This is a genomic window from Vibrio phycocola, assembly GCF_053850235.1.
This window is the reverse complement of the sequence record NZ_JBSQDJ010000020.1, coordinates 1-57671: the sequence shown is the minus strand read 5'-3', so window position 1 is coordinate 57671 and position 57671 is coordinate 1. Positions and strand designations below refer to the sequence as shown.

Below are 57671 nucleotides of genomic sequence, written 5' to 3'. Positions count from 1 at the left end.
CTCAACTTCGTGAAGAAAGTCATGATATCAAAGAAGATTATTCGAACTTGGTTCGAACCTTATCATCTTAATCCGTTGTCTCTTATTTAATACGATATAGTTTAGATCTCGAACCAGAAGAGTAGATTATGAAGTTTACCATTGAACGTAATCATTTGATGAAATCCTTACAACAAGTATCCGGTACGGTTGGGGGAAGAGCGACATTACCTATTTTGGGTAATTTGTTGTTGAAGGTCGAAGGAGCGGAGCTTTCAATTACCGCAACAGATCTTGAAGTTGAATTAGTTGGTAGCGTTACTCTTGAAGGTGAATGTGAACCTGGTGCCGTTACAGTACCAGCACGGAAGTTTCTCGATATTTGTCGGGGGTTGCCTGATGACGCCATTATTCGATTTATTTTAGAAGGCGATCGTGTTCAGCTTCGCTCTGGACGTAGTCGTTTTACACTGGCGACGCTGCCAGCACATGATTTTCCTAATATTGAAGATTGGCAAAGTGAGTTAACGTTGACTCTGACCCAATCCGAGCTACGTGGTTTGATTGAAAAAACACAATTTTCAATGGCTAACCAAGATGTTCGCTATTACTTAAACGGTATGCTATTCGATATTGAAGAATCAACAATTCGTTCCGTTGCTACCGATGGCCATCGTATGGCCGTTGCACAAACCCAATTATCTGAAACCTATGCTCAGACGCAAATAATTATCCCTCGTAAAGGTATTTTAGAGCTGGTGAAGTTGCTCGATGCTCCGGAGCAACCAGTGGAGTTACAGATTGGTTCTTCAAATGTTCGAGTTCAAGTTAATCAGTTTATTTTTACGTCAAAACTGATTGATGGTCGATTTCCTGATTATCGTCGAGTATTGCCGCAAAATACTAATAAAACTCTTATTTCTGAGTGCGATATATTGCGTCAATCATTTTCACGGGCCGCTATTTTATCGAACGAGAAATTTCGTGGCGTGAGATTGAATATTGCTGATGGTGAAATGCGAATAACTGCAAATAACCCTGAACAAGAAGAGGCGGAAGAAATCTTGGATGTGAGTTATGAAGGCGATGAAATCGAAATAGGTTTCAATGTTAGCTATGTCTTAGATGTACTTAACACTCTTCGTTGTGAGCAAATTCGACTTTCAATGCTGGATGGAAATGCCAGTGCCTTGATTGAAGATGTGGCCGATGAAAGTGCGATGTATGTGGTGATGCCGATTAGGCTATAACTTTCATGCCCCTAACTCGGTTAGCGATACAACAATTTAGAAATATTAAAGCCTGTGATATCGAATTATCATCAGGCTTTAACTTTCTTATTGGGCCCAATGGCAGCGGTAAAACAAGCTTGTTGGAAGCGATTTACTTTTTGGGGCATGGTCGTTCATTTAAAAGTGCATTAACTGGACGTGTTATTCAAAATGAGAGTTCTGAACTGTTTGTTCATGGGCGATTCTTGAATTCAGACCAATTTGAGATACCAATCGGCATCAATAAACAGCGAGATGGCTCTTCAGAGGTTAAAATAGGCGGTCAATCTGGCCAAAAAATTGCTCAATTAGCCGATGTACTTCCGTTGCAACTGATTCACCCTGAAGGGTTTGAGTTACTTACTGATGGCCCGAAGCAGCGACGAGCATTTGTCGATTGGGGTGTTTTTCACACTCAGGCTGGATTTTATGATACTTGGTCTCGATTTCGTCGCTTAGGTAAGCAGCGCAATGCATTATTAAAAAATGCAACAAGTTATCGAGAACTCAAATCATGGGATATTGAACTTGCCCGGCTTGCTGAGTTGCTGGATGAATGGCGTAAAGATTATGTTGAACAAATATCTCGTGTAGCACATGACATATGCCGCACATTTTTACCTGAATTTGATATCCATTTAACGTATTATAGAGGTTGGGAAAAAGGTAAAATTTATCAACAGCTTCTTGAAGATAACTTTGAACGCGATCGAGCGTTAGGTTACACCTTTAGTGGCCCTAATAAGGCCGATGTAAGAATTAAAGTGAACGGCACTCCGGTGGAGGATGTGTTATCACGAGGTCAGTTGAAGTTAATGGTTTGTGCACTTCGAGTCGCACAAGGAGAACATTTAACTTCTCTGACGGGAAAGCAATGTATTTATCTTATCGATGATTTTGCTTCCGAATTAGATAGCGAACGTCGCAAACGTCTAGCGGATTGTTTAAAAGCGACCAAAGCACAAGTTTTTGTAAGCTCTATTACTGAAGGCCAAGTCAGCGACATGATTGAATCAGATAGCAGACTGTTCCATGTGGAAAATGGCCAAATAGAGCACGGATAAAGTTGAGAGAGTAACTCATGTCGAATAATTACGATTCATCGAGTATTAAAGTATTAAAAGGTCTCGACGCCGTTCGTAAGCGTCCTGGAATGTATATCGGTGATACGGACGATGGTACTGGCTTACACCATATGGTTTTTGAGGTGGTGGATAACTCAATTGATGAAGCGTTGGCAGGCCACTGTTCTGATATTATCGTGAAGATTCACGAAGATAACTCTGTTTCGGTTCGAGATGATGGTCGTGGTATTCCAACCGAATTACACGAAGGTGAAAATGTATCGGCTGCTGAAGTTATTATGACAGTACTTCACGCAGGCGGTAAGTTTGATGATAACTCTTACAAAGTATCTGGCGGCTTGCACGGCGTTGGTGTCTCGGTTGTAAATGCATTGTCTGAGAAAGTCGTATTAACGATTAAACGTAATGGTCACATTCATAGCCAAACCTATCGCCATGGTGTTCCAGACGAGCCATTAGCCGTGATTGGCGACACAGAAGAGACGGGTACTGAAATTCGTTTCTGGCCAAGTGCTGAAACGTTCTCGCAAATAGAATTTCATTACGAAATTCTGGCCAAGAAATTACGTGAATTATCATTCTTGAACTCAGGTGTATCCATTAAGCTTTCTGATGCTCGCGAAGAAGATAAATCAGATCACTTTTGCTATGAAGGCGGTATCCAGTCTTTCATCGAATACTTAAACAGAAATAAATCTCCGGTTCATCAGAAGATATTCCATTTTACGGTTGATGGCGAAGATGACATAAGTGTTGAAGTGGCGATGCAGTGGAACGATGGCTTCCAAGAAAACATCTACTGTTTCACCAATAATATCCCTCAACGCGATGGTGGTTCTCACTTAACAGGTTTCCGTGGTGGTTTGACGCGTACGTTAAATGCTTACATGGAAAAAGAGCTTGCTAAACTTAAAAGCGGTAAAAATAAGACTTCTACAGAAGGTGGTGATTCTCGTGAAGGATTAACAGCGGTTATTTCTGTTAAAGTGCCCGATCCTAAGTTTTCATCACAAACGAAAGACCGTTTAGTTTCTTCAGAAGTTCGTCCAATAGTAGAAAGTGCAATGAGTGAAAACTTGCAGAACTTCTTATTGGAGAACCCATCTGAAGCTAAAATCATAACGTCTAAAATTATTGATGCAGCACGTGCGCGAGAAGCAGCACGCAAAGCACGTGATATGACTCGCCGTAAAGGTGCGCTAGATTTAGCGGGCTTACCGGGGAAATTGGCAGATTGCCAAGAAAAAGATCCTGCTCTTTCTGAATTATATATTGTGGAAGGAGACTCTGCTGGCGGATCTGCCAAGCAGGGGCGTAACCGTAAAAACCAAGCTATTTTGCCACTTAAGGGTAAAATTCTAAACGTTGAAAAAGCACGTTTTGATAAAATGCTGTCTTCTCAAGAGGTTGCAACCCTAATTACCGCATTAGGCTGTGGTATTGGTCGTGATGAATACAACCCAGAGAAGCTTCGCTATCATAACATTATTATTATGACGGATGCGGACGTCGATGGTTCTCACATCCGAACGCTATTGTTGACTTTCTTCTATCGTCAAATGCCAGAGCTTATCGAGCGCGGTTATATTTATATTGCTCAACCACCACTTTATAAAGTGAAAAAAGGTAAGCAAGAGCAGTATATTAAAGATGAAGATGCAATGGATATCTATCAAGTATCGTTGGCTCTCGATAATGCTGCTTTGCACGTTAACCCAGAAGCACCAGCATTATCTGGGGCGGCTTTGGAAGGTTTGGTTAATCGTTATAATGAATCGATAAAACTGATCCAACGTATGAGCCGTCGTTATCCATACGCTTTAATTCATGAGTTTATTTACATTTCTCGCCTACAGGATTGTACTGACGAGTCTCAAGTAGACGCTTGGACTAAACGCCTCGTTGAGCAGCTAAATGCAAAAGAAGTGGGTGCGAGCCAATACTTTTATTCAGTTGACTTCAATGAAGAACAGAATGTCTACACACCTAGAATAAAAGTGCGTACTCATGGTGTGTCTTACGAGTACCCATTGAGTATCGATTTATTGAACTCAAAAGAGTACGACAAACTGGCAAACTTATCAGAAGAGCTCGATGGCTTGATCGAAGAGGGAGCATACGTTAAACGTGGAGAGCGCTCTCAACCAGTGACTAATTTTGTAGATGCTTTAGCATGGTTAGTGAACGAAAGTCGCCGTGGTTTGAGCATTCAGCGCTACAAAGGTTTGGGAGAGATGAACCCTGACCAATTGTGGGAAACCACTATGGATCCAGACTCACGCCGTATGATGCAGGTAACCATTGAAGATGCTGTTGGTGCAGATGAATTGTTTACTACACTAATGGGTGATCAAGTTGAACCGCGTCGAGCATTTATCGAAGAAAATGCATTAAAAGTGGCGAACCTCGACGTATAAACCTATCTGGTTTCGCTAATCGTCTATCAATGCCATCTCATCGAGGTGGCATTTTTTTTAACTTTTTTTGGTTGAAACCTTGAAAGCCCATTTTGTGACCTTATATATGTAAGTAAGAAAGATGCCGATTGGATCTTTCATGAATGTGGTCATTCTTGCTCGTAAGAGGAGATAACTGGCTGCTAAATGTAACGAAGCTGTTTTTCTTGTTCGAAGAAAGAAGGGAAAAACGACCTCTTAGCTTATTGGCTAAGACTATTGCTTAAATATTGAGGATAGTACTATGAGAACTGTAGATTTTACCCCCCTATACCGTAACGCTATTGGTTTCGATCGCCTATTTAACATGATGGAAAGTGCGAACACCAAGAGTAACTCAGCGGGATACCCTCCCTACAACATTGAACAAAAAGCTGAGAATCAGTATCGCATCACTATGGCCGTTGCTGGGTTTGCCGATGAAGAAATCGATATCACTCAACAGGAAAATACCTTATTGGTTCGTGGTGAGCGTAAGCCAGAAGAAGGGAAGTCTTACGTATATCAAGGTATCGCAGAGCGAGACTTTGAGCGTAAATTCCAACTTGCTGATTATGTTAAGGTTACCGGCGCAACTCTGGAACATGGATTATTACACGTTGATTTAGAACGAGAAATTCCAGAAGCGATGCAGCCGAGAAAAATCGCGATTAACGGTAAAAATTTGCTAGAGAGTTAATTATTTCTTTCTAAATGATGTGAAGAGCGCTGAATGGCGCTCTTTTGATATTTAAAGGGGAATAACTTAAAGGCTTTCACCTAAGAACATTTTTGTTTGTAGTTCAATAACCTGGTCGGTAATGGGTTCATTTGGATTGAGAATTCTTTTTAATAATTGCTCGGCTGCAATTTTTCCCATCTCTTCTCGCGGAGTGATGACGGTTGCAAGAGTTGGCGACACGACTTTTGTAATGTTGTGGCCATGAAAGCCAATAATTGATATATCTTCGGGTACTTTAAAACCTTGTCTCAAGCATTCGAACAGAGCACCGATGGCCAAATCATCATTGGTACAATATATGCCATCCAATTTAGGGTTCTCTTTTCTGGCTAAACAAAATAGCTCTGCTCCAACGGAATAAGATGAGGCTTGTTTGGTGCTAATGACAATAGGTCTAAGCCCTGCATCTTTAACTGTGAGCTCAAACCCTTCTATTTTTTGTTTCGTTCGCTCATCCATTCTTGCTGCAAGATACGCAACGTTTTTTCTATTTTTAGAGAGCAGTAACTTTGTCGCCGCTACGCTTGTCGCGTAATTATCAAATCCAACAGCTTGCTGAAGTGGAGGTGAAGCTGAATCCATTATTTCGACGATCGGAACTCCAGAAGCTTGGAGCATTTTTATGGATCGCTCTGTGTGAAAGCTTTCAGATAGAATAATGCCATCGACATTGTATGAAAGAAGCGTTTCAATGCGCTTTTCTTCGATCTCTTTGCTGTAACTGTAATGAGCCAACATCGCTTGGTAGCCTAAGGGCTCGATAACCGTCTCTATGCCTTTTAAGACTTCAGCAAATACTTGGTTAGTTAAAGAAGGGAGCAATACACCAATGGAGTAACTTTTTGCTTTAGAGAGAATATCTGGAGCTCTATTTGGAACGTATCCGAGATCTTCAACTGTCTGAGCGATCTGTTCTCCTACCAATGGGGATACTTTTGATGGATCTCGAAGGTAACGACTAACCGTCATTTTTGTTACACCAACTTGATCAGCGATGCTTTGTAGAGTGGGACGTTGCTTCTTCACTGTCATGGTTTGAAATACTTAATAGCGAGAGGTTAGGATACTAAGAACAATCATATTGCAAATCTGATTATTACCAAAGTGCCAATGTGGCTAAATGGGAGGTTATTGCAGCCGCTTAATTTAACTCTAGCTGAGTAATTATTGTTGTTATGATAGCTTGTGGTGTTTGACGTATATCTATAATTAATGCCTCTTCTTTACTTGGTTCTACCAACGTTTCAAACTGACTCACAAGCATCGAACGACCACTGAAGTAGTGATTTTCTCGCTTTTGATGGCGAGCCCAAATAGTGTCAAACCCTCCTTGCAGATAAATAAACGTCAATTCAGGATTCCCCTGTTTTAGTTGTCGACGGTATTCTGGTTTTAGCGCGGAGCACGCGAGTACCAATTCCTTTTTTTCTCGAACGAGATCATTAAGCGTGTGAAGCCATGAGTAGCGATCATTATCGTTAAGTGGCTGACCACTTTGCATTTTGGCGACATTGTGTTTCGAATGAAAATCATCTCCATCGAAAAAGGGAACATTAAGAGTTTGTGCTAATTGGGAGCCTATAGATGATTTTCCACACCCAGATACCCCCATTACGACATATTTGTTGTTCATAACTTTTTCTCATTTCAAGTTAGAGATCGCGATTTCCACCACATGGAAACTCCAGAGAAGATAAACGAAGATTTAAGTAGCAATAAAGCAAATAGAGGAATGAAAACCCCTCCTAAGCACATCTCAATATGTTATTCGGGTTACTACAAGTGTTATCGGTAACACGGTGGTTTTTCTGTTATTGCAGTCACATATTGATGAGTAATTATTTTTTTGCAAAAAAACTAAAAAAATTTGCTGAGAACTGTAATATTTGTTGTTCTAGCACGTCTAATGAGTAAATAACGTAATGCGGAGATCCGTCTTACGTCGATGTGATAAGCCAATGGAGCGTATTATGCTAATAAAGAAACGATCAGATTTATCTGAATCGGATGTTACCCCAGAAGATATCTACCGCTCACGACGTCAATTTATGAAAGGTTCATTCGCACTTGGGGCTGGTGCGTTATTACCCAGTGGCTTATTGCAAGCAAAACCTAGTATTTCGGAAGGGGAGTTCCGACCGGATACTCCTTTGTGGCTGCAAGAGCAGATTGGCTCTGCAAGTGCGAATACGCTAGATATTAACGACAAATTGACCCCATTTATTAACGCGACAACATACAATAATTTTTATGAGTTTGGTTTTGATAAAAGTGACCCAGCCAAGCGGAGCGAAGACTTTAAACCTTTTCCATGGCAAGTTGAAATCAGTGGTGAGGTCGCGAATCCAGGTAATTATCATTTAGAAGATTTGATGAAAGGAATTCAATTAGAAGAGCGAATTTATCGCCTTCGTTGTGTTGAAGCCTGGTCGATGGTGATTCCGTGGATTGGTTTTCCATTGGCAAGTTTGCTGAAGCGTTTTGAACCAACAAGCCGTGCAAAATATGTCTCCTTTACTTCAATACAGCGGCCAGAAGAGATGCCTGGTCAAGCGAGTCTATTTAGTTCTATTGATTGGCCTTATGTCGAAGGGTTAACGATTAAGGAAGCCATGCATCCACTCACGTTGATGGCGGTTGGGTTATACGGTAAATCTCTACCGAATCAAAATGGTGCGCCGTTTAGACTTGTTGTGCCATGGAAATATGGATTTAAGAGCATCAAATCTATCGTTAAAATTGAATTTACCGAAACTCGACCAAAAACAACGTGGAATCAGTTGGCTCCGGCAGAGTATGGCTTTTATGCGAATGTGAACCCTGGCGTTGATCATCCTCGTTGGACACAAAAAAGTGAACGACGCTTACCATCGGGATTATTGAGTCCTAACATTATTCCAACGGAACTGTTTAACGGATATAAAGATGATGTTGAGAGCCTTTATACAGGGTTAGATTTAACGCGCAATTACTAAGGACAAGCAATGTCAGTGCGATGGCGGAGAGTCGTTATTTTTATCTTGGGGTTATTGCCTTTGGTCAGTTTGGTTATTGCCGGAGTAAATCAAACTCTGGGTGGCGACCCCGCAAAAGCGATTGTCCTTTCAACAGGGGAGTGGGCATTACGCTTCCTTATCATTACTCTTGCAGTTACTCCATTGGTTCGTGTGGTTAAGTGGCGATGGGTGATGATTCACCGTCGTATGTTGGGTTTGTATTCCCTGTTTTACGCTTTTCTTCACCTTGTCTCTTATTACCTATTTATTCTCGGAAGTAATCTCGAACTATTAGTCAGTGAAACCATTAAAAGGCCATATATATTAGTGGGAATGCCAGCATTGATTATTTTGGCGTTACTAGGAGTGACATCGACTAAAGGTTGGATGAAGCGTTTGGGTAAACGATGGCAGCGGTTGCACCGGTGGGTGTACCCGGCCACTTTATTAGCGTTGGTACACCTTATTATGCAAATTCGCTCTAGCTACTATGAAGCAACGGTTTATGGCGCATTTGTCCTATTGTTGCTTGGCTATCGAGTATTCGAATGGCGAAAGAGGACAAATGCTAGGTGGCGCTAGTTACTCTTGATAAGCTTTTTGGACTTCTTCAGCAATTATAGCAATGCCCTTATCAATGACTTCTTTATCCTGAACGTAGTTAACTCGCAAGCATTGTTGAGTGTGATCCCACCCTTTTTCTGGCTGACCAATAAAGAAAAACTCTCCGGGGATCACTAACACACCTCGCTTTTTAAGTCTTTCATACAGCGCCATGGTACTTATTGGCAGCTCATCAAACCAAAGCCAAAGAAAAATAGCCCCTTCTGGCTTATGAATTCGAAAGCGCGGATCGGGAATCGCAGATTGCAGCTGTTCGACAACTTGAGATGCTTTGTTTTGGTAGAACGGTTGGACGATATCATTACTCAGTTTCAGCAACTGACCTTTATCAATCATATGTTTTCCCAGAGCAGGACCAAAGCTGCCAGGAGTTAGGCTAATAATGCCATTCATATTACTAAGTGCTTGAGTGATTGCTTCACTGGCGATCACAATGCCACATCGAATACCCGGTAGGCCAAGCTTAGATAAGCTCATGCAGAGAATCGTATTCTCGTTCCAGAAAGGCTTAACGTCTTCAAAAATAATATTTGGGAACGGTAAGCCATAAGCGTTATCGATAATCAGTGGGATATTGTTCTCACGCGCGAGTTGATCGAGTTTTCTCACTTCGTCATCGGTAAGGACATTTCCGGTTGGATTGGTAGGGCGAGAAGCACAAATCGCGGCTACAGATTCATCAATTTGAAGCGATTCAAAGTCGACATGGTATTTAAACTGGCGGTTGTCCAATAGCTCGATTTCAGGTCTATATGAGATAAACATATCTTCGCTTAAACCAGAGTCGGCATACCCAATATATTCAGGTGCAAGTGGGAGCAAAATTTTCTTATGCGACCCGTCTGTTTGTTGCCCCGCTAATAGGTTAAACAGATAGAAAAAACCACTTTGACTGCCGTTTGTTAAACTGATGTTCTTTTCGCTAATGTCCCAGCCATAGTTCTCTTTAAATAAGGTCACCAACGCTTGAATAAAACTGGTTTTCCCTTGAGGCCCATCGTAATTAGTAATGGCTTCGATTAATTCACCTTCGGTAAGCATTTCGCTACAAGCTTGGTGAAAGTAATCGAGCATCGCTGGAATTTTTGCAGGGTTTCCACCACCCAGCATCACCGCTCCTGGTGTTTGCAAGCCCTGATTGAGGTCATCCATAAGACGAGTAATACCAGAATAACGATTAAATTTTTCACCAAAGGAAGAGAACTGCATAGGAATATACCTAAATGTGTTAAATGCTGAACGATGTGTGAGTCAAGATACCGTAATGACCAAGTTCAGAAAAGGAGTATTTTGGAAAAAATAAAGCCCAGCAATGCTGGGCTTAGTAAGTACTGCCTATCTCGAAGATTACTTCTGTAACACTGAAATATCTGCGATTTCTAAGAACAAGTTACGCAGCTTGTTCAGTAAGGTGAGACGATTTTTCTTAAGCGCTTCATCGTCTACCATCACCATCACGTTATCGAAGAATGCATCGACTGGCTCACGCAGTTCGGCAAGTTGAGCAAGTGCTTCGGTGTAATTGCTAGTGGCAAATGCAGGTTCCAATGCTTCCGCTAAAATTTCGACTTTCTCGGCTAACGCTTTTTCTGCATCTTCAGCTAATAATGCCAAATCGATATCAGCTGTAAGCTCACCATCAAATTTCGTTAGGATGTTACCCACACGCTTATTTGCGGCTGCGAGAGATTCTGCTGCATCCAACTCACGGAACGACGATACGGCTTTTACGCGTTGATCGAAGTCTGTTGGTTTGGTTGGGTGGCGGGCTAATACGGCTTGAATCACGTCGACACTAAAGCCTTCATCTTGATACCAAGCACGGAAGCGCCCTAACATAAAGTCAACGACATCGCTCTCAACATTTTGGTTAGTGAGCTTGCTGCCAAATAGGGACTTCGCTTTGGTGATTAGATCAATTAAGTCTAATTGATATCCGTACTCAACAATAATACGCAATACACCGAGAGAAGCACGACGTAATGCAAATGGGTCAGAGCCTTTTGGTGCTTGGCCAATGCCAAAAATACCGACGATAGTATCGAGTTTATCAGCCATGGCAATCGCAGCAGAAACACCGTTGCTTGGTAGGTCGTCGCCAGCAAAGCGAGGCATGTACTGCTCATAAAGTGCAACCGCGACTTCTTCATCTTCATTATCATGGCGAGCGTAGTGCATCCCCATAACACCTTGAGTTTCAGTGAACTCAAATACCATTGAGGTCATGAGATCGCATTTTGCTAATAGACCAGCACGCTGTGATTTCTCGACATCGGCACCAATTTTTTCAGCAATGTAACCCGCTAACTCAGTAATACGATCGGTTTTATCTTTGATGGTTCCTAACTGCTTTTGGAAAACGGCACTTTCCAATAGAGGAAGGTGATCAATTAGAGGTTGCTTACGGTCAGTATCAAAGAAAAATTCAGCATCGGCTAAACGTGGGCGAACCACTTTTTCATTTCCTTCGATCACATGGCGTGGCTCTTTAGACTCGATATTCGAGACAAAGATAAAGTTTGGCAGCAATTGCTTGTTATCATCGTAAACAGGGAAGTATTTTTGGTCGCCTTTCATGGTGTAAACCAAAGCTTCAGACGGCACTTTAAGGAATTTTTCCTCAAACTTCGCGGTAAGGACTACTGGCCATTCAACCAAAGAGGTGACTTCTTCAACTAAGTCATCTTCAAGATCGGCGGTTCCACCCACAGCTTGTGCTGCTTTTTGTGAATCAGCGATGATAGTGGCTTTACGAGCATCATAGTCGGCAATGACTTTGCCACGCTCTTCTAAAATTGCTGGATACTGCTCAGCTGAGTCGATAGTGAACTCTGCCTCACCCATGAAACGGTGTCCGCGAATGACTCGTCCAGAGCTGACGCCAAGGATTTCACCTTCAATGAGTTCATCACCCATTAAGATGGTTAATGTTTTTACCGGGCGGATAAATTGTGTTTCTTTATCGCCCCAACGCATTGGTTTTGCGATTGGTAGGTTGGCTAATGCTTTGGCAGCCAGATCGGTAATTACTGCTTTGGTTTGTTGGCCCTTTACTTCTTGTTTGAAAAGCAACCATTCACCTTTATCGGTGACCAAACGCTCTGCTTGTTCAACCGTAATACCGTTACCACGAGCCCAACCTTGAGCTGCTTTGGTTGGATTGCCATCGGCATCAAATGCAACCGAAATCGCGGGGCCACGCTTTTCAACGACTTTATCTTGTTGGCTTTCGGCAAGCTCGGTGACTTTTAAGGCTAGACGACGAGGTGTCGCGAACCATTTTATGTTGCTATAAGCCAGTTCCGCTGTTTTTAGTTCTTTTTCAAAGTTATCTGAAAATGCTTGCGCGAGCGTGCGTAGTTGAGTTGGTGGAAGCTCTTCCGTACCAAGTTCAATTAAAAATTCTTTTGCCATGAGTCTATTCCCTTATGCCTTATCGTCTTGCTTTTTGCACATAGGGAAGCCCAAAGCTTCACGTGATGCATAATAAGCTTGCGCAACCGACTTCGTTAAATCTCGAATACGAAGAATGTAGCGCTGACGCTCTGTTACCGAAATGGCTTTACGAGCATCAAGTAAGTTAAAAGCGTGTCCCGCCTTTAGAATGCGTTCGTAAGCCGGCAATGGTAGTGGCTTTTCGAGTTCAATGAGTTGCTTACACTCTTTTTCACACTGGTCAAAGAAGGTGAAGAGGAAATCAACATCAGCATGTTCGAAATTGTAGGTAGACTGCTCGACTTCGTTTTGATGAAAAATATCACCGTAGGTCACTTTTCCAAGTGGGCCATCAGTCCATACTAGGTCGTAGACGGAATCAACGCCTTGAATATACATAGCGAGACGTTCAATACCGTAGGTTATTTCACCTGTAACTGGCTTGCACTCAAGACCGCCAACTTGTTGGAAGTAAGTAAACTGAGTCACTTCCATACCATTTAACCAAACTTCCCAGCCTAATCCCCAAGCACCTAGAGTTGGGTTTTCCCAGTTGTCTTCAACGAAGCGGATATCATGAACCGTTGGATCGATGCCCAATACAACTAAAGAACCTAGGTAAAGCTCTTGAATGTTGTCCGGCGATGGCTTAAGCACTACTTGAAATTGATAGTAGTGTTGAAGACGGTTAGGGTTCTCACCATAACGGCCATCGGTTGGACGACGAGATGGTTGAACATACGCTGTAGACATCGGCTCTGGGCCAATGGCACGCAGACATGTCATTGGGTGGGAAGTTCCGGCACCCACTTCCATATCAAGAGGTTGAACAATGGTACAGCCTTGTTGGGCCCAGTAATCCTGCAGCGCGAGGATCATACCCTGGAAGGTTTTAACGTCATATTTTTGCATAGTCGGGTTCGCGCAATTCTTGTCAATGAATGAAATAAAATAACGATAAAGTATACCGAGATATTGCGTGTCGGAGTAGGGGTAATATTGGTTAATTCAGGCTCAACGCGTCGTTTTAGTGCATCTGAACTCGGTTTCTTGTTTTTTATCGGGCTTTTGATGCTCAAAATTGTGGTTTTACTCAAAAAGGCGGCCATATTCATTTAATCGACACATTTATAAGGATGAAGTTTTGATAACCTGTGAATCCTAAATCGACGAAAAGGAGTACAGTTATGCTAACTCGTTACATGAATATGAGCGTGAAAAGTCAAAGCTACTTATTTAGCTTTGGTCTACTTCTTACTTTTCTTGGAATGGCTTTAACGGATCTGTGGCTACCGATGGTTGTGGGGGCGTTTGTACTGACGGCTTTAACCGTAGAGTCGTGGGTGCGGATTTTACATATTATTCCTATGCATCGAGAAGTTAACCGATTACGCGATCACGTTGAACAGCTCAGTAAAGAGATTCGAAAGAAGGAAGAGTAATTTACGCTTCCTTCATTCCTTTTCGAATCAGATACTGAAAAGGCAGTGTCTCTGTTTGAGCGGAAATGAGTTGATGATCCATAAAGCGACAAAAGCTGGGAATATCTCGCGTTGTCGAGGGATCATCAGCAGTTACTAACAATGTTTGCCCATCTTCCATAGTACGAATTGCTTTTCTCACCATCATTACGGGCTCTGGACAACGAAGCCCTTCTGCCTCAAGTTTCACATTCGCTTTTTCTATATAAGTATTCATTAGTGATAGCTTACTCACAAAAATTCATTTCAAGAGATTATTTTACCGTAAAAGACGGTTTGCCTCTTGATTTGTTAACGGTTGGGTAATATATTATTAACATATAGTTAACAATTACTGCTGGCTATATCAGTCTGAGAGACTTCTTATCATTCAGTTGAATCACAGACAGCTTCCATAGCACTCCTATATTACTCTATTTCTTGGGCTTCCCCGCTGATCACTCAGCGGGAATTTTTTTGCCTACTACTTTTTGATTTATGTTACTTAGATGTTAAATTTTAGTAACATTGGTGATTGAGTAAAGTAACATTCTTATTTATCAGGATAAGAAGAATTTGTAGGCAGGATTATCCGTTTCATCTTTATATTGATAGCCAAGTTCGACTAAATGAGCAGAGAAACGAGGTAGATTGTCTTCTGTGAGCTCAAATCCACATAAAACTCGCCCATAATCCGCACCATGATTACGATAATTAAACAGGCTAATATTCCAGTGAGTTCCTAATGTGCTTAAAAACTTCACTAGTGCGCCTGGATATTCTGGAAACTCAAATGCGTAGAGGCGTTCATTAAGCTGTTTGGACGGTTTCCCGCCTATCATATAGCGAATATGCTGCTTAGCCATTTCATCGTCAGATAAGTCTTCAACAGGATACCCACCCGTTCGAAGATCTTGAATGATGCTGTTTAACTCGTCTTGACCACCATTTAATCGAATACCGACAAACACATTGGCAAGTTGATCATCATTGTAACGATAGTTAAATTCAGTCACTGCGCGATCACCAATGATTTGGCAGAACTCGAAAAATGCCCCTTTGGTTTCTGGAATAGTAACCGCAAGTAAGCCTTCCCGTTTTTCACCAAGCTCACAACGCTCTGAAACGTATCTCAGGCCATGAAAATTGGTGTTGGCACCAGATAGGACTGCACTAAGCTGTTTATCCACCAGCTTATTTTGTTCTGCATATTTCTTTAGGCCGGCAAGAGCAAGTGCGCCAGAAGGCTCAGCAATTGCTCGAGTGTCTTCAAAAATATCTTTAACTGCAGAGCAAATTTCGTCGCTTGATACCGTGATATGACCATCTAAGTATTTTTGACAAACTCGGAATGTCTCATCGCCGATGCGCTTAACGGCAACACCATCAGCAAACATGCTTATTTGGTCTAACACCACTGGTTTCCCAGCATCAAGAGCCGCTTTTAGACAGGCAGAGTCTTCTGGTTCAACGGCAATCACTTTAACGTCAGGCATGAGCTGTTTGATCAATACAGCCACACCAGCCGCTAGACCACCACCACCAACAGGGACAAAGATATAATCTAAGTGGCCATTTTGTTGCAGCATTTCCATGCCGATAGTACCTTGCCCAGCGATAACCAATGGGTGATCAAAGGGAGGAACAAAGGTGTAACCTGATTCAATTGCTAGACGCTCAGCTTCTGCTTTTGCTTCATCAAAATTACGACCAAATAAAACCACGTTGCCGCCGAAACTACGAACTGCATCGACTTTTATCGATGGCGTCGTTTTGGGCATAACAATTGTTGTTTTGATGCCTAATTTTGTACCAGAAAGAGCCATGCCTTGAGCGTGGTTTCCTGCGGAAGCTGCAATAACACCAGAGTATTTTTGTGTGTCGTCTAGGCTGGTGAGCATAGTGTATGCGCCGCGCAGCTTAAACGAATGTACCGGTTGGCGATCTTCACGTTTGAGTTGAACTCGATTGTGAATTCGTTCCGCCAGGCGGGGCATATCTTGAAGTGGCGTAATTAACGCCACTTCATAGACAGGAGCGCGCAGTATTTGACGCAGATAATCCGCGCCAGTTGGTTTTGCGTCACCCATTTGACTAGCCCTCTAGTTTAGACTTGTCTCTTACCGCGCCTTTATCTGCACTCGTTGCCATGCTTGCGTAGGCTTTTAGAGCAAATGAAACTTCGCGCTCACGAGAGACTGGTTTCCATCCGAGCTTATCTTGCTCGGCACGGCGGCTTGCCATTTCATCTTCTGAGATTTCTAGTGAAATGCTACGGCCAGGAATGTCGATTGTGACCATATCACCATCTTTAACTAGGCCAATGGCACCGCCATCGGCTGCTTCTGGAGATGCGTGACCGATTGAAAGACCAGAGGTTCCGCCAGAGAAACGACCATCGGTAAGTAGGGCACACTCTTTTCCTAATCCCATCGATTTTAGATAGGTTGTAGGGTAAAGCATCTCTTGCATGCCTGGACCACCTTTAGGGCCTTCGTAACGAATAATAACCACATCACCCGCTTTTACTTTTCCACCTAAGATGCCTTCAACAGAATCTTCTTGGCTTTCAAATACGACTGCTGGGCCTTGGAATTTAAGAATGCTCTCATCAACACCTGCAGTTTTAACGATACAACCGTCGAGTGCAATGTTGCCGCTTAGTACTGCTAAGCCACCATCTTGGCTAAAGGCATTTTCTTTTGTGCGGATACAACCACCTTCGCGGTCATCATCTAGAGTTTCCCAACGACAATCTTGGCTAAAGGCTTTCGTGGTACGAATTCCAGCTGGTCCAGCACGGAAGAAGTCTTTAATTTCTTGAGACTCAGTCGTCATGATGTCGTATTGAGCTAATTGCTCTTCTAATGACATGCCAAGAACAGTGCGAGTGTCGCTATTTAATAAGCCAGCACGGTTTAGTTCACCTAAGATAGCCATTACGCCACCAGCACGGTGGACATCTTCCATGTGATAAAGTGGCGTTGATGGTGCTACTTTACATAAGTGTGGTACACGGCGAGACATTGCATCAATATCGGTCATAGTGAAGTCGACTTCGCCTTCTTGTGCAGACGCTAATAAGTGAAGAACCGTGTTGGTTGAACCACCCATTGCGATATCTAGAGCCATGGCATTTTCAAATGCGGCTTTAGTAGCGATGTTGCGTGGTAGAGCACTTTCATCATCTTGCTCATAGTAGCGCTTAGTTAATTCTACGATACGCTTACCAGCATTTAAGAACAGAGCTTCACGGTCAGCGTGAGTCGCAAGCATTGAGCCATTGCCCGGTTGAGATAAACCTAGAGCTTCAGTCAAGCAATTCATTGAGTTAGCAGTGAACATGCCAGAACATGAACCACAAGTTGGGCATGCCGAGCGTTCAACTTGCTCGCTTTGTGCTTCAGGAACATTAGGATCGGCACCTTGCATCATAGCATCAACAAGATCGAGCTTAATAATTTGGTCTGAAAGCTTAGTTTTACCGGCTTCCATTGGGCCACCTGACACGAAAATCACTGGAATATTAAGGCGTAAAGCCGCCATCATCATTCCCGGAGTAATTTTGTCACAGTTAGAGATACATACCATTGCATCAGCACAGTGTGCGTTCACCATATACTCAACAGAGTCAGCAATTAGCTCACGTGAAGGCAGAGAGTAAAGCATGCCGCCATGGCCCATTGCGATACCGTCATCGACAGCGATGGTATTGAATTCTTTCGCAATACCGCCCGCTTTCTCAATTTCAGCAGCAACCAATTGGCCCATGTCTTTTAGGTGAACGTGGCCAGGTACGAACTGTGTGAATGAGTTCACTACGGCAATAATTGGTTTTCCGAAATCTTCATCTTTTACACCTGTTGCGCGCCATAAAGCACGAGCACCAGCCATGTTACGACCGTGTGTGGTTGTCGCCGAACGATATTTTGGCATTCTCTATTCCCTCAATGATTTTGCTAATGGGTAAATTGGTAATGTAAAGCAGTGGCATAAGCTTACTTTACCCACTGTGACTTGGTCTACGTTACAAACGGGAAGTTACTTTGCAACTGTCCTGTTCATATGCGTATTAATTTCCTCAATGCACGGCAAAATTGTGTTTTACCTGCGTTGTTTTGTGTTGTTAACATTCAACATAACGGTAGCACGAGTAATACCGTTAAAAATTGAGCTAGATGTCGGTGATAAGAGGATTATCTTCGTTATTCAGAAAATAATCCTTGAATCTCAATTTTAACTAGGCACAAATCTTTTGTTGTAAGTTGTTGTTTGGTAAATCGTTGCTACTAATCTCTGTTACATCAACAGAGCGAATATCCCACAATTTTTCTATTTGATTGACCAGCATTGAAATAGAACGATCGCTGTCGACAATGATTTCGACGCTGGCGACTTTGCTTTCATGGTTTTGAGTCGCAGCAACCTGCTTAATGACAAACCCACGATGACGAACTACACGGAGAACGCGTTCTAATAGAACCGGTTTATCGTCGGCTTTGATGTCGAGTAGATATCTTTCCATTAGTGAGTTCTCCTAAGTATTTTCTAACATTTCGTTGTTTGCAGCACCAGGTGGTACAAGTGGCCATACATTTTCTTCTTCATCTATAAGTATATGAAGCATGTAGGCTGTTTTGCTTTCGAGCATCTCTTTAAGGGCTGGTTCGACTTCTTCTTTTGTAGTGATAGTTTTCCCTGGGATATCAAAGGCTTTCGCAAGCATGACGAAATCCGGGTTATCGTCCAAAATGGTTTCACTATAGCGGTTTTCAAAGAAGAGAGACTGCCATTGACGCACCATACCCAAGCGTTGATTGTTGATTAAGACCATCTTCACTGGGATGTTATAGCGTTTAAGGGTAGCAAGCTCTTGAACGTTCATCATAAATGAACCATCACCAGAGATTAAAATAGATTGATCGTCTGGGCGTGCTTTAGCGGCCCCAAGAGCGGCTGGTAAACCAAAGCCCATCGTGCCTAAGCCTGCAGAAGTAATAAAATTCTGCGGTTCGCGAGGCTGAATGTGTTGAGCTGCCCACATCTGATGTTGGCCAACATCGGTCGAGACTACGCTAGAGTCCGGCATCATATCTGAAAGTTGCTTTAGCATTAACGGCGCATAAATCAGATCACCTGGGTGGTCGTAACGCCATTTGAAACCACTACGTAAGCTTTCACTATGATGGAGCCACGGCGAAATATCTTTACTCATTTCAAGTTGAGGTAAAACGGTATTAATATCACCGCGTAGAGAAACGTTCGCAAGGCGTAATTTGTTTAACTCAGCAGCGTCAATATCAAGATGAATCACTTTCGCATGAGGCGCGAAGGTATCCAGTTTTCCAGTCACTCGGTCATCAAAGCGAGCACCGATAGCAATCAGCAAGTCTGACTCTTGTACGATAAGGTTTGCGGCTTTAGTGCCATGCATTCCTAACATACCTAGATAATGCGGATCATTACGCTCAATGGTTCCCAGCCCTTTAAGAGTACTTACCGAAGGCATTGGGTTGATGCGCAAGAATTCACGTACAGTATTCGTTGCTTTGCCAAGTTGTACCCCACCACCAACGTATAACACCGGGCGTGTACTGCTATTTAGGAGTTCTTGTGCTTGGCTAAGTTGATCGGTTGTAACTTGTGGTACTGGCGCTGGAGTGATCTCGGGGTTGCTCACCACTGGTGCCATTGCGAGTTGTACATCTTTTGCGATATCAACAATTACTGGGCCTGGTCGTCCTGAAACGGCGACTTCGAATGCTTCTGCTAATGTTGCTTCAAGTTCGTTAATATCGGTGACGAGATAGCTGTGTTTGGTACAAGAAAGCGACATCCCAATAACATCCATTTCTTGGAACGCATCGGTACCAATTAATGGGCTTGCTACTTGACCTGTAATGGCAACAACAGGGATTGAATCCATAAATGCATCAGCTAAACCAGTAACCAGGTTTGTGGCACCCGGACCAGATGTTGCTAGGCAGACCGCGACACTTTGAGTAGAACGCGACATGCCAATAGCGGCCATCGCAGCACCTTGCTCATGACGGCATAAAATGTGTTCGACACCGCATTCATACAAGGCATCATAGATCGGCATGATGGCTCCACCTGGGTAACCAAAAACGGTCTTAATTCCTTGTTTCTTTAGTGCTTCTACGACAAGCTTTGCTCCAATCATTGTCGCCCTCCAATGGCATAACGTTGAACGTTACGTGTTGTTCTGTAAATGCACGACATGTGCGGCTCCCGTTCTTTTCGCTTGATGTGATTAACTAATCAACATGCGAATTCTATTTTAATAGTTGTAAAAAAACCCCCGGACTTTTCAGTGCGGGGGTTTTGTGATTCTTTTGTCTATCGTTTATCCACTAGCCCCTGCGCGGTATCAATAATGACCACCACGACAATCAGGTTAATCAGTGCAGAAATGTAAACGCTAAAGTTCATTAAATTGTGAGCTCTTTTCGACATATTTGTTGGACATTTAATCCGATGCCGTAGTGGTACCATACTATTCCATCGTATGACAAGTAAAAACTCATTCTTTTTTCATATTTAGCCACCTTGAAAGCAGGGTATAAATATCATTCAAGGTTCGAACATGGTTGTATTTCAGCCTGATAATTCCACGTAATCAATGAGAAAGGAAGAATATGGGACTTGCTATTATCCATAGTCGTGCATGTGTTGGAGTGGAAGCACCGGAAGTGACCATCGAAGTGGATATCAGTCATGGTATGCCCGGTTTTGCTTTAGTCGGCTTGCCCGAAACTACAGTGAAAGAGTCACGTGATCGAGTAAGAAGTGCGATAATGCACTCACGTTTTGAGTTTCCACCAAGGCGTATTACGGTAAATTTAGCACCAGCCGATCTCCCAAAAGAAGGTGGGCGTTTTGACTTACCTATCGCATTAGGCATTTTAGTTGCTTCTGAGCAAATTCCAGCTGATCTTATTGAAGGATACGAATTCTTAGGAGAACTGGCATTGTCCGGTGATCTACGTTCTGTAAAAGGCGTCATTCCTGCTGCATTAGCGGCGCGAACCGCGAAACGAAGTTTAGTTGTTCCTCAAATGAATGGTGCGCAAGCTGCACTCGTCGGGAGAGATACTCATCGTTCTGCAGTAACGTTATTAGATGTTTGTGAAGCGCTTTGTGGTTCTAGTGAGCTGGCACTACATGAAGAGAGCCGCGTTGTGGTACAAGAAACTCACGGTCGAGATTTACAAGATATTATTGGACAGCAACAAGGTAAGCGAGCATTAGAAATTGCGGCTGCAGGTAACCATAATCTTTTATTTTTAGGGCCACCAGGAACAGGAAAAACCATGCTCGCTTCCCGTTTGCGTGATTTGCTCCCAGATATGAATGAAAACGAGGCAATGGAAACCGCTGCCGTGGGATCTTTGGTTCAGCAAGATATTAATCAACATAATTGGAAGCAGCGCCCTTTTCGTTCACCCCATCATTCAAGTTCAATGGCGGCGTTGGTTGGTGGTGGTTCTAATCCTAGACCCGGAGAGATTTCTCTTGCTCATAATGGGTTGCTTTTTCTCGATGAGACTTTTGTAGTCCCAATAATCAAAACACATCAAAAGTAAATAAGTTATTGAATTAAATCAATTATATTTTGTTTTTCTGTTCTTTTTTACATTGACAATAATCACTTTGATGACTAGGTTGTTATTGCAATGTCAATCTATGGAGTTTGATTGTGAATGTCAAAACACTAAATGAGCTTTCTTTATTAAACACTGCACTATCAGTCAAATACTCAAACTACCTAACATCTGCTGCGGAATCCTCAGTCCGTAATAAGACAATACAGCCAGTACTGAATCTTTATGCGGCATACTGTTACTTGGTTGAACAAACCAACTACACAGCATTTAAAATATTGAATGACTCAAACTCACTCAATGCACACTTCCAGTCGCTCGTCGGTTTTATTTATAGCAGTGATAGTATCACTATCAATCACAGATATACCCTATGCAACCAATTCAAATATCTTTTCCGTTACATTGCACAGGACAAGCAATTAACCCTTGATGAAGTGCAGTTATCAACCGCCAAAATTACAGAGGATGCTTCGAACTGTCTAGCACAGTTTCGAAAGCTTGAGATAGATAAAGAAAAAGCTGATTACGTAAAGGGTTGGCAAGTGTTATCAAAAGAAGGTAAAAGCCTTGAGGTTCATCTTGATACACTTTATGTGAATTTTGGCGAAGCGTTTACAAACAAAGTTCATTTGGCTCTAAAAAACTATGCTTATACACAGAAATCAACATCTCTGGCTAAGGCATTAGGAGCACTGAAAGTTCTTTTTTCCGGTATCTCTACTATTTATAACGAACGGGACGGATTGACAATAGAGGCACTTTTGAGCCGTAATCATGTGCAGCTCTTTTTCCACAAGGTGTTTAAAGTGCTATTTGTGCGCTCCCAAGCAGCCAAGCACTGCCCAAAGACTTTTCATGCTCAGTGGCGAAATACCATTAACTTTTATACAGAGTGCTTTATCAACACTGGTGTTTTCTCTGAACCCCACAAATCATTTATCGTTCCAGCTTGGAAAGACCCGAAAAATGCAGCACCCACTTTTTCAATTGGTGGCAAAGCAACACAGTTAGAAAGCAGCAGATGGTTTGCTAACATCCCACTCAAAATTAAAGATGAAGAGACTGTTTCAATTATTCAACAACGTATAGAGCGAGACATGGCGCACATCAGGCATATATGTCTCTTGAAGTTTGAGGAGCTTTTAAAGAAAGAAGATAGAAATAAAGCTTTTCGTAAAACAGGCTCAGTTAAACCACTGAGCAATAATTCACATATCTCTAAATATAAGAATTTTGTCGGTACAGACAACCTGGATAATACAGTAGCAACCTTTAATAAACACGGTATATGTCCTAATTGTTCAAACTATCAATCCTTTTTGGGGTTTCACGGTAATGCTAGCCAACTCCATATTGAGTTAAACTTACCCACCAAATCAACACTAAGTGCCCTTTTAACCCTTCTTGTGATGGAACACCCTCTGATAACGCCTTCTTGGTTGTCAAATTGGGTGCTATTTGATGTAAATGGCAATATGGTGGGCTACAAGCAAGTAGGAAATCAGCACATTGCGGTGAGTTACAAAGTACGCAAGGGAGCTACTAATGCACAACAAGAAGTTGTGCTCAATGAACTTTCTAAATCTATAGTAGATTTCTTGATATGGCATACTCACATAAGTCGTGAATACCTAAAAGACAGAGGGGATGTGAATTGGCGAAAGCTGATTTTGACCGCAACCGTTTCCAATGTAGTGTGCCCAAGTAACCTTAACACCACTCTACATTCGGCAAATGATTTTTATTATTGGCTTCAAGATAAATCGCTCTTTGATCAGGGCAGCGATATCACCCTAGTAGATGCTCAAGCAATTTCTGATATTCATTCATTACGCTCGATTAGACGACACAGAGGTTTTCAAATTTACTTGGAAACACGTTCAATGGATGCGGTTGCGGAAGCGCTTGGTCATGAAAAGAAAGATGCAAATTTACTGACATCTTATCTTCCGAAGCCACTTATGGACTTCTTTAATGCGCGCTGGATACGTCAGTTTCAGAACGCTATTTTACTTGAAGCCATGAAAGACTCAGTGTACCGACTTGATGCCGTAAACATGAGCACTCAAGATATCGAAGAGTTCTTAAAAAATCACGGTATCAGCAACATTCCAGATCATTCAGATTATGATTTTGTTCAGCAAAACTCTACAGATAATGAAGCTTCTGAATCTTTAGTATTTGACCATTTGACATACACTATATCCACCTCTCTATTACAGTTACTTATGGCGATACGCATTGTTGTTGAAAGTAGCGGTGATGGTGATTCTTTTTTAGATATTGTTTCTCACTGGTATCAATCAGCAGTGTTTGTCTTAGATACGCTAAGTTCAGGTAAGCATGGCGCTGATAATGATTTGATGGAAATGCTTGATATTGCGACTAATCACAAGCTGAATGCTGACTTAATTAAAGGAGCGCTGCTATGTTAAGTGTTGCAATCGACAATTCCTCCATTGCTAATCTCATTGAAGACATCGTGCTTGACCGTTCGAGGTTGAATGGCCTAAGTACTGAGACTCTTGAAGAGATTATAAATTTTTCAGTAGTTACTGATGACTATCGAGCATTAGATATCATTACACATATCCATACGGGTATCTACGGCTACGATGACAGGCAGCCCGAATGGTTAGAATCCAGTTTTTCCGCAACCAAATGGGTACTAATATTTGGAAAAACCCCAAAAACGATACATTGGGACACGGTTTATTTGGACGATGGAAAGAAACTAACGAACACAAAGCATCAAAAGTTATTAAATAGTTTCAAATACTGGATTACAGCGGCAGATAACCCACTTGAAAACGGTGGGAAAATTATCAGCCCAGTAACTGCTTGTCATAAAGTTACAAAAGTTATCGCCCTCATCAATGCTATCTTGCTGCACTCTAAGGAGTTAAAACTGGCAAAATATCACCTTCTGAATGTAAATGATGACTTTTGGTTGAACATTTTGATGAAATACGCCGAGCACGGAAGTTTCCACGGCGTGTACGAGATTGATAAGCGCACCCAAGTACTACTTGATACTGCTTCTCAAGGTGTTTCAGATGCAGATGTGCAAGCGTTTAAAGCTAAGTATCCCTACATTTCACAAAACAATGCTCAAGATGAAATTTGCTTATCCCTAGCTGATAGGGATAAGTCGTGTGCTTGGCTTTTTGAGCACGGTTATTATCGAACTAGAGAAGTCACTAGACTTGTTGGCAATAGCACTGTGCTGGGTGAATTGTTGTTTGATGGTAAGATGCTTTATCACGATATCAACTTACCCAATTACGCAGAGCTTCACCTCCAAGAGCCAAAACGAAACTCAGAGTATCGGGCTGTTGAGAATAGAGATACCTCAATAGGCACGAACCAAAACACAATCAAGGCATACATTGAAGCAATTCGATTGATTAATACTAATCTTGAACGTGAAGATGCTGCAAGTCCCTTAATTCCGTCCGAGCGTATCAGTGCAGGTCATATTGGTTGGTTAGTTAGTTTAAAAAAAACAGGACGTACTCGCACTTTATCGCCTAAATTTGTATTTAATTTAATTCGTCAGTGCTACGACTTTTCACAAGAGCATTTACCTTCAGAGGAAGGCGCTGTTACTTTACTAGACGAAACGTTAACTCTGCTATCTAAAGCAAGAAGTAAATCTACTAGAATATACTCCAATAATCTCCGTCCACACGAAGGCGCCTTAGCTTGGAATGAAGAGTTGCACAGAGAGATGTCTAGTACTGAGCGAGGTTATTGGTTTCAAACGGACGCAATCAATTGCTTAAGTAATGAATACATAAAAAAAGGAATAAAGCAGGTTCAAGGCTTTGTTGAAAGCACTGAAAAGCGCCACGAACGTATTCGAGCCAACGAAAGTTTGTTTGATTTGTTCTCTGTTCTGCAAGGCGCTATACAGGTCTTGGTGGGAGCAATCATGGCTCGGAGACAAGATGAGTTAGTCAAATTGAAATCTCATGGCAATCTATCACCCCATGTAGACCCTTTTTCAAAAGAAGGACTAAAGACTGAATACAGCTTGAAGTTTGAGGTAAAGAAAACTGGTTCAAAAGGCTTAAATGCTCCCGTAGAAAGACCGATCCCTTTATCTATTGCCAGGTTCATCTGGCAACTGGAGCAATTTAACATCAAAGCCTGTGAGTTAAACTTATCCAAAGGAAAGTTGTCTCTGTTTAACAATTTAGAATCACAGCGATGCCAGTTAAGTCAGGTAAATTCTAATACGCACAACGCACATATCGATGCTTTATGTGATTACTTAGAAACGGACTTAGTAGAGTACGACAACGGTGAGTACCGCCGGAATTATGTTCGTCAACACCAATTGAGACGCTTCTTTGCGATGGCATTTTTTTGGTCTAAAGGGTTTGATGGCATGGATGCTTTGCGCTGGATGCTCGGACATTCAGACATGGAACACCTATACCACTACATCTCAGAATCGGAGACAGGGACGGTACTAAATGGAGCTAAAGCCAGTGTAATTGTTCGTGGTCTTGTCGATACCACCTCTGAACTTGCGAAGCTCGAAGGAATAGAAGAGGTTCGCAAAGTGATTGCAGAGCGTCTGACTGGCGATAGTTTAACACCGATCACTATAGAGTCGGTGAGTGAAGCAGCAGAAGACTATGATGATGAATCTTATCTAACGGTCCCTCATATTAGTCAACTTCAAAAAGAGCAGGACATTGAAACGGAGGTTATCCATCTTTTAGAAGAGGGACGAATCACGCTTGAGCCCGAGTTCTTTACCGTAGATGATTGTGATGGGGGTGGCACTCAAACCTTTAACTTAATTCTAAAAATCAAAAACCTTGATTGAGGGGGGATAATGAAAGTTTTAGAGAAAAACCAAACTAAGGTACTTGAAACAGAAAAACTGTTAAGAGAAATTATTACATCCCCCATTGAGTTTAAAAGAGATGAAGAACTAATAAAAGCACTCAAGTCGCAATCGGCTATCGCTAAATATCGTAACCAAGAGCGGAACATAGCCTCATGCTCATTAAACACGGTCAAAAATATTTCAGAAGCACTTTTAGAGAGAGGCTTCTTATCCCTAGATGAACTGCGGATCAATGCAAAGCTGGCGGTAGAGGCTGTGCATCATGCTGAGAAAACATTCAAAGGTAACAAGCAAACCGTCGTGGGTTTAAAGCATAAAGTCGCAGAGCTTGAATCGGAACTGGATGCAGCGCAGCGCAGCAACTCTTTACTGACAGGTATGGTCTCTGAGTTACGCTCTAGGCTAAAGCAACTGTCTGTGCATGAAGGGACAGTAGAAGAACGGCAGGAGCTTAACCGAGAGTACAATAGGAAGATTGAAGCACAGATGAATTACACACTGAATGGGGAAGTGTGATGGCGGTTCGCAAGCTTAAGGATTTTGAACAATGGAGCCACCTAGGGTTTGATGGTGCGCTAGTATTTCGTAAGCCTTTGGACATCCCATTCGTAACCTACAGTAACCATGTGCCATGCTATGAAGCTAATGCATATATTCATAAGTTGATATTGAGAAATCTAAAAAGTGACACAATTCGTGGATATGCGCACGATATCATTCACTTGGTGCACTTTATTGAAAAACAGCCATTATTAAACCGATTTAGCCAGCTTACAGACGAAACATTTACCCTTTTTATTCAATCTCTACAAGCAGATAGGACAGCGCTCGGTGAGCTAAAACGGAAGAATAACTCCGTTATAAAGATCGCCTATACTTGCTTAGACTTCTTGCAGTTTGTCCAAGATTTTCATGATTTGAGAGCTTTTATTGGTAGGGATAAAGGTAATTCTATTCAGATACTTGAAAAGCCTTATAAGCGCAAGCAGGAAGGCCGAAGAGGGTTTATTGAAGGTGTCAAAGTCACTCATACGGCCGTGCCAACGAAAGATGAAATCAAGAAGCGTCACCCTGTATCGGGAGATGATGCCTTGCGCGTGTGGGAGTTTATAAAGTCTCAGAAAAACAAAGATAAACGCAGAAGAGACATGGCGTTATACACTTCAATGGAGCAATTAGGCGCTCGTGTATCGGAGCTTCATTTGATTAAAATGACTGATTATCAGGAAGCGAGACGCACAGGTATGCTCACTCTTACTAGCTTAAAGCGTAAAGACGATAACACCACTAGAAAGATTCCTGTGTCACACCTTTTACTATCTGTTATTGCGGATTACATCAAAATTCGCAAGAAAGTAATGAAGAAGAAAGCTAAGCATGACTACCTCTTTATCAGCTTAAAGACAGGTCAACCCTTATCCGCTGATTCGTGGACAACGTACATGAACTTATGGAGAAAAGAGCTTGGCATCGAAGGAGAGTTACATCCACACCTTTGGAGGCATGCATTTATTACAGACAAACTTAAGGAGCTTATACTGGCTACTAAAGAAGTGAATGATAAAGATGATTTTAGAAAACATTTGCTACACACACAAACGTTTAAAATGCAGCTTCAGCAGTGGACTGGGCACACAATACTTAGTTCGTTGGATGTCTACATTGATTTGGCTTTTGCTGATATTCATGGCTACACAGAGGTATACAATGCAGTTTCTCTAAAGTCGAGTGTTGACTTTGCTAAGCGTCAAATAGAGTTATTAGAAGAACAAATAGAAAGAAAAGAGCTAACAACTACCGGAGCCCTCGGTGAAATCAAAAGGTTGTTAGGGGCTTTTCAGACGGATATTGATAAAAGCATTATTTCCTCATGACAGTAGAGCTTTATTCTGTCTCAATTATAGATAATTGTAGTGTTAGTGGGTTTTCTAAATTAGCAATAGATGAATTGGTTTAAATGTAGATGTCGGTGGATAATATAGTTCGATCAAAACATATCTAAAATAAGACAGTTTCCATCTATAAAACAATAAAGTTTGATCATTTTATCTATTCTCTGTTCGAATGCTTAAGTTTATCAATCAACGACTTCTTATCATCATTACTGAGATTAGAAATCAAAACAGCTAGTTCTGCGCTTTGGTCATCTTCACAAAAAAAGTAGTTTAACGGTACGCCCAACTCATTCGCTAGTTTTCGCAAAGTATCAACATCTGGGAGATGTCTACCCTTTTCATAGTGGTTCATTCGACCACTCGCAGAGCCTTCATCCATACCGACTCTTATACCAAGTTCTTTCTGCGAAATGCCCATTTTCTTACGAGCTTGTTTGAGGCGTGCTGGAATTGGATTGTTATGCAACGTTTTATCATCTTATAATTCTCACATGCTTAGATTGTCTAAGTTTCTCTCAGTTGTGTATACTTAGCAATCCTAAGTTTTGTAAAAGTTGAGATTTCATAAAAAATGCGTCAAAGAGTTAAAATTAGTCAAAAGTTTAGATCTCTCTTAGCTTTAATAGAACACGACAGAATAAGCCGTGAAGAATTGATCCAGCTAGCACTGGAAACCACAAATTTTAATAAAACTCAAGCAACTCGATTGATTGCTCGGAATGTTCATGTATTGGTGAAACATGGATTGATACAACCGTTAGGAAAAAGAAAAGAGCGATATTATGATTTTTCTCAAGTCCGAAACGATCATGTAAATACGAAGATAATCGATCAGACGACTAGTGAATTAGTAGCAATTGAGTCTAGAGTTAGCGAGGAAATTAAAGTTTTAGATTCCGAAATAAAAACCTACAACGAGCTTTGGGAGAAATACCCTGAAAAACGTAGTCAAATTGATATGCTGTTGGAGCAGGCTAAACGAGAGCACTTTGCTCTAACTGGCAAAGAAAGAGCCTTGAAGCGTCTTATTTTTTCACAACAACAGTTATTAACTAAGGCTGACAAATAAGTTTACTAAACAGTGAAAACCTACCACTTACTACAAACTACTTTTTGTCATTGCGTCACCTGTTAATTTATGGGGTGATGATATCACCTCTAACTAGATGGCCAAATTAACCGTTCCACTACAGATTGTAGTTAAAAGGAAATAAAGGTCGTTTACGGCAATCGTCACAATCTTCAATACTTTACTCAATCAACACAACAACACCAATCATTGCATAATCTTATAGCTAATTAATTACTGAGAGAGTGTTATGGATACCAACGTTAATATTATTATCGAAATCGCCAAACGCATAACAACTAAAGACCCTAAGTCAATTTATCTATATAGCGGGCTATTGTTTGAAGCAGAAGGTAAAGCTAACAAATTAAATGACATGGGTACAATTTCGGCGATCACTTGGTTATGCCATGAAAGTTCATATATGAATAAACTGGGTTATTGTTATCGAGAGAAAGAAGTTATTGAGAGTTTGGTAATGGTAGAACTATCAAAGCTGTAATGAGTTACCCGGTATAGCGGGTGAGCTAGCGAGGTTCTGGACAAAAGCGATTTAGAGTACCTACACAAATTTCTACCACGTCGACTCTTCCATACAAGTTGCTAAAATCGCGACTACACGTATATCTACATTGAGAATTATATGAGTAGATGGTTAGTATAAGACTAAGCTCATATATAACTATTATTTCTAGGAAGTCAGTATGCTTAGGTTGAAACATTTAATTTGTGTTTTCCCATTATTATTTTTAACAGCTTGTCAAATTGAAGGAGATGAAGAGCAAGAGGAAGGTTCTACTGAATATGTAATTCAAATAGGCGATGTCTATATTGAAATGACAGAAGAAATCATCGAAGAGTTAGAAAGTGAAGACACCTTCAGAGGTCAACTTGGTATTATGTACGAAAATTTTGAGCCGCAACTTAACCGCGATGATAGTTACGTAGGTATCGATACTCTAAACAATGGAATTCGAGATGACATCGAAGCATTTATCGAAGGAATCCAAGCAGAAGAGTCGGCAAAAAGTGCAATGAAACAAGCTGCTCGTACCTTGCAAGATGTACTAACCATAGACTATACACAAGATGATGGAAGGGCCATCGGTTACGAAAAGATGAACGACATCTCAAAAGTACTCGCATGCTATGGCTATCTGGGTATAGCTGGTAGTGATATGTATAGTTTTAACATCATGCTTGAATCGTTAACATACAACACTAAAAATCGAATGACGCGCTATATGGACTTTTCCAAGGCGATAAGCGGAGGTTCATTTGGTAATCTAGATGACAAGGAGGAGTATTGTGAATAATCGATATATTTTGTCGATATTTTGTAACAGTTCAATAGTGACTCTCGAATCATGATCTGTATTCGCCGATATGTCTGACTCATTTTTGGACAAAAGCTTGCTAGCGCCTTTACTAAATTAGTAATTCATGAATAACAATAAGTATGGATAGTCACTTAGCTTAGTGTCCAGTATTGATGGGTCAGCCCACACAAAACCAACCTTGAACTCAGAATATCAAGCGTTGCGAATCTGATTAAATTTATTGTTAAATCTCTTATCGCCGCTTGTGCTCAGTTCTTGAGGCTATGTCAGGTATAGAGTCAGCAGGGCTAACTGAAGTTTGAACTTTAGCTCGATCTTTTAACCTCTTCTGAGCAACATAAGCAAAAGATTTCCCAGTTCGCTCTGCCTCTGTTTGTATTTCATAAATTTCCTCTCCAGAAATAGGGTTATCTCTCGCATCGATCATTGTCGAAAAATGATACGTAGCTTCATCCTCATTTTCCGAACGAGTTGCATGCTCGATAATGTCTTTTGGCTCAACACTTACTGCTTCCTGCATACCTGAGCCTATAGAGCCGAAATTTTGTTTGAACCAATCACCTTGCTCCACACTATTTTTTAGCACGAACAAGTCATGGTCATTAAACGGAACATGAAAATCATTAAAATTGATGAACTGCCGCCCATCAATTCTCATTTGAAAATGAAAATGAGGATAATCAATAGATGTACCATAATGCCCCTCAAAATCGTTCTTGGAGCAGTCAAATGTCCATTCGATATTTTTCCACTTAACGGTATATGACAATATTTTCCTATCTGCTTTCTCTTCTTCTAAGTCATTGATGTTGGAAAGCATACGCTCCTGATTCGCGCACCATCGAATGAATGCCGCGATATTTCCATATCCATATTTCGCGTAAATTTTAGGAAAATCTTTCTTTTTGAATTTGCACTGGCGTAAGAGCCAATGAAGGCAAGGTACGTCTTTACTGATTGTCTTGAAAGGTTTGTTACATAAATAACAAACGCCTCGTTCATAGCCAGCTTTAAACCCTTCGGCTTGTCGTTGATGCTCATCGTCATTCAGTCGGTTCATTTCTTCGATTTCTTCAGAGGACATTTTTTCAAATATTTCTCTGTACTTCTCTGTATCGTGTTGCATTCATACCCTCCTGAAATTTAACGCGTTACTAAATTGCTTTATATTCGTGATGTTGCGCATAGACATACAGCCAAAAAGTTGTAGATTGGGTATGTAAAGCTATTTAACAACAAGTAGTTACATGGAGTTATTGTATGTCTAACGAAATTCTTATGAAAGCACTCTTTGCTCAGCAAAGAGCCCAAATTATTTTTATGAAGTCTATGAATGCAGACCTTATGTCTAACGCATATGTTTACGCTTGGATGCATGGTGTATACCCCGTATTTCAAGACGGAGATAACAGCGTACCAGACAGACCACACGAAAGTTTCTCAGAGCACTTTGTGGTTTCCTCAGAATTTACGATGGAAGTAATAAAGTATTTAGATGATCTTTGGCTAGAAGACAATAGCCCTACTTTCTACGAGTTAGAAGATAGATTCGGTGGAAAAAGTAATCGATGCGAACTTTTGAATATTTGTCGTTACGCATATTTAGACGGACGCTTCGATGAAAGATTATGGGATGCACTTCTCACTAAAATGAAGCACCCAAGTGAAGCTAGATCTTTAAATGCAGATTTCAATGAAGACGACCTGTATATTATTTAGACTTCATATGGTTCTTTGGGATGCAGGGCACAGATTTCAATTTAACGCAGCAATAAGCGGCAAATGAACGTGTGCCATGTTTGAGCGTAACGAGTTCAGCACGCGTTCATAAAGCCGACTTAATTGCCTTGTATGGCTTAATTTTCAGACTTACTTTTAGTAGGTTCGGGTTTCTGTTGAGGCTTCATGTTTATAATCCCTTCAACGCTAGCTTCTTCTTTTCTCGCAGGACGAAGAGCCTCAAGACCATTGATTGAATCACCAACAGCGACATTATGAATAGTTTTATTTACTTCTTTTGTCATTTTCATTTCCTTTTCTATAAATTGATTAATGGCAGTAGTACCTCCAATGATCAGAGTTAGAATAACTCCAAACACAAATGAAATTGCTGCCGATGTGTCTAATGACTTCAATAAAGGATCATTTGTTTGTGTTTCAGTAACGATCCCCTCAAGATACTTAGCATTGCGTTTAAAAACAAAAAGAATTGAGACAACACAAACAAGAAAAGATAGTAGCGCCACAAAATACAGTACCAACCCTTCAACTGAACTAGCACCGACGGTTGTTAATAGCGTAACGAGTAAACCTATTGCTCCAGTACTTAACGTTAGCAAACTTTTATCCAGCTCAAATTTCGTATTTAGCCAAGCTCCAACCGTAGCGGCATAAAACTCTACTTCTTTTTCTTTATTGGACACTGTATACCTCTAGATCTTGCATAGGGCCATGTAGCAGCATTAAGATGCGACGCACGCTTGCTAAACTGTGAGCGAAGCGAAACCGGCAAGCGTAAGGAATCACTCTTAAATGCTTATATACCATTTGTCTACGATGATAGTTCGCCAGTTTCTGATATTCTTACAAGTTCATTTAGTAAGCTATCGATGTCTACTGAATCTTCAACTTCAAGACCTAAATACCCGCAAAAGACTACTGCTAAATGCTCCATGTAGTCGGTCATGAAATCATCTTCTATTTGCATGTATGCAATTAGAAAAAGAGCAACGATACGCCTATTAATATTTGTCAAATACTCTGGCTCGGTTGGGGTTACAATTGACGCAATATACTCAAAAAGGAAGTATGTATAATAAAGAACATAAGGGAGTCGCGTGTACAAATAACGCTGTTGCGTATAGACCTGCTCAGGCCCAGAGAAAATAAAGTTTATGTTAAGTAGCTCTGTTTTTATGGCCTTATGCTCAGTAAATAAGTGAGTGGCTTGATTGCAAACACGATCGAAACTGTCAAAACTAGACTTGTTATAACGCAGCTCACCGAGATACTCTGGGCTCATAACTCCTTCTAAGCCAATCCGATTCAAAACAGTATTGATACGTTTCGCATGCCCTTCAGGCCCTCCGCCATTTTTGGGCCTTAGAAACATAGGATCTAGGGATAACTTTTCGACAAAATCATTTTCATCTATGACCATAGCTTCGAGGAGATAAAGACTTTCTTGAATAGGTTTTCTTAGTAGCATAAAAGCCACTGACATTTTCCCTTTTTCGGCAGCAGTCAAAGCTTCATAAATACAGTGCAACATATCAGATAACACGGCTGGTAATACGACGGTTCTGATAACCAAACTACGTTCATCATGCTTTTGTTTTTTTTCTAACCAATCGAGAATGTTTATCTCACCTTCAAGCGATTTAATCTCATGCTCTCCAAATGAAAATTCATGGCGAAAAGCGCTATTTTTTTCGCCTGAACGGAGGAACTCTACCATTACATCGTGCATGAACATGCATGCAGCGTGAGCATCTCTAAATTCTTTTGGAAGCTGCATTTCTTTCCTCATCCTATGTTCACTCACACATATTCAACTAAAGCCAAATTAAGATTTTTTCTTCGGTAAATTATCTAACAACTTACAAAATGCTCTATCCGCTGCACCTTGCCCTTCATAAATGTAACCAGTATCAAAAAACAAATCTCCACCTTCGTTACTTACCTGAATTCCCCAGCAACCATGCTCTTTCTCTGGATTTTCCACAATTTCTACAATAATTTTGCTCACAAGGTAATCTCCTTTATCTATGATTGTCACATTCAATGCGATCCCAAGTCATGGTACGAATTGCCATTAAGCCAATAGCCACGTTATTTCATATTAAATGCATTAGATGAATTAAGTCAAAGAGGAAGCTGTGGGAATGTTACGAGTATCTACTCTAACGCGGTTTGGGGCATAAATGCGTTTGGTTCCGATACAGTTCAACTCGACTTTGGGCTGAATTGTGTTAAAGAGTTCTTAAATTCGTATTTCTAGGAAAATGTCTAATATAGAAAAAATAACGCTAAATTAACTCGCGGAGACGAGATTGCGCAGGAGTTCGGGTACAGCGTTCTGCTAGCTGACTTTAATACAGTTTCACGTTTAATGTTTGTATAAGGCAATTGATTCTGTCGGTTCTCAACACATATTTACTTTTTTCAGACCTATCGATACACCTTAATGCATTTTTGGTCGCAAAATAGCGATCATAAGCCAATCCCCGCTCGCATCTAATCGAGTGAGTTGATTGCCAAGTACCACCCGAACCTGTGGAGACGCCAACCATTCTACATGCAGCCTTCATATAACTATCGAAAGCACTAGTCTGATTTTCAATCGCCCTCACCTGGTCTTGATCTTCAAGTTTGGAGTAAATAATATCCATCATATCTACTGTCAGGCTCTGGTATCTATCCCTTTCAGAAGCAAAATTGCTCCCGACTGACATAGCGCTTCCTTCAGGCCATACTTTTTCGTCGGCGAAAGACGAGGAACATATCATCATCAAAACTACTAAATAGCTAACTTTTTTCATAGTGTCCTTCTAGACATGTCATGCTGGAGCCATTTCGGCTTAAAAAAGCATAAGCGCGGCTTTTTCGCGTCCTATGCCTTTACTTGTTAACTCAGTGGAGGCACTAAGGTCCTGTTGTGTCCAGTTCTCTACTTTCAGTTCTTGGTTGAAAGTAAACTGACACCATCTTTCTTTACCGTTTAAGATCTGTTCAAGCCAATAACTATTGTCGTCCCACATTCTGTCAAATGGTAAAACAGTAATGTTGTGCCACTTAGGAGCAATTTCTTCAGACTCCGCAACTTTACCTACCCAGTGATGTGACAAATAAACAAACATGCGCTGATTCCAAGAGCTTGGTTTATCGACATAAGGGAAATAGAAATCGATAACATCACATAACTTCATATTGGAAGGAGTGACGAAAACTTCTTCCTCAAATTCTCTAATAGCTGCTTCAATTGGGGTTTCACCCTCTTCTACTCCCCCACCAATTCCCAGAACGTTCCCTTTACCGAACCCAGTCTTCTTTATACTTTTGCGAAGCAAAAATACCAAGAGTTTTGGGTCACCGTTAAGCGCCTTGTAATGCTACCTTTCTGCCATTGGATGATCAGGATTTAGCTGTAAAAGATCCCAAAGGTTTCCATATAAATCTTCAAACACTGCAACCGTCCCGTAATCTTGCTCCTGAGGCTCTCGAATGAAGTTGATACCGAGGGACTTCATTCGTTCAAAGTCTCGCCAAAAATCGTCTGTATTGAGAAATAGAAATACCCTGCCACCCGCTTGATTACCCACAAACTCTTTTTGTTCAGGTTTTGACGCCCTTGCAAGTAACAAAGTAACTCCGTGGGAATTTGGTGGTGCGACAACAACCCAGCGTTTATCTTGCTCTGGTTGGTAAGTATCTTCAATAAGCTCGAATTTGAGCTTGCCGACGTAGAAATCTATAGCCTCATCGTAGTCATTAACTACTAACGCAATATGTACAATATTCTGTTTCATTGCATTCCTGCCGTTTTGAATGGGTTAATTCTCTCGTACATGTATTTACTCTCGATTACAGCTAACGCCTTGTTAAAGCGCGCGTATTTTTGCGTCGCTTTTCAGCGACTTGTTAAATTGTAAATTCTCGCACTCGCATCTTATCTTGTAGAAATCTACGACCTTTTTACTTTCTTCCGATAAATCCAAGGCTCTAAGCCTGCGCTTACCAAGTCGAGCATCCAGCATAGCTAAACATCTTATAAGAAGATTACCTGAAGTAAGTGACGAATCGATAGAGTTATTGCAGTATTCATCCAATGAATCGTAAAATGTATACTGGTTAAACTTACCTTCAGAGGCAAGTTCGTCATAGGCGATTTTCTGTGCTTCGTATGGCGTAATATTCTCTCGCTCAACTATTTCATCAATTCGATCATACTCAACAGAATAAAATGATAGCGTGCACATAGTCCATATTTCATTCTTATCGAAAGTAATATAGCCTAGACCTTCTTCATCATGACTCCCACGATAATGCGTAGACCTGAGCTCAACTCTTCCTCGTACTAAATCTGAAAAAAAACCTTCTACTTTTTTCTTTCGCTTACTCCATTGCATAATTTTTGCCATTTAACGCCCGCATAATGGGCAAAAAGGGTTGGCTAAAATTGGCGACGAAGGAGCAAAAAGCCAACGTTTTTTGTCCCTATTAATGCGTTTGTTAGAGCTCTAGCGCTTAGGATGTGGCTCCCAGTTTAAATAGGCTTCATCTGCCACATTCAACATTGCCAAATCTTCTGCTGTGTCACCATAAGCATAAACTCGTTCGTATTGCTCAAGCTCAAACTTAGAGCCGAGAAATTTCGGCTTATTAGAACAACTGCAATCACCATTAACATAACGTCCAGATAATTTACCACTCTCAACTTCAAGTTCACTACAAACGAGGGCAAACCCGTTATGAGTACACCACGGCTTTAAATAAACGTCGAGAGATGCTGAAACAATAACGATTTGATCACCATTATTTTTGTGCCAGTTCAGCTTATTTAAGGCCTCTTCTCTAAGGTAGTTAGGCACAACATCCTCAGCATATTTCTTCCCAGCGGCTGCGACTTCATCAACCTTACGGCCAGAGAAAGCCACAAAGCTAGCAATGGTTCTCATTCTAGGAGCCGGAATAATACCCGCTTTATAAAGTATGAAAAATGGTGGCAACACTATTTTGGCCAGTAGTGCTCGCCGCCTTGTTCCAGAAAAGTGAAGAAACTTAGTGTACATATCTGCATTGGTGATCGTCCCATCGAAATCAAACAGTGCGATATTCAAATTATTCCCCGAGCTCTAACATTTTAATATCGTGCCAGCACGAATTCATCCATTCAGTATACCCAAAGAATCATAGGTAACCAATGGAATCATATGAACTTAATGTAGTATTATTATAAATTTCTAGTGAAAATTCATGCAAGCACATATTCCTACCTATTCAAGGCAGGTTATCAACCTGGATCTTTCCGTTAGTAGCTTATTATTCAATACATTAAAGGTGGTTGAGTATGGTATTCATGCGTAGTCATAATTAAAAAACCAGTCTATTTTAAGCCATAACCCTTGCAACACTCAATAAACTGTATGTATATACATGTTGAAAGCCTGCTGTCTGGCCAATATTTTAAGAATTGGAAAAAGAGAGCTAACTAGCTTTGGGGTATTTTCGTGTTTCATATCCCCCGTTAGTACACCTCTGGATATTAGTAATTTAATGTGGTGGTCATTAGTAAAGGGCAGCTCCAATCTCTCTCTGAATTCAGTGGCTGAATCAGTTGATTAATTGAATATTCATTCATGATGAGGAGCTAGATGAAGAAGTCAGATTGAATGGATAACATAGATATTTGCTCGATTAAATACAAAATGAATGACCTATCGTTTCGCTAGCATCTGAAGCGATGCGATCTACTAACTCTGATACCACTCAAAACCTCCCAAGCCTCAAATTGACAATATTTATTGCTCAAACTCGATATTAGGAAAATGCCTGAATTTGAACGTAAGGTACTGGATTCGCTTCGAGAGCCTTTAGAGTCTGGTGAAATTATTATTTCCCGTGCGCAAGGCAAAACGAGGTTTCCTGCTCGATTTCAGCTAGTCGGTGCGCTTAATCCAAGCCCTACAGGGTATTATCAGGGAAACGAAGCTAGAATTAATCCACAAAGCATACTGCGTTATCTAAGCCGTTTATCGGGTCCTTTGTTGGATCGGTTTGATATGTCGATCGAGATTCCGGCACTGCCACAAGGTACGTTGGCCAATGGCGGTGACCGAGGTGAATCAACCGAAGTGGTAAAGTTAAGAGTACAGCAAGCCAAGGAGAGAATGGAGAAGCGACAAGGAAAGGTCAATGGTTTATTAACGAGTCGAGAGGTGGAAAAGCATTGCTATCTAGAAAAACAAGACGCAGAGTTTCTTGAAGCAACCTTACACCAGTTGGGACTATCGATACGAGCATATCATCGAATTTTGAAAGTGGCGCGTACCATTGCCGATTTAAATGAAGATGTGATGATTCATCGGACACACCTTGCTGAAGCCTTGGGGTATCGTTCAATGGATCGATTATTAAAGCAGCTCAGCTCTCAGACAGTATCATTTTAGATGGGGTTGTTAGTGAAGGCTTTCTAATGGTTAGTGTTATTTAAAGTAAAAACTGAGAGCTTTATCGCTCTCAGTTTTAATTTTATTGTTCACGAATCTATCTTGGTGACTACAGAGTCAGGAGGTAGTTGACCAATGCAGTATATTTCTCGAAGGAATCAATATCCTGAGTAAGTACTTGATATTTACCATTAACAACAACAGAAGGTACGCCTCTTAAACCTGTTTCACTAAAGGCTTGATCAAAGCGACGCACCATGGAATCCACAGCAAAACCGTTAAACGTCGCATCAAATTTGTCGCCATCGATACCATTGTCGGTAAAGATTAGGCGTAACTCTTCAACATTGTTAGGTATTTGTTTCTTAACATGTATGCGGTCAAACATAACAGGGACCATGGTATCTTCAACATTCAGTGAAACCATTGTTGCATAGGCTTTACTCATGTTTGAGCCCATGTTGCCACCCATGAAAGATACATGACTTTTTTCTAACGCTGTTCCTTCAGGGAGTTCTTGCTTTAATTGTTGAATCAATGATTCGAATTGAAAGCAGTGTGGACAATAAAATGAAAAGAACTCCGTAACGAGAGACTTATCAGATTTAGGAAGATCTAACACATTGTAGTGCTTTCCTTCATCAAATTGAGCTGCATGTAATGATAGGCTCATTAGTAAAGTCGCGGCGAATGCGAGCAGTTTCGCTGTTACTTTGGTCATTATTTTCTCCATTTATATAATTATATTTTTATTTACCACTGCGGCAGCAAGCTTAATGGTGCTTCTTCTAGGGCTGCTATCTGTTCTTTAAATGCGAGTACTTGGCTTTCCCAATATTTGGGGTCATTAAACCAAGGAAAAGCATTTGGAAAAGCAGGATCAAGCCATCGCTTTGCTAACCAAGACATATAGTGGACCATCCTAAGACCTCGTAATGGCTCTATAAGTTTCAATTCAGTGGGATTAAAATCGCAAAACTCTTGGTATCCTTCAAGTAAAATATCGAGCTGAGTTAATTTATCATGTCTTTCTCCATGCAGCATCATCCAAATATCTTGTGCTGCTGGCCCATTTCTCGCGTCATCTAAATCTACAAAGATCGGCCCTTCACGCCACAGAATATTACCAGGGTGACAGTCTCCATGAAGCCGTATTGGCTGCCAGTTATCATACCAATGTTGCTCTAGTCGGGTTATCAATAAGTCCAAATCACTAAAAAAAGCGTTTTCTAAATGTGAAGGGATAAAGCTTGATGCTTGGAGTATTTCTCTTGGTTGATACAAATAGTCATGAAGGTCAACCGTTGGTCGCTGCGAAAAGAGCTCCGCTTGTCCTACTTTATGAATGCGCCCTAAAAACCGACCAACCCATTCAAGTTGGTCTAAGTTATCGATCTCAAATTGCCTACCACCGACACTATTAAATAATGAGAACCAGTAACCGTTATACTGATGCAGAGTTGCGCCATTGATTGAAACGGCCGCTGCAATGGGAATCTCTGCTTCGACTAACTGATTAGCAAAATGGTGCTCTTCTAAGATCTGCTCTTTGCTCCAGCGTTCAGGGCGATAGAATTTAACGACATAACGTTTCTTTTCCTCGTCAATGAATTGATATACTCGGTTTTCATAGCTATTGAGAGCAAGAAAACCTGACTCGGCACGGATACCAATACTTTCTAGTGCGTACCACATGCAGTCAGGAGTGAGAGCGTTGAAGTTAAAACTGGCTTCGGTCATTATAAAAAAAGGGCTCATTACTGAGCCCTTTTCCATTATTTATCGAGTTACAAGTCTTTAATAAATCGACTTTCGACTGCGATAGTAAATTGTTGGCTGTCTTCGAGTATAAACTGAATCTTGGTGACAGACGAATCGAGTTGATCGGATTTTATTCCTAGGCTTAATGGGAAGTTGAGAACTTCTCCAGGAGATACCTGTATTTGTTGCTTGCCATACCATGATACTCCTTCAATACCTTCAACGCTCAATTGATAGACTTGATCCTGCTGGGTTTTATTGATGATTTTTAAGTTATAGGTATTTTCTATCTCGCCTTGTCTATTTTCTCTAAACAGCTGAGAGCGATCTCGAAGGACCGATAACCCGACCGGCTCGACCGTCACGATTTGTGTAACGAAAAGCCCACACATAATGATCATAATCAGGCCATAGCCGATAAGCTTAGGTCGCATTATCTTAGTGCTTTTTCCAGCTAGGCGGTGTTCGGTGGTGTAATCAATAAGGCCTTTTTCATACCCCATACGATCCATGGTTACATTACAAGCATCGATACATGCTCCACAGTTAATACACTCATATTGTAAGCCATCTCGAATATCGATTCCTGTTGGACAAACTTGAACGCAGAGGTTGCAATCAATGCAGTCCCCAAGCCCTTTTTCTTTTGGGTTGTCTTTGCGTCCGCGTGGCCCTCGGGTTTCACCACGCTTCGTATCGTAACCAACAATAAATGTGTCTTTGTCGAACATAGCAGACTGAAAGCGCGCATAAGGGCACATGTGAATACATACAATTGAACGCATCCAACCAGCATTGGCATAAGTAATGATTGCAAAAAATAGCATCCACATAACGGGTGCCATGTCTGCGTTAAATGTGGCGATATTAACAACAAAATCTTTGATAGGGACAAAGTAACCAACAAAGGTTAGCCCCGTAATCAGTGCGATGCCAAACCAAGCTAAGTGCTTTAATGTTTTTCGCCACAGCAGTTTTGGGGTGAGTTTTCCTGAATCTTGCTTGCGGCGTTTATTCGCAGCTCCTTCTAGCTTTTCTTCAAACCAGATATACATGAAGGTCCACACCGTTTGTGGGCAGAGGTAACCACACCATACTCGGCCTAAAAACGTGGTAATAAAAAACAAACCGAATGCCGCTATCATGAAGAGCAGGGCCAATATCGTCAGGTCCTGTGGATAGAGAGTGGTGCCAAAGAAATTAAACTGTTGATTGCCAAGGTCGAGTAAGACTGCTTGACGTTCACCATAAGGAAGCCAAGGAATGGAAGCAAATAATACAAGAAGGAACCATGCTCCGTAGCGTCTAAGTTTTTGGTACGCTCCTTTTGCCGCTCTAACATAAATACGATTGTTGGGGTTAAAGCGATCGTCTTGGCCTTTATGAGTCTTGGGGTTATAAACCTTGGGCGTAACATCTTTTACATCGATTTTCTTGTGACTCATAACCCTTCCTTTGTATGTCTATTTTGTCGTGATTTTTATTATTATCGAATGAATAACTTTTATTAGCATATGGTGAAGTACAAGTATAACCGTGTTTGAGGTTAATTAACTTTACACTTATCAATATTTATCAACATAGATCACAAGCCTTTAACTCATAGTGAAAGGAGAGCTTGTTCGGTCGCGTTCGAAAAGCTCTATAAAAGATGAGTGTTATTTGATGATCCCACGAGCTCGAAGAATTGCCGTTTTAAAGTCGTCTTCTTGGTCTTTCTTTAGGCCAGGAATCATTTCATCTTTTGTGCTGTTACGCATCTTGAGGTGGTAGATCAAAATATCATCGGTTAAGTTTTGCAGGTTGCCTTCATACCCCGCCTCTTTGCTGAGTTTTACGATAAACTCTAGGAGGTTCAGTTCGGAATCTTTCTGCCATTCAGGTTCTAACAATTCTAGTAGCTCTTCGACACGGTGACATTTCATAGGTTTCTCCAATATTTTTATAGCTTGGGTGGAAAATAGCAAAATTGAGTCGAATACCAAAGTGAAATGACAGAAAACAGGCATAAAAAAAGCACGTTTAGCGCGTGCTTTTTAAGCATGATAGTTGTGATAAACAGTTAGGCAGCTTTAGATTTAACAGCTTCTTCTAAAGTTTCACGAGCATTTCTTTCGGCTGGAGTTGCTCCTGGAGAAAGAGTTTTGTGCTTACCGGCGGGAACAAAATTATTACGACGGCGCGAAGCACTACCATGGGTGTGCGAACATCTAGCTACAGTTGGGCGCATTTGTGGGTATTTTTAACCTATTGGTTAGACAGTTCCATTGTAGAATCTTAAACCTAACACAATTATTGAGCTAAACTTCACAAAGTAGAAATGCTCATATTGGCATATAGCCGTTCCGAATAATTGCTAAGGATTCGAGTATCATATTTGCACTACAAGTACCTACATAATGTGATCATTGTAGCAATTATGAAAATAAAGATCGATAGGTTACTGTTTGCACAAACCAAGAAAATAGTAAATAGTATCGCTATGCAATTGAGTTTTGTTTGGAAAGGGTATTACATTGCGGTAAGCAAAGGAGGTCGTTATGTCTTTTTTAAAGAAAACACTCGCAAGTTTTGGTATCGGTTCGGCGAATGTTGATGCGGTTTTGCAACATGAAGTGCTTTACCCTGGAGATGTAGCTAAAGTCACGATTCATGTTTACGGCGGTAAAACGGCTCAATTGGTGGAAAACATTGAGGTGCGATTATATTGTCGCTATATCGATGAAGAAACGGCTAATGGGGCAAGTGAGGGCAGTGATCGCACTCAACGCGTTCATCGACGTTATACTTTGGCTTCATGGTCATTGCCACAGTCGTTTACCATCGAGCATGGAGAAACTCGTGATTTCGAGTTAGACATCGAGATTCCGTGGAATACCCCTATTACTATCGGCGATACCAAGGTCTGGTTGGAAACGGGCTTGGATATCTCAATGGCAAAAGACCCCACCGATAAAGACATGTTGACCATTCGTCCCGATCCACTTCTTGATGCAATTTTTAGTGAATTTGAAGAGCAAGGGCTGAGAATTCGTCAAGTTGAGTGTGAAGCGGTTGAAGGGTTTGCTATGCCTTTTGCTCAAGAGTTCGAATTTGTTCCCACGGCAGGCCCATTTCATGGACGTTGGCGAGAGGTCGAAATCGTGGTTTATCGAGAACAAGACTCGCTTCAACTTTGGTTTGAAGTGGATCGAAATTTACGTGGTGTCGGTGGAATGTTAGGTAGCATGTTAGGTAAAGGACAACTAAAACGAACAATGACATTAGACACAAATACTGAGCCTACAGAAGCGGCGAAAAAAGTATTAGAGTTTCTTGATACCAGTTGTTGATCTAAGTAATAAAAGAGACACCTTGTTCTATTAAATTACCGTTTCCAAAAAGCGGGAAAAAATAGAACAAGGATAGTTAAAATTTCTAAACGTCCCATCAGCATTCCAAAACTTAATACCCATTTAGCCAAGTCTGGCAGTAGAGAAAAATTTCCTGTAGGGCCAATTAAATGCCCCATTCCCGGCCCAACATTGGCGACTGCTGTAATTGAGCCCGATATACTGGTTACGGGGTCCAAACCTAAGCTACTTAAAAGTCCGGCAATTGCGATAATTGTAATGAAAAAAGTCAGACCAAATGCCACCACAGAACGCACAATATCATCGTTAACAGGGCGGTTGTTGTAGCGTTGAACAAAAACTCCGGAAGGGTGAATCAGTTTCATTATTTGTTTATTCAGAAGCGTTATTGCTATTTGAAAACGAAATATCTTGATTCCTCCTGTGGTTGAACCTGAACAGGCTCCAACCATCATTAAAAAAGCGAATAACGTTGTGGGTAATGCTCCCCATGATGTAAAGTCATCCAGCCCAAAGCCCGTCGTAGTAACCACTGACACAATGTTAAACATCGAAACTCGGTATGCGTCAATCATCGCATAGTGGTTATGGAAGTGAAGCCAAAACGCCACAACTGAGCTTGCCGAGATAAATAAATAAAAGAATCCTCGAACCTGAGCATCTTTCAATAGCTCTTGAGGGCGACGTTTGTGTAGCGTTGAAACAAATAACAGAAAAGGCAGTCCACCTAGAAACATAAATCCGGTCGCAACCCAATGAGTAGAATTTGAAAATTGATTCATTGAACTGTCGGAGGTTGAGTAGCCACCAGTAGAAAGCGTAGTGAAGGCGTGATTAATTGCTTCGAACGCAGTCATTCCAGTAGCAATGTAGCCTAGACAGCATAAAGCGGTGAGAGTCACGTAAACACTGACAATATTCTTCGCCACGGTTTTTGCTCTAGGGCTACTTTTGTCAGACCAGTCTGATGATTCGGTTTGGAATAGCTTCATTCCCCCAACGTTGAGCATAGGTAGAATGGCAACAGCCATCACGATAAATCCTACTCCTCCAAGCCATTGTAGAATCGAACGCCAGAGCAGAATGCTGGGTGCCATTTGGTCAAGATTGCTTAATATCGTAGAGCCCGTCGTCGTAATGCCTGACATGGTTTCAAAGTAGGCATCGGTGAAACTAATATGGTTAATAAAAACAAACGGTAGTGCGGCGAATACGCTGGCAATTGTCCAAACTAAGCTAGTGATGAGAAACATATCTCGCACATTTAGCTTAAAGTTTGGTGTTCTACCTAGAGATAAAAATGCAAAAGCCGCGATATGAGTAATGACGACCGACTGGGCAAAGTCAATAAATCCAGGTGTGCCGCTAAGAAAAGAGACAAAGGTTGGAATGTACATAAACAGGGCTAACTTAGAAAGCACCAGCCCTAATACAAACAATATCGATCGATAGTTTAGCATTGCAAGTTAGTCGCTATAGGAAGAATGGACTAGGTTGGAATAGTGCTTCAACATCGGGCACATATTTCTTATTCACAAGGAACATAATCACATGGTCGCCTTGTTCGATAACCGTTCGGTCATGAGCAATGTGAACATCTTCTCCACGAACAATTGCCCCAATAGTCGTACCTGGAGGAAGTTTAATATCACCAACGGCTCGCCCTACCACTTTTGATGTCGCCTCATCTCCATGAGCGATGGCTTCGATGGCTTCGGCTGCTCCTCGGCGCAACGACGATACGTTAACAATATCAGCCCGTCGAACATGGGTTAAAAGTGCGGAAATTGTCGCTTGTTGTGGGGAGATGGCAATATCAATAACGCCACCTTGAACCAAATCTACATAGGCTCCACGCTGAATCAGCACCATTACTTTCTTTGCGCCTAAACGTTTAGCAAGCAAGGCAGACATGATGTTGGTTTCATCTTCATTGGTGAGAGCAATAAATACATCAACTTGGTCAATGTTTTCTTCTGTAAGCAATTCTTGATCGGCTGCATCGCCACAAAAAACGATGGTATTTTCGAGTTCTTCAGAAAGGTATTCAGCTCTAGCTGCAAAGCGTTCAATCAATTTTACGCGATAGTTTTTTTCTAGTCGTTTGGCGAGTCTGGCACCTATATTTCCCCCGCCAACAATCATGATACGTTGATAGTTTTTTTCGAGACGCTGTAATTCACTCATGATGGTACGAATGTGATTACTTGCTGCTACAAAGAATACTTCGTCATCGGCCTCGATAATGGTTGTTCCTTGAGGGCGGATAGCTTTCCCTTGACGGAAAATGGCGGCGACTCGGGTATCGATGTGTGGCATGTGATCACGCAGGGCAGAGAGGGCGTTACCTACCAGAGGCCCACCATAATAGGCCTTAACGGCAACTAAGCTGACCTTTTCTTCGGCAAAGCTGACAACTTGCAGTGCTCCGGGGTAATTAATCAAGCGTGCAATGTAATCGGTAACTAAAGCTTCCGGTGCAATAAGATGGTCTACAGGAACCGCACCAGATTTAAACAATTCGTCTTTTGCTGCGAGGTATTGTGGAGAGCGAATTCGAGCCACACGGTTGGGTGTATTAAAGAGGGTATACGCGACTTGGCAAGCTGCCATATTGGCTTCATCAGTATTGGTGACTGCTACTAACATATCGGCATCTTGAGCTCCGGCATCCCTCAGAACATCAGGGTGGCTCGCGTGTCCCGTTATCACTCTGAGATCATATTTATCTTGCAGCTCACGTAAACGATCACTGTCGTGGTCAACGATGGTAATATCGTTGTTTTCACCAACCAAATTCTCAGCTAGCGTTCCGCCGACCTGACCTGCACCCAGAATGATAATTTTCATACTTTAATCTCTTATTCGCCTTAGATTTTTCACCAAGGATATTCGATTAGTTGATTACGCTTTTTTGCTTAATACCGCGTAATAGAAGCCATCCATATCTTCCTCGCTCGGAATAATTTGACGACCTGGATTGTTTATATCAGAGTCCAATAACTGGGCATCAGATGTACGATTTAAAAATGCTTTTACTTGTAATTTGTTTTCTTGTGGTGTGATAGAGCAAGTTGCGTACACAAGGGTTCCACCTGGCTTTAGCTTTCTCCACATCGCATCAAGAATTTCACTTTGTAGTTGAGTCAGCGCGTCAATATCGTTGGCCCGACGTAGCCATTTTATATCAGGGTGGCGGCGAATGACACCAACTGCTGAACAAGGTGCATCTAGCAAGATTCGGTCAAATTGGTCACCTCGCCACCATTGTTCTGGAAAGCGAGCATCACCACAGATAACGTCGGCATGTAAATTGAGACGAGCGAGGTTATCATCGACCCGTTGAAGACGTGTCGGATCGCAATCGATGGCGACGACTTCAACATCATCTGTTCGTTCAAGGATATGCGCGGTTTTCCCACCCGGTGCAGCGCAACAATCTAGAATGAGATCTCCTGGCTGGGGGTTTAAATACTCCACGGCCAATTGCGCTGCAGCATCTTGTACCGATACCCATCCTTGCTCGAAGCCAGGAAGTAAGCTGACATCGCAAGGCGAAGCCAATTTTAAGGCGTCTGGTGCCTGAGAATGTAGACTTGCATCAATATTCTCTTGATTGAGTAATGCTAGATATTCATCGCGAGTGTGATGTTCACGGTTTACCCTAAGCCACATCGGTGCTTTTTGATTGTTTGCTTCAACGATGTCTTGCCACTGCTCAGGGTAACTTTCTTTTAAAAGCTTAAGTAACCAACTTGGGTGACCATATTTTCCGGCATCGTGACTCGTCGCTTGGATATCTAATTCTTCTTTTCGACGTTGGTAGTTGCGCAATACAGCATTGATTAATCCGCGTAGCTTTGGACCACGAAGATCTTTGGTGGCTTCTACGGTTTCGCCTACCGCAGCGTGGTCAGGGATACGCATGAAGAGAATTTGATAAATTCCGACAAGAATCAGGTGATGAAATACACGCTGCTTTCCTTTTAAGGGCTTATCCATAAGTTGGTTTGCGGTTGACTCAAGGCGCGGGAGGTAGCGCAAAACGCCAAAGCAAATCTCTTGCAACAGAGCATGATCGCGAGGGCGAATGGTTTGCTGAGCCATAGGTAAAGCAGAAGAAAGGGACTCGCCCTTATCCACAACTTGAAAAACGACCTGAGCAGCTGCAGCACGAACATTAGTAGTCACAATGAATTCCAAACATAAAATGAGCTAAATAAAAAAAGACCAGATTCTATCTGGTCTAACGAATTAGGTTAGTTGACTGCCGGTTTTAAACCAATCAGCGCGAGCATTGAGAATATCTTGCACTGGCATGGCTTTTTTCCCCGGAATTTGAATCTGTTCAAGAACAAGGGTCTGTTTTCCAGTCGCGACATAAATACCGCTTTTGTCAGCCTGTAGAATCGTACCAGGTAGCGCTTCACTAGTGCTCTCTTCTACTCGGCTTTTCCATACCTTTATGGTGTGTTCATTGACACTAAAGTGACTGACCGGCCAAGGATTGAAGGCACGAATGCAACGTTCAATATGATCAGCGTCATCTTGCCACTGAATACGAGCCTCTTCTTTCGACAATTTTTTTGCGTAGTTTGCAAGGGCATCGTCCTGAGGTGTGGCAACATGTTGATCGCTAATCATATCGCTCAAGCAGTCGATCATCGCACTTGGCCCCAATTCAGCTAGCTTTGAGAACATGCTCGCACTGGTATCATCAGCCTCAACAGGTAAGGTTGCGATATTTAAAATATCACCAGTGTCTAACCCCACATCCATTTGCATAATGGTCACGCCTGCTTCTTTATCTCCTGCCCAGATTGCTCGTTGAATTGGAGCTGCACCACGCCAGCGAGGGAGAATCGAAAAGTGAACATTGATACAACCAAGCCGAGGTGTTTCAAGGACAGACTTGGGCAAAAGTTGCCCATAAGCGACAACAATCATTATGTCGGCATTTAGTTGCTCGAGTTGTTTTTGAGCTTCTTCGGTTTTAAAGCTTTCTGGTTGTAAAACATCAATGTTGTGCTCAAGCGCCAGTTGTTTAACAGGGCTTGGGGTCAGTTTTTTGCCGCGTCCTGCGGGTTTATCTGGTTGAGTATAAACCGCAATGACATCATGCTCCGAAGACAACAACGCCGCCAAGTGACGGGCGGCGAAATCTGGAGTACCAGCAAAGACAATACGTAGTGATTGACTCAAGCTAACCTCTCTTATTTATTTTTGGCTGCAGCACGTTTGATTTTTTCGAGTTTATCTTTAATGCGCTTACGTTTTAGCGGTGAAAGATAATCGACAAACAGTTTGCCTTCTAAATGGTCTAGTTCATGTTGAACGCAGATAGCTAATAGCTCGTCGGCTTCAAAGCTAAACTCTTCACCATTACGATCAAGAGCCTTGACCACGACATGTGCGGCTCTTTGAACGAGAGCTCTTGAGTCCGGAACTGAAAGACAACCCTCTTCAATACCGTCTTCGCCACTTTTTTCGACGATTTCAGGATTGATTAATACCATAGGCTGATCGCGGCTGTCAGAGACATCGATAACCACTATTCGTTGGTGGATATCGACTTGCGTTGCAGCAAGGCCGATCCCCTCTTCGTCGTACATGGTTTCAATCATGTCATCGACAATTTTTTGAATTTCAGGTGTGACTGCGCTGACCGGTTTGGCCACTTTACGCAAGCGTTCGTCTGGGAACGTTAATACTTCTAATACAGGCATATACACTCGGAATGTTGAATTGTGTCGAAACAACAGTAGTAATTGGGGTCAATTCTAGACATTTTAGACCGCAAATGACAGCATTCTCAGGCGAATTATGATCAAGATTCTTATTTATTGTTGATATTGTTATAGCTTTCCTTGAGAAACCGCTGCGGTTTGTTCATTTGGAGAAAAAAAGTGTTAAGGCGAAGAGAATGTCCGATCCGACAAAAGAGTTAAGCCGTGAAGAGTTGATGCTTTGGTTGCGTTTATCGGCACTACCTAGAGTCGGCATTCAACATATGCTTAAACTTCTTAGTCGTTATTCTCTTTTGGAAATGATGGCGTTTTCACATTCTCAATGGGCAAATGTCGGGTTGACTGAAAAACAATTGAGCGTGTTATTTGATAAATCCATTGCTCAAGCAGAAGCTTCACTTGCTTGGTTGGATGAAAGCTCAACTCATCGTATTATCGCTTATTGCGATCCGCTTTATCCTCCACTTCTCAAAGAGATTAATTCCGCACCAAGCACCCTTTATACGATCGGGGATGCCAATTTACTGAGCAAACCCCAACTGTCGATTGTCGGCAGTCGACATGCTTCACGAGTTGGTTCTCAGACCGCACAACAATTTTCGGCCGATTTTAGCAGGCAAGGTTTAGTGGTTACGAGTGGATTAGCATTAGGAATTGATGGTCAAGCACATATTGGCGCGTTAAATGCAGACAATCCAACTATCGCGGTATTAGCGGCAGGTTTTCGTCACTTGTATCCGCGACAGCATATTTCTTTAGCGTCTCGAATCACTGAAAAGGGAGTGTTAGTGACTGAGTTTGCACCAGATATTCGCGCGCGTCCGGAGTACTTTCCTCGACGTAATCGAATTATTAGTGGGCTTTCGACTGGTGTGCTCGTGGTGGAAGCGGCAGAAAAAAGTGGTTCATTGGTGACGGCAAAATATGCTGCAGAGCAAGGGCGCGATGTATTTGTTGTTCCGGGCTCTATTCATCAGGCTAATTGCCGTGGCAGTAATGAACTCATTCGCCAAGGGGCTATATTGGTTCAAACCAGCGAGCAGGTAATACAAGAAATTGGAAATATCCTTAATTGGGCACAAGAGCAGGATAAAAACAGTCAGGGAGAACTTTTTCCTGTAATTAATACACAAGAAGAATTGCCATTTCCTGAACTGTTAGCTAACGTAGGAAAAGAGGTTACGCCCATTGATATAATTGCTGAGCGTACCAATATACCAATTCAAGAGGCGATGGTTCAATTGCTTGAGTTGGAACTTAATGGCCATATTGAATCAATTGCCGGTGGCTATATTCTAAAGGGGAGGGGCTAGCTATGATGATGGATATCTTAATGTATCTATTTGAAACATATATCCATAGTGAGGCTGAATTGCAATTCGATCAAGATGAATTGGAAGATGAGTTACTCCGCGCAGGATTCCGTCAGAATGATATCTATAAAGCGCTAACGTGGTTAGAAGAGTTAGCGGCACTTCAGCAAAGTGATGAGCAATCTGAAATTGCAAGCGGTGCGACCACATCTATTCGTATTTTTACCGATGAAGAGATGAAGCGAATTAACGTCGAGTGTCGTGGGTTCTTGCTGTTTCTTGAACAAATTAAAGTGCTTAACACTGAAACTCGAGAGATGGTGATCGACCGAGTTATGGGACTAGAGACGGCAGAGTTTGAGCTTGATGATTTGAAATGGATTATCTTGATGGTGCTGTTCAATGTTCCTGGATACGAAAGTGCGTACACTATGATGGAAGAGTGGCTTTATACTAAAGAGCAAGGTATTTTGCATTAATCGTTACTATCATTCTGTAGTCAGGTTGTATAACCATGAGTCGTAAAATCGACCATCAACTATTTAGCGCCAATGAGCACGCTTTAGATCAGGGAGAAGCGTGCCCAAAGTGCGGCGAGGCCTTGGTATTGCGTCATGGTAAACATGGCGCGTTTCTTGGTTGTAGCCAATATCCCACGTGCGAATATCTGCGTCCCGTTCATAATCATGATGGTCATATTGTAAAAGAGCTCGGGGTACCTTGTCCTGAATGCGCTCATGAATTGGTGCTACGCCAAGGACGCTTTGGAATGTTTATTGGCTGTAGCAACTTTCCTGAATGCCATCATATTGAGTCTCATGATCAGCCTCAACACAGTGACCAGTCTGAGAGTATTGGTTGTCCTGAATGCAAAAAAGGGAAACTGGTCGAGAGAAAATCCCGTTATGGTAAAGTCTTTTGGTCGTGCGATGATTATCCTAAATGTAAATTTGCACTCAATTATTTCCCGGTGAGCGGGCAATGTGCGGATTGCGGATTTCCGCTATTAGTGGAGAAAAAGTACGCGAGCGGAACCAAGCGACTCTGCGCTGATCGCAAGTGTTCAGCAGTGCAATCTTCTCACGATGATTGAGTTTGTTTACTGCATTATTTAAAAAGCCCACCGGCGAGATAATCGTCGGTGGGCTTTTGGTTTTCGCATCAAAAATGTATCACGAATAAACTCGAAAGAGCGTTATTTGTTCGCCTCCGCGTAGGCCGCTACAGCGGGGAATGCTTGGCTATCGAGGTACTCTGAAAGCTGACATAACCGTTCGGTGAGTTGTTGGTTATCAGCGGCACATACATTGATATGCCCCATCTTTCTTCCAGGGCGCTTTTCTTTTCCATACCAATGAACATGGCAGCCGTCAGTTGCAACAACGCTCTCTGGAACACTATCTTCACCTAAGATGTTAATCATACTGGTAGGTCGAATTAAGTTTGTGCTCCCAAGAGGTAAGCTACATACTGCTCGTAGATGGTTCTCAAACTGGCAGGTCTCTGCGCCTTGTTGAGTCCAGTGACCGGAGTTATGGACGCGAGGGGCAATTTCATTGACCAGGAGTTTTCCTTGAACATCAAAAAACTCTAGTGCCAGAACGCCAACATATTCCAAACTCTGGGCGACAGCAGTAAACATAGTTTTTGCTTGTACTTGAAGAGAGGTATCTTCGATTGCAGTAGATAAGCTCAAGACGCCATTAACGTGAACGTTTTCTGCAAGAGGATAAACTCTTACATCGCCATTTTTACCGCGTACGCCAACAAGCGAAACTTCGCGGTCGAAGGGAACAAACTCTTCTGCAACGATAGCTTGAGTTGGCGTTGCATCGATGCACGCTTCCATTTCAGACCAAATAGTCTCTGCATCTTGTGCATTTTTTAGGCGCCACTGGCCTTTACCATCGTATCCACCTAATGCACTTTTCAACACCATTGGCACGCCGACGTGGTGAATAGCCGCATCAAAATCAGCTCGGTTAGTGATTACCGCATATTTTGCGTTTTTGACTTGAGCATTATCGAGAAGCTTTTTCTCAATTCTACGATCGCCTCCAGCTTTAATCGCTTCGGTACTTGGGAGAAATTTACCACTCTGCTCACAGACATCGAGAATGTCGAGAGGAATGTGCTCAAACTCAGCAGTGATAACGTCAGCTTGATCAATTGCGTGTTGCAAGCCTTGCCCGAGTACATGCTGAGTTAAAGGGTGAACAATGTTTCCACTTACCACATCAAACGCAGTGGTTTCAATATTAAGTGGTGCGCCAGCTAATGACATCATTCGAGCTAATTGACCTGCTCCAAGGACTAAAACGCGCATTCGATTATTCCTCTGCAGGGTTTGGGTTAGCAAGTACTGTGTCGGTTTGACGTTGGCGGAATGCTTCTACTTTTTCCATGATCTCTTCATTATGAATACCGAGAATCTGCGCCGCTAAAATACCGGCATTTGCTGCGCCTGCTTCACCGATTGCTAATGTCCCTACCGCAATTCCTTTTGGCATTTGCACGATGGAAAGTAATGAATCCATTCCTTTAAGAGCGCGAGATTGAACCGGTACACCTAGTACTGGCACGCTAGTAAATGCGGATGCCATACCTGGAAGGTGAGCAGCACCACCTGCGCCAGCGATGATAACTTTAATACCACGCTCTTTTGCGCTGGTTGCGTAATCAGCAAGAAGTTGTGGAGTTCTATGAGCTGAAACGACTTTTGTTTCATACTCTACGCCAAATTGGTCTAGCATCTCTGCGGCGAGTTTCATGGTTGGCCAATCTGATTTCGAACCCATAATAATTCCGACTTTCATCTCGAACTCCTTGCTGTAGATTAGATTAAGGTATGCGATTGCATTTTCGCGGCATTATACGGGGAAATTAGCATGAGGAAAACGTTTGCGCGCGATTGGAACGCCACTGTTTTTGTTAAATTCAAAATTGACGTGGGTTTCAAGCACGATAATTTGTACACTAGCGAAAAAGTAAGGCAGATTTTGTAGGAAATGTTGTGAACAATTTTGAGTTAGTCTTGAATGCATTAAATGAAGATGCCGTCATCGCTTACCCGACAGAAGGGGTATTTGGTGTTGGATGTAACCCCGATAGCCCTACTGCAATTAATAAATTATTGAAGGTAAAGCAGCGTTCAGTAGAAAAAGGGCTGATTTTAATCGCGGCTAATTTTGAACAATTAAAACCTTATATTGCAATTGAGAAGTTAACGGATGAACAGTTGAACTTGGTTAACGCAACGTGGCCTGGGCCTGTAACTTGGGTTATGCCAGCAAGCGAACGTTCTAGCCGTTGGCTCACAGGTCAATTTTCGACAATTGCTGTTCGAGTGACAGACCATGCTTTAGTGCAAAAATTGTGTTTGGCCTATGGTAGGCCAATTACTTCAACAAGTGCCAATTTAAGTGGTCAGCCTGCTTGCATCACAGCAAAAGAAGTTGAAGCTCAACTAGGAAACCTCAACGTGAGTATTTTAGAAGGTGAAACCGGTGGCAGAAGTAAACCCAGTGAAATTCGCGATGTGCAGACGTTAGCCGTATTACGGCAGGGATAATGGATGATTAATACAATAGATAAATCTTCGGTCAAAGCATTTCTGATGAGGTTGCAAGACAACATATGCGCAGAGTTAGAAATATTAGATGGCAAAGCAAGCTTTAAAGAAGATGAGTGGACGCGAGAGCCTGGTGAACGTTTGGGCGGTGGTGGACGAAGTCGAGTTCTCACGTCTGGTGATGTGTTTGAGCAAGGCGGTGTTAACTTTTCTCACGTTACTGGAAAGGAGATGCCCGCCTCTGCAACGGCACATCGGCCAGAGCTAGCAGGTCGTCGATTTGAAGCTATGGGAGTATCATTAGTTATTCACCCTAATAATCCTTATGTCCCAACCTCTCACGCCAATGTTCGATTCTTTATTGCTGAAAAAGAGGGTGAAGATCCAATTTGGTGGTTTGGTGGTGGGTTTGATTTAACGCCGTTCTATCCTTTTGATGAAGATTGCCAACATTGGCACGAAACAGCGAATACTATCTGTGCCCCTTTTGGTGATCAAATCTATGCAGAGCATAAAGCATGGTGTGATCGATATTTCTATTTACCACATCGAGAAGAAACTCGTGGTATTGGCGGTTTGTTTTTCGACGACCTGAATCAATGGGAGTTTCAAACGTGTTTTGAATACATTCAAGCCGTAGGAGAAGGGTTTATGACCGCCTATTCTCCAATCGTGCAACGTCGCAAAAACCTAGAATATTCTGATCGCGAACGCCAGTTTCAATTGTATCGTCGTGGCCGTTATGTCGAATTTAATCTCGTATTTGATCGCGGCACATTGTTTGGCTTACAAACTGGAGGACGGACAGAATCGATACTGATGTCAATGCCTCCACTGGCTCGTTGGGAATACGGCTATCAACCAGAAGAAGGCAGTGCTGAAGCTAGGCTCTATAGCGATTATTTGAAGGCCAGAGATTGGTTATAAATTATTGGCTTAGCGTACTTGAAATGATAGGGTCATCTCAGATGACCCTTTTTATTTAATGGCAGGCAAATAAATGGCAAGTTCCCCTGATCAATATTTGGTGTTTGGTAATCCAATTTCTCAGAGTAAATCTCCCTTTATACATACTCTTTTCGCGCGTCAGACGATGCAGAATATTGAATATTCAAGTCGTGCTCCGGAAGTCGGAGACTTTCTAAAAGAAGTCGCGGCGTTTTTTGAATCTGGTGGCCGAGGCTGCAACATCACAGCTCCTTTTAAGGAAGAGGCTTACCAATTTGCCGATCGAGTGACGGAGAGAGCTGAGTTAGCGGGTGCGGTAAATACTCTCAAAAAACTCGACGATGGAGAGATATTAGGGGACAACACCGATGGTGAAGGGCTTGTTCAAAACTTATTGCAATACCAAATACCACTTGAGGGAAGTCGGATTCTGCTGTTGGGAGCTGGCGGGGCAGCAAGGGGAGTAATTAAGCCTTTGTTAGATCAAAACCCAAGTCAATTAACGTTAGTGAATAGGACTTATGGTAAAGCTCAGCAGTTAGCGGAGATATTTGCTAAGTTTGGTCAGGTTAATGTTGAATATATGGATAAAGTAGATAGACCGTTTGATCTGGTTATAAACTCTACTTCCGCTAGTCTTTACAAAACTGTGCCAGATATCAGCACCAAGATATTTTCTTCCACTACTATCGCGTATGACATGACGTATGGGGCGGGAGTGACCACCTTTAATCAGTGGGCTAAAGAGCAGGGCGTTGCTCAAGCTTATGATGGATTAGGGATGCTGGTTGGTCAGGCTGCGGAGAGCTTTATGTTGTGGCGAGGTTTGAGACCGGGCTCTAAGCAAATATTACGAGAACTTAGAAAAAACCTAGAAGGTTAATGATGAATCAGTCGATTATCTTCTCAGAAGACGCAATTTGGAATAACGAATTACGAACAGTAGAGTTTACGGCCCAAAATATGGGCAATTTAATCGTGTGCGTTATCCCGATAGCGACGCTTGAACGAATAAGTGGACGTCAGGTAAACGACGAAACGTTGGCTCTTGAGCAGTTCTCCCACTATCGATTTGATTTGGAAGAACTGGCCGAAGAACGAATAGAAGAAGAAATGTTTAACGAAGTAGGGCAAATCGTCTTAGATTAACTAAAGCTTAAAGATCGACCACATTCGTTAAGTAATTGTTCTTAGTCGCGACATAGTTGTCAGCCGATTTTTGTAAGAAGGCTATTTCACTGGCCTTCAATGGGCGAATTTGCTTGACTGGGCTTCCTACATAAAGATAGCCACTTTCTAGTTTCTTGTTCGGTGGAACCAGACTTCCTGCCCCAATCATCACTTCTGATTCAACTACGACACCATCTAATACAATCGCTCCCATCCCAACCAATACTCGGTCACCAATCACGCAGCCATGTAGCATAACCTTGTGGCCTACGGTGACATCGTTGCCAATGATGAGAGGGTAGCCCTCTGGGTTGTCGGTGTTTTTATGGGTAACGTGCAATACCGTCCCGTCTTGAATACTCGTACGCTGACCTATCTCAATGTAATTGACATCACCGCGGGCTGCGACAATTGGCCAGATACTTGAATCATCGCCGATTCGAACATCTCCAACCAATACAGAACTAGAATCAATATAGACATTGTTGCCAACTTGAGGGCTAATGCCTTTGTAGCTACGAAGAGAACTCATAAAATCTCCATTAGATAGTGAGAGTGAATAGCGTTTGAGCTAACAATAGTGGTAAAAATAAGCCTTTTGGGCAAAAAATGCACGAACAGTTAATAAAATAACGATTTTTATAAAAAGCGCTTGCGTCTTGTCACGCGATCCCTATAATGCGCTCTCGTTGACACGGCAGAGCGCTTACAAAGCGATGAAGCAAGTTTCAACAAGGCTCGAAAGCAAAAAAAGAAAATTCTAAAAAGTGTTTGACACTAAGAATTATCTCGCTAGAATAGCCGCCTCTTCAGTGAT

The 57671-nt window shown here is 41.9% G+C and carries 57 protein-coding genes and 2 pseudogenes (1 of these 59 running past the window's edge); 26 read left to right on the top strand and 33 right to left on the bottom strand.

What is annotated here, in order from left to right:
• The 5 genes from dnaA to ACWU4D_RS18505 form a co-directional block, all read left to right on the top strand.
• Window positions 1–71 carry the end of a chromosomal replication initiator protein DnaA gene (gene dnaA / locus ACWU4D_RS18525; RefSeq protein WP_456052932.1) on the top strand. The gene continues 1336 nt to the left of window position 1, outside the view, so the window shows 71 of its 1407 coding nt (coding positions 1337–1407); the start codon falls outside the window, past its left edge; it ends in the stop codon at window positions 69–71.
• Between the two features lie 57 nt (window positions 72–128).
• Window positions 129–1229, top strand: a complete 1101-nt coding sequence (gene dnaN / locus ACWU4D_RS18520) for a DNA polymerase III subunit beta (protein ID WP_456052930.1) — start codon at window positions 129–131, stop codon at window positions 1227–1229.
• 5 nt (window positions 1230–1234) lie between these two features.
• Window positions 1235–2314 carry a DNA replication/repair protein RecF gene (recF, locus tag ACWU4D_RS18515; protein ID WP_456052929.1) on the top strand — a complete coding sequence of 360 codons (1080 nt, stop codon included), beginning with the start codon at window positions 1235–1237 and terminating at the stop codon, window positions 2312–2314.
• A gap of 17 nt (window positions 2315–2331) precedes the next feature.
• On the top strand, window positions 2332–4752 hold the full coding sequence (gyrB, locus tag ACWU4D_RS18510; RefSeq protein ID WP_456052928.1) for a DNA topoisomerase (ATP-hydrolyzing) subunit B: 2421 nt from the start codon (window positions 2332–2334) through the stop codon (window positions 4750–4752).
• Window positions 4753–5035: 283 nt separating this feature from the next.
• Window positions 5036–5470: an Hsp20 family protein gene (locus ACWU4D_RS18505; RefSeq protein ID WP_456052927.1), complete on the top strand. Its 435-nt coding sequence runs from the start codon at window positions 5036–5038 to the stop codon at window positions 5468–5470.
• Between the two features lie 66 nt (window positions 5471–5536).
• Here the strand turns inward: ACWU4D_RS18505 and ACWU4D_RS18500 are convergent, their stop codons facing one another.
• Both ACWU4D_RS18500 and ACWU4D_RS18495 read right to left on the bottom strand, forming a co-directional pair.
• Window positions 5537–6544 (bottom strand): substrate-binding domain-containing protein, encoded by a 1008-nt coding sequence (locus ACWU4D_RS18500; protein WP_456052926.1) that lies wholly within the window; start codon window positions 6542–6544, stop codon window positions 5537–5539.
• A 109-nt stretch (window positions 6545–6653) separates the two neighbouring features.
• Window positions 6654–7145, bottom strand: a complete 492-nt coding sequence (locus ACWU4D_RS18495) for a gluconokinase (protein WP_456052925.1) — start codon at window positions 7143–7145, stop codon at window positions 6654–6656.
• A 337-nt stretch (window positions 7146–7482) separates the two neighbouring features.
• On the opposite strand from ACWU4D_RS18495, the gene msrP reads away from it, so the two are divergent.
• Together msrP and ACWU4D_RS18485 are read left to right on the top strand one after the other, a co-directional pair.
• The gene (gene msrP, locus ACWU4D_RS18490) at window positions 7483–8487 is read left to right on the top strand and encodes a protein-methionine-sulfoxide reductase catalytic subunit MsrP (RefSeq protein WP_456052924.1); all 1005 of its coding nucleotides are present in this window, start codon (window positions 7483–7485) and stop codon (window positions 8485–8487) included.
• A 9-nt stretch (window positions 8488–8496) separates the two neighbouring features.
• Window positions 8497–9090, top strand: coding sequence for a sulfite oxidase heme-binding subunit YedZ (locus ACWU4D_RS18485; RefSeq protein ID WP_456052923.1), 594 nt, complete (start codon window positions 8497–8499; stop codon window positions 9088–9090).
• Here the strand turns inward: ACWU4D_RS18485 and ACWU4D_RS18480 are convergent, their stop codons facing one another.
• From ACWU4D_RS18480 to glyQ, 3 genes are all read right to left on the bottom strand, one after another.
• A complete protein-coding gene (locus tag ACWU4D_RS18480; protein WP_456052922.1) occupies window positions 9091–10341 on the bottom strand; it encodes a valine--pyruvate transaminase in 1251 nt (416 codons plus the stop codon).
• A 138-nt stretch (window positions 10342–10479) separates the two neighbouring features.
• On the bottom strand, window positions 10480–12546 hold the full coding sequence (gene glyS / locus ACWU4D_RS18475) for a glycine--tRNA ligase subunit beta (protein WP_456052921.1): 2067 nt from the start codon (window positions 12544–12546) through the stop codon (window positions 10480–10482).
• A gap of 12 nt (window positions 12547–12558) precedes the next feature.
• Window positions 12559–13479 carry a glycine--tRNA ligase subunit alpha gene (glyQ, locus tag ACWU4D_RS18470; protein WP_456052920.1) on the bottom strand — a complete coding sequence of 307 codons (921 nt, stop codon included), beginning with the start codon at window positions 13477–13479 and terminating at the stop codon, window positions 12559–12561.
• Window positions 13480–13754: 275 nt separating this feature from the next.
• On the opposite strand from glyQ, the gene ACWU4D_RS18465 reads away from it, so the two are divergent.
• Window positions 13755–14009, top strand: a complete 255-nt coding sequence (locus tag ACWU4D_RS18465) for a hypothetical protein (protein WP_456052919.1) — start codon at window positions 13755–13757, stop codon at window positions 14007–14009.
• Window position 14010: 1 nt separating this feature from the next.
• On the opposite strand, the gene tusA is transcribed toward ACWU4D_RS18465, so the two are convergent.
• From tusA to ilvG, 5 genes are all read right to left on the bottom strand, one after another.
• Window positions 14011–14265 carry a sulfurtransferase TusA gene (gene tusA, locus ACWU4D_RS18460; protein WP_456052961.1) on the bottom strand — a complete coding sequence of 85 codons (255 nt, stop codon included), beginning with the start codon at window positions 14263–14265 and terminating at the stop codon, window positions 14011–14013.
• A 322-nt stretch (window positions 14266–14587) separates the two neighbouring features.
• Window positions 14588–16117 (bottom strand): threonine ammonia-lyase, biosynthetic, encoded by a 1530-nt coding sequence (gene ilvA / locus ACWU4D_RS18455; protein WP_456052918.1) that lies wholly within the window; start codon window positions 16115–16117, stop codon window positions 14588–14590.
• Between the two features lie 4 nt (window positions 16118–16121).
• Window positions 16122–17963 carry a dihydroxy-acid dehydratase gene (gene ilvD / locus ACWU4D_RS18450; RefSeq protein ID WP_456052917.1) on the bottom strand — a complete coding sequence of 614 codons (1842 nt, stop codon included), beginning with the start codon at window positions 17961–17963 and terminating at the stop codon, window positions 16122–16124.
• A gap of 304 nt (window positions 17964–18267) precedes the next feature.
• On the bottom strand, window positions 18268–18552 hold the full coding sequence (gene ilvM / locus ACWU4D_RS18445; RefSeq protein ID WP_456052916.1) for an acetolactate synthase 2 small subunit: 285 nt from the start codon (window positions 18550–18552) through the stop codon (window positions 18268–18270).
• Between the two features lie 12 nt (window positions 18553–18564).
• Complete coding sequence (ilvG, locus tag ACWU4D_RS18440; RefSeq protein ID WP_456052915.1) at window positions 18565–20211, bottom strand: acetolactate synthase 2 catalytic subunit; 1647 nt, start codon at window positions 20209–20211, stop codon at window positions 18565–18567.
• A gap of 475 nt (window positions 20212–20686) precedes the next feature.
• Between ilvG and ACWU4D_RS18435 the strand changes: the two are divergent.
• From ACWU4D_RS18435 to ACWU4D_RS18415, 5 genes and pseudogenes are all read left to right on the top strand, one after another.
• Window positions 20687–21595 (top strand): annotated as a pseudogene (locus tag ACWU4D_RS18435) (YifB family Mg chelatase-like AAA ATPase); the annotation flags it as partial.
• A 152-nt stretch (window positions 21596–21747) separates the two neighbouring features.
• Entirely contained in the window at window positions 21748–24090 is a 2343-nt protein-coding gene (locus ACWU4D_RS18430; RefSeq protein ID WP_456052914.1) for a hypothetical protein, read from the top strand.
• The gene (locus ACWU4D_RS18425) at window positions 24084–26495 is read left to right on the top strand and encodes an integrase (RefSeq protein ID WP_456052913.1); all 2412 of its coding nucleotides are present in this window, start codon (window positions 24084–24086) and stop codon (window positions 26493–26495) included. The genes ACWU4D_RS18430 and ACWU4D_RS18425 overlap by 7 nt, the downstream gene beginning before the upstream one ends.
• A gap of 9 nt (window positions 26496–26504) precedes the next feature.
• Entirely contained in the window at window positions 26505–27035 is a 531-nt protein-coding gene (locus tag ACWU4D_RS18420; protein ID WP_456052912.1) for a hypothetical protein, read from the top strand.
• Window positions 27035–28393, top strand: a complete 1359-nt coding sequence (locus ACWU4D_RS18415; RefSeq protein WP_456052911.1) for a tyrosine-type recombinase/integrase — start codon at window positions 27035–27037, stop codon at window positions 28391–28393. The genes ACWU4D_RS18420 and ACWU4D_RS18415 overlap by 1 nt, the downstream gene beginning before the upstream one ends.
• Before the next feature lie 175 nt (window positions 28394–28568).
• Here the strand turns inward: ACWU4D_RS18415 and ACWU4D_RS18410 are convergent, their stop codons facing one another.
• A complete protein-coding gene (locus ACWU4D_RS18410; protein WP_456052910.1) occupies window positions 28569–28880 on the bottom strand; it encodes a helix-turn-helix domain-containing protein in 312 nt (103 codons plus the stop codon).
• A gap of 105 nt (window positions 28881–28985) precedes the next feature.
• Between ACWU4D_RS18410 and ACWU4D_RS18405 the strand changes: the two genes are divergently transcribed.
• The 3 genes from ACWU4D_RS18405 to ACWU4D_RS18395 all read left to right on the top strand — a co-directional run bounded on the left by ACWU4D_RS18405 (window position 28986) and on the right by ACWU4D_RS18395 (window position 30799).
• Window positions 28986–29483, top strand: coding sequence for a hypothetical protein (locus ACWU4D_RS18405; protein WP_456052909.1), 498 nt, complete (start codon window positions 28986–28988; stop codon window positions 29481–29483).
• 250 nt (window positions 29484–29733) lie between these two features.
• Window positions 29734–29985 (top strand): hypothetical protein, encoded by a 252-nt coding sequence (locus ACWU4D_RS18400; protein ID WP_456052908.1) that lies wholly within the window; start codon window positions 29734–29736, stop codon window positions 29983–29985.
• 202 nt (window positions 29986–30187) lie between these two features.
• Window positions 30188–30799, top strand: a complete 612-nt coding sequence (locus tag ACWU4D_RS18395) for a chromosome partitioning protein ParA (RefSeq protein WP_456052907.1) — start codon at window positions 30188–30190, stop codon at window positions 30797–30799.
• Between the two features lie 256 nt (window positions 30800–31055).
• Here ACWU4D_RS18395 and ACWU4D_RS18390 read toward each other — a convergent pair whose 3' ends face one another.
• Entirely contained in the window at window positions 31056–31949 is an 894-nt protein-coding gene (locus tag ACWU4D_RS18390) for a hypothetical protein (protein ID WP_456052906.1), read from the bottom strand.
• Between the two features lie 134 nt (window positions 31950–32083).
• Between ACWU4D_RS18390 and ACWU4D_RS18385 the strand changes: the two genes are divergently transcribed.
• Window positions 32084–32542 carry a hypothetical protein gene (locus ACWU4D_RS18385; RefSeq protein ID WP_456052905.1) on the top strand — a complete coding sequence of 153 codons (459 nt, stop codon included), beginning with the start codon at window positions 32084–32086 and terminating at the stop codon, window positions 32540–32542.
• Window positions 32543–32679: 137 nt separating this feature from the next.
• Here the strand turns inward: ACWU4D_RS18385 and ACWU4D_RS18380 are convergent, their stop codons facing one another.
• The 8 genes from ACWU4D_RS18380 to ACWU4D_RS18345 form a co-directional block, all read right to left on the bottom strand.
• Window positions 32680–33246 (bottom strand): hypothetical protein, encoded by a 567-nt coding sequence (locus tag ACWU4D_RS18380; protein ID WP_456052904.1) that lies wholly within the window; start codon window positions 33244–33246, stop codon window positions 32680–32682.
• 128 nt (window positions 33247–33374) lie between these two features.
• A complete protein-coding gene (locus ACWU4D_RS18375) occupies window positions 33375–34340 on the bottom strand; it encodes a hypothetical protein (RefSeq protein ID WP_372155773.1) in 966 nt (321 codons plus the stop codon).
• 48 nt (window positions 34341–34388) lie between these two features.
• A complete protein-coding gene (locus ACWU4D_RS18370) occupies window positions 34389–34571 on the bottom strand; it encodes a hypothetical protein (RefSeq protein WP_456052903.1) in 183 nt (60 codons plus the stop codon).
• A 343-nt stretch (window positions 34572–34914) separates the two neighbouring features.
• Entirely contained in the window at window positions 34915–35364 is a 450-nt protein-coding gene (locus ACWU4D_RS18365; protein WP_456052902.1) for a hypothetical protein, read from the bottom strand.
• A 39-nt stretch (window positions 35365–35403) separates the two neighbouring features.
• Window positions 35404–35901, bottom strand: coding sequence for an NUDIX domain-containing protein (locus ACWU4D_RS18360; protein ID WP_456052901.1), 498 nt, complete (start codon window positions 35899–35901; stop codon window positions 35404–35406).
• Between the two features lie 33 nt (window positions 35902–35934).
• Window positions 35935–36351: a VOC family protein gene (locus ACWU4D_RS18355; RefSeq protein ID WP_456052900.1), complete on the bottom strand. Its 417-nt coding sequence runs from the start codon at window positions 36349–36351 to the stop codon at window positions 35935–35937.
• Between the two features lie 72 nt (window positions 36352–36423).
• Entirely contained in the window at window positions 36424–36963 is a 540-nt protein-coding gene (locus ACWU4D_RS18350) for an SF0329 family protein (RefSeq protein ID WP_456052899.1), read from the bottom strand.
• 99 nt (window positions 36964–37062) lie between these two features.
• Complete coding sequence (locus tag ACWU4D_RS18345) at window positions 37063–37662, bottom strand: HAD family hydrolase (RefSeq protein ID WP_456052898.1); 600 nt, start codon at window positions 37660–37662, stop codon at window positions 37063–37065.
• A 684-nt stretch (window positions 37663–38346) separates the two neighbouring features.
• On the opposite strand from ACWU4D_RS18345, the pseudogene ACWU4D_RS18340 reads away from it, so the two are divergent.
• A pseudogene (locus ACWU4D_RS18340) lies at window positions 38347–38991 on the top strand (ATP-binding protein); the annotation flags it as partial.
• Between the two features lie 109 nt (window positions 38992–39100).
• On the opposite strand, the gene ACWU4D_RS18335 reads toward ACWU4D_RS18340, so the two are convergent.
• From ACWU4D_RS18335 to ACWU4D_RS18315, 5 genes are all read right to left on the bottom strand, one after another.
• Entirely contained in the window at window positions 39101–39712 is a 612-nt protein-coding gene (locus tag ACWU4D_RS18335) for a thiol:disulfide interchange protein DsbA/DsbL (RefSeq protein WP_456052897.1), read from the bottom strand.
• A gap of 32 nt (window positions 39713–39744) precedes the next feature.
• On the bottom strand, window positions 39745–40767 hold the full coding sequence (locus tag ACWU4D_RS18330; RefSeq protein ID WP_456052896.1) for a serine/threonine protein kinase: 1023 nt from the start codon (window positions 40765–40767) through the stop codon (window positions 39745–39747).
• Between the two features lie 11 nt (window positions 40768–40778).
• On the bottom strand, window positions 40779–42197 hold the full coding sequence (gene ccoG, locus ACWU4D_RS18325) for a cytochrome c oxidase accessory protein CcoG (protein ID WP_456052895.1): 1419 nt from the start codon (window positions 42195–42197) through the stop codon (window positions 40779–40781).
• 213 nt (window positions 42198–42410) lie between these two features.
• The gene (locus ACWU4D_RS18320; protein ID WP_456052894.1) at window positions 42411–42677 is read right to left on the bottom strand and encodes a YihD family protein; all 267 of its coding nucleotides are present in this window, start codon (window positions 42675–42677) and stop codon (window positions 42411–42413) included.
• 137 nt (window positions 42678–42814) lie between these two features.
• Window positions 42815–42982 carry a hypothetical protein gene (locus ACWU4D_RS18315; RefSeq protein ID WP_456052893.1) on the bottom strand — a complete coding sequence of 56 codons (168 nt, stop codon included), beginning with the start codon at window positions 42980–42982 and terminating at the stop codon, window positions 42815–42817.
• A 310-nt stretch (window positions 42983–43292) separates the two neighbouring features.
• On the opposite strand from ACWU4D_RS18315, the gene ACWU4D_RS18310 reads away from it, so the two are divergent.
• Window positions 43293–44084 (top strand): sporulation protein, encoded by a 792-nt coding sequence (locus ACWU4D_RS18310; RefSeq protein ID WP_456052892.1) that lies wholly within the window; start codon window positions 43293–43295, stop codon window positions 44082–44084.
• A gap of 35 nt (window positions 44085–44119) precedes the next feature.
• Here the strand turns inward: ACWU4D_RS18310 and ACWU4D_RS18305 are convergent, their stop codons facing one another.
• The 5 genes from ACWU4D_RS18305 to def all read right to left on the bottom strand — a co-directional run bounded on the left by ACWU4D_RS18305 (window position 44120) and on the right by def (window position 49831).
• Window positions 44120–45565, bottom strand: coding sequence for a TrkH family potassium uptake protein (locus ACWU4D_RS18305; protein WP_456052891.1), 1446 nt, complete (start codon window positions 45563–45565; stop codon window positions 44120–44122).
• Between the two features lie 13 nt (window positions 45566–45578).
• The gene (gene trkA, locus ACWU4D_RS18300; RefSeq protein ID WP_456052890.1) at window positions 45579–46955 is read right to left on the bottom strand and encodes a Trk system potassium transporter TrkA; all 1377 of its coding nucleotides are present in this window, start codon (window positions 46953–46955) and stop codon (window positions 45579–45581) included.
• 54 nt (window positions 46956–47009) lie between these two features.
• Window positions 47010–48296 (bottom strand): 16S rRNA (cytosine(967)-C(5))-methyltransferase RsmB, encoded by a 1287-nt coding sequence (gene rsmB / locus ACWU4D_RS18295; RefSeq protein WP_456052889.1) that lies wholly within the window; start codon window positions 48294–48296, stop codon window positions 47010–47012.
• A 63-nt stretch (window positions 48297–48359) separates the two neighbouring features.
• Window positions 48360–49307 (bottom strand): methionyl-tRNA formyltransferase, encoded by a 948-nt coding sequence (gene fmt / locus ACWU4D_RS18290; protein ID WP_456052888.1) that lies wholly within the window; start codon window positions 49305–49307, stop codon window positions 48360–48362.
• 11 nt (window positions 49308–49318) lie between these two features.
• Window positions 49319–49831: a peptide deformylase gene (def, locus tag ACWU4D_RS18285; RefSeq protein WP_456052887.1), complete on the bottom strand. Its 513-nt coding sequence runs from the start codon at window positions 49829–49831 to the stop codon at window positions 49319–49321.
• Between the two features lie 197 nt (window positions 49832–50028).
• On the opposite strand from def, the gene dprA reads away from it, so the two are divergent.
• From dprA to ACWU4D_RS18270, 3 genes are read left to right on the top strand one after another with little or no spacing between them, the layout of a single operon-like run.
• Window positions 50029–51165 (top strand): DNA-processing protein DprA, encoded by a 1137-nt coding sequence (gene dprA, locus ACWU4D_RS18280; RefSeq protein WP_456052886.1) that lies wholly within the window; start codon window positions 50029–50031, stop codon window positions 51163–51165.
• 2 nt (window positions 51166–51167) lie between these two features.
• Complete coding sequence (locus tag ACWU4D_RS18275; RefSeq protein ID WP_456052885.1) at window positions 51168–51644, top strand: DUF494 family protein; 477 nt, start codon at window positions 51168–51170, stop codon at window positions 51642–51644.
• A gap of 35 nt (window positions 51645–51679) precedes the next feature.
• Complete coding sequence (locus ACWU4D_RS18270; protein WP_456052884.1) at window positions 51680–52258, top strand: DNA topoisomerase family protein; 579 nt, start codon at window positions 51680–51682, stop codon at window positions 52256–52258.
• Window positions 52259–52360: 102 nt separating this feature from the next.
• Here ACWU4D_RS18270 and ACWU4D_RS18265 read toward each other — a convergent pair whose 3' ends face one another.
• Together ACWU4D_RS18265 and purE are read right to left on the bottom strand one after the other, a co-directional pair.
• Complete coding sequence (locus ACWU4D_RS18265; RefSeq protein ID WP_456052883.1) at window positions 52361–53491, bottom strand: 5-(carboxyamino)imidazole ribonucleotide synthase; 1131 nt, start codon at window positions 53489–53491, stop codon at window positions 52361–52363.
• 4 nt (window positions 53492–53495) lie between these two features.
• Window positions 53496–53981 carry a 5-(carboxyamino)imidazole ribonucleotide mutase gene (gene purE / locus ACWU4D_RS18260; protein ID WP_456052882.1) on the bottom strand — a complete coding sequence of 162 codons (486 nt, stop codon included), beginning with the start codon at window positions 53979–53981 and terminating at the stop codon, window positions 53496–53498.
• 197 nt (window positions 53982–54178) lie between these two features.
• Here purE and ACWU4D_RS18255 point away from each other — a divergent pair, with 197 nt between their 5' ends.
• From ACWU4D_RS18255 to ACWU4D_RS18240, 4 genes are all read left to right on the top strand, one after another.
• A complete protein-coding gene (locus ACWU4D_RS18255) occupies window positions 54179–54736 on the top strand; it encodes a Sua5/YciO/YrdC/YwlC family protein (RefSeq protein WP_456052881.1) in 558 nt (185 codons plus the stop codon).
• Window positions 54737–54742: 6 nt separating this feature from the next.
• Complete coding sequence (gene hemF, locus ACWU4D_RS18250; RefSeq protein ID WP_456052960.1) at window positions 54743–55663, top strand: oxygen-dependent coproporphyrinogen oxidase; 921 nt, start codon at window positions 54743–54745, stop codon at window positions 55661–55663.
• Between the two features lie 73 nt (window positions 55664–55736).
• A complete protein-coding gene (gene aroE, locus ACWU4D_RS18245; RefSeq protein WP_456052880.1) occupies window positions 55737–56567 on the top strand; it encodes a shikimate dehydrogenase in 831 nt (276 codons plus the stop codon).
• The gene (locus ACWU4D_RS18240; RefSeq protein ID WP_456052879.1) at window positions 56567–56833 is read left to right on the top strand and encodes a DUF1488 family protein; all 267 of its coding nucleotides are present in this window, start codon (window positions 56567–56569) and stop codon (window positions 56831–56833) included. Before aroE ends, ACWU4D_RS18240 begins: the two co-directional genes overlap by 1 nt.
• A gap of 7 nt (window positions 56834–56840) precedes the next feature.
• Here the strand turns inward: ACWU4D_RS18240 and ACWU4D_RS18235 are convergent, their stop codons facing one another.
• Window positions 56841–57386 carry a gamma carbonic anhydrase family protein gene (locus tag ACWU4D_RS18235; protein WP_456052878.1) on the bottom strand — a complete coding sequence of 182 codons (546 nt, stop codon included), beginning with the start codon at window positions 57384–57386 and terminating at the stop codon, window positions 56841–56843.
• Between the last annotated feature and the right edge of the window lie 285 nt (window positions 57387–57671).

Bases quoted from the DNA above. Each gene is read 5' to 3' on its own strand.
- dnaN (WP_456052930.1), top strand. From the start codon at position 129: ATGAAGTTTACCATTGAACGTAATCATTTGATGAAATCCTTACAACAA.
- recF (WP_456052929.1), top strand. From the start codon at position 1,235: ATGCCCCTAACTCGGTTAGCGATACAACAATTTAGAAATATTAAAGCC.
- gyrB (WP_456052928.1), top strand. From the start codon at position 2,332: ATGTCGAATAATTACGATTCATCGAGTATTAAAGTATTAAAAGGTCTC.
- ACWU4D_RS18505 (WP_456052927.1), top strand. From the start codon at position 5,036: ATGAGAACTGTAGATTTTACCCCCCTATACCGTAACGCTATTGGTTTC.
- ACWU4D_RS18500 (WP_456052926.1), bottom strand. From the start codon at position 6,544: ATGACAGTGAAGAAGCAACGTCCCACTCTACAAAGCATCGCTGATCAA.
- ACWU4D_RS18495 (WP_456052925.1), bottom strand. From the start codon at position 7,145: ATGAACAACAAATATGTCGTAATGGGGGTATCTGGGTGTGGAAAATCA.
- msrP (WP_456052924.1), top strand. From the start codon at position 7,483: ATGCTAATAAAGAAACGATCAGATTTATCTGAATCGGATGTTACCCCA.
- ACWU4D_RS18485 (WP_456052923.1), top strand. From the start codon at position 8,497: ATGTCAGTGCGATGGCGGAGAGTCGTTATTTTTATCTTGGGGTTATTG.
- ACWU4D_RS18480 (WP_456052922.1), bottom strand. From the start codon at position 10,341: ATGCAGTTCTCTTCCTTTGGTGAAAAATTTAATCGTTATTCTGGTATT.
- glyS (WP_456052921.1), bottom strand. From the start codon at position 12,546: ATGGCAAAAGAATTTTTAATTGAACTTGGTACGGAAGAGCTTCCACCA.
- glyQ (WP_456052920.1), bottom strand. From the start codon at position 13,479: ATGCAAAAATATGACGTTAAAACCTTCCAGGGTATGATCCTCGCGCTG.
- ACWU4D_RS18465 (WP_456052919.1), top strand. From the start codon at position 13,755: ATGCTAACTCGTTACATGAATATGAGCGTGAAAAGTCAAAGCTACTTA.
- tusA (WP_456052961.1), bottom strand. From the start codon at position 14,265: ATGAATACTTATATAGAAAAAGCGAATGTGAAACTTGAGGCAGAAGGG.
- ilvA (WP_456052918.1), bottom strand. From the start codon at position 16,117: ATGGGTGACGCAAAACCAACTGGCGCGGATTATCTGCGTCAAATACTG.
- ilvD (WP_456052917.1), bottom strand. From the start codon at position 17,963: ATGCCAAAATATCGTTCGGCGACAACCACACACGGTCGTAACATGGCT.
- ilvM (WP_456052916.1), bottom strand. From the start codon at position 18,552: ATGGAAAGATATCTACTCGACATCAAAGCCGACGATAAACCGGTTCTA.
- ilvG (WP_456052915.1), bottom strand. From the start codon at position 20,211: ATGATTGGAGCAAAGCTTGTCGTAGAAGCACTAAAGAAACAAGGAATT.
- ACWU4D_RS18425 (WP_456052913.1), top strand. From the start codon at position 24,084: ATGTTAAGTGTTGCAATCGACAATTCCTCCATTGCTAATCTCATTGAA.
- ACWU4D_RS18420 (WP_456052912.1), top strand. From the start codon at position 26,505: ATGAAAGTTTTAGAGAAAAACCAAACTAAGGTACTTGAAACAGAAAAA.
- ACWU4D_RS18415 (WP_456052911.1), top strand. From the start codon at position 27,035: ATGGCGGTTCGCAAGCTTAAGGATTTTGAACAATGGAGCCACCTAGGG.
- ACWU4D_RS18405 (WP_456052909.1), top strand. From the start codon at position 28,986: ATGCGTCAAAGAGTTAAAATTAGTCAAAAGTTTAGATCTCTCTTAGCT.
- ACWU4D_RS18400 (WP_456052908.1), top strand. From the start codon at position 29,734: ATGGATACCAACGTTAATATTATTATCGAAATCGCCAAACGCATAACA.
- ACWU4D_RS18395 (WP_456052907.1), top strand. From the start codon at position 30,188: ATGCTTAGGTTGAAACATTTAATTTGTGTTTTCCCATTATTATTTTTA.
- ACWU4D_RS18390 (WP_456052906.1), bottom strand. From the start codon at position 31,949: ATGCAACACGATACAGAGAAGTACAGAGAAATATTTGAAAAAATGTCC.
- ACWU4D_RS18385 (WP_456052905.1), top strand. From the start codon at position 32,084: ATGTCTAACGAAATTCTTATGAAAGCACTCTTTGCTCAGCAAAGAGCC.
- ACWU4D_RS18375 (WP_372155773.1), bottom strand. From the start codon at position 34,340: ATGCAGCTTCCAAAAGAATTTAGAGATGCTCACGCTGCATGCATGTTC.
- ACWU4D_RS18365 (WP_456052902.1), bottom strand. From the start codon at position 35,364: ATGAAAAAAGTTAGCTATTTAGTAGTTTTGATGATGATATGTTCCTCG.
- ACWU4D_RS18355 (WP_456052900.1), bottom strand. From the start codon at position 36,351: ATGAAACAGAATATTGTACATATTGCGTTAGTAGTTAATGACTACGAT.
- ACWU4D_RS18350 (WP_456052899.1), bottom strand. From the start codon at position 36,963: ATGGCAAAAATTATGCAATGGAGTAAGCGAAAGAAAAAAGTAGAAGGT.
- ACWU4D_RS18335 (WP_456052897.1), bottom strand. From the start codon at position 39,712: ATGACCAAAGTAACAGCGAAACTGCTCGCATTCGCCGCGACTTTACTA.
- ACWU4D_RS18330 (WP_456052896.1), bottom strand. From the start codon at position 40,767: ATGGAAAAGGGCTCAGTAATGAGCCCTTTTTTTATAATGACCGAAGCC.
- ccoG (WP_456052895.1), bottom strand. From the start codon at position 42,197: ATGAGTCACAAGAAAATCGATGTAAAAGATGTTACGCCCAAGGTTTAT.
- ACWU4D_RS18320 (WP_456052894.1), bottom strand. From the start codon at position 42,677: ATGAAATGTCACCGTGTCGAAGAGCTACTAGAATTGTTAGAACCTGAA.
- ACWU4D_RS18315 (WP_456052893.1), bottom strand. From the start codon at position 42,982: ATGCGCCCAACTGTAGCTAGATGTTCGCACACCCATGGTAGTGCTTCG.
- ACWU4D_RS18310 (WP_456052892.1), top strand. From the start codon at position 43,293: ATGTCTTTTTTAAAGAAAACACTCGCAAGTTTTGGTATCGGTTCGGCG.
- ACWU4D_RS18305 (WP_456052891.1), bottom strand. From the start codon at position 45,565: ATGCTAAACTATCGATCGATATTGTTTGTATTAGGGCTGGTGCTTTCT.
- trkA (WP_456052890.1), bottom strand. From the start codon at position 46,955: ATGAAAATTATCATTCTGGGTGCAGGTCAGGTCGGCGGAACGCTAGCT.
- def (WP_456052887.1), bottom strand. From the start codon at position 49,831: ATGCCTGTATTAGAAGTATTAACGTTCCCAGACGAACGCTTGCGTAAA.
- dprA (WP_456052886.1), top strand. From the start codon at position 50,029: ATGTCCGATCCGACAAAAGAGTTAAGCCGTGAAGAGTTGATGCTTTGG.
- ACWU4D_RS18275 (WP_456052885.1), top strand. From the start codon at position 51,168: ATGATGATGGATATCTTAATGTATCTATTTGAAACATATATCCATAGT.
- ACWU4D_RS18270 (WP_456052884.1), top strand. From the start codon at position 51,680: ATGAGTCGTAAAATCGACCATCAACTATTTAGCGCCAATGAGCACGCT.
- ACWU4D_RS18265 (WP_456052883.1), bottom strand. From the start codon at position 53,491: ATGCGCGTTTTAGTCCTTGGAGCAGGTCAATTAGCTCGAATGATGTCA.
- purE (WP_456052882.1), bottom strand. From the start codon at position 53,981: ATGAAAGTCGGAATTATTATGGGTTCGAAATCAGATTGGCCAACCATG.
- aroE (WP_456052880.1), top strand. From the start codon at position 55,737: ATGGCAAGTTCCCCTGATCAATATTTGGTGTTTGGTAATCCAATTTCT.
- ACWU4D_RS18240 (WP_456052879.1), top strand. From the start codon at position 56,567: ATGATGAATCAGTCGATTATCTTCTCAGAAGACGCAATTTGGAATAAC.
- ACWU4D_RS18235 (WP_456052878.1), bottom strand. From the start codon at position 57,386: ATGAGTTCTCTTCGTAGCTACAAAGGCATTAGCCCTCAAGTTGGCAAC.